We start from the raw sequence: 57,671 nt of genomic DNA on the forward strand, positions 1-57,671 counted from the left end.
AATATTGGAAAGCTTTTTGCGCCAACTAAAAACTATCAGGAAGTATCACTTGTCGTTGCTAAAGCGGTAGATGCGTCGCTTGTCATTAATATTGATGAAAAAAACATGGTCGCAGAAGCAACATTAACTACCGCTAAAGGTGGTGCGCTTTTGTCTATGGAAGGTGCGCAAAAAGCGCTTGCTGATGCAGGTGTTAAAAAAGGAATAAGCCCACGCGCGCTTGATACCTTTTTAGGCCAGCAGTTTGAAAAACCAGCAGGAAGCTCTTATAGCGCCATAATTGCACATGGGCGTAATCCTAAAAAAGGCAGCGATGCTAAATTTGTGCGCTTATGCTCAACAGCCCAAGACCGTGTGCTTAGCCCACAAGCTAAGGAAGGTGGTAAGGTTGATATGAAAAATCTTGGCGCTATTATCACCGTAAAACCTGGTACTCCCTTAATGCAGCGTATTGCCGCTACTCCTGGAGAAGATGGCTATACGGTATTTGGCGATTCAATTAGTGCAAAACCAGGTACAGATCACCAACTCCAGCCTTTCGAAGGTACAAAAGTAGATCCTAATAATCCTAATATGCTTATTGCCGACTGCAAAGGTGTGCCCGTTGCCCTACCCCGAGGTATGCGTGTAGATGACGTTTTATGCTTTGATAACGTAGATGTAAGTACAGGCCACGTTGATTTTGATGGTAGCGTAATTATTACTGGCGATATTAAAGACGGCATGCGTGTAAAAGCCAATGGTGATATTACGGTACTGGGTTTTGTAGAATCAGGAGCTGTTGAAAGTAAAAGTGCGGTAACCATTATGCTTGGCGCAATTGGTAGAAAACGTGAAGGCGAGGAAGCATTTACATGCTCTATAACCGCTCTGCGAACTATTTCTATTGGTTATGCTCAGTACTGCAATATTAAATCCGAACAAGATTTATTTATTGAACGCCAAGCTCTACATTGTGATTTAAGTGCTAGGCGGTTAATACGTGTAGGCAAAGCAAACGATCCGCGAGGTAAAATTATTGGCGGTAATATTTTAGATGCTATGCGCATTGAAACAGGTGAGCTAGGCGCGCCAGCCGGTACTAAAACGCGCGTATTTTTAGCGCAACTCTGGTTTGAGCTTCGCCAAAAGCAAACACAAATAACCGATTTTGAAAAAGTACTTGCGACTAAAGTAACCGCTTTACAACAGGCTCGTGAAAAAGCGAGTAAAATTGCGGGGGCTGCTCAGCGCCAGCAATTCATGAATAAGATAACTGAAAATGAAAAGCATATAAAAATACGCTCTGCACATATTCATCGTCAAAAACTACTTATTAAGCAAAAAATAGTGCAATTACTTGCCAGTAGTCGTTTAAAAGTAAATGAATTAATGCACCCTGGTGTGGAGCTTAAAATAGCGAAAGATTCTAAACAATTTTCGCGTATTTACCCGCCCCACCTAGTTAAGCTAACTGAGGGTAAAATTACTCAGACGTTTTAGTTTCTTCGTTATTTTGTGTATCAGTTTCAACTTTGTTATTAGCGTCGCAATCATCAGTTGACGCTAATGGCCAACCACCTAATTGCTGCCAGCGATTTACTATTAAGCAATAAAGCTCAGCTGTACGTTCTGTGTCGTAAAGCGCTGAGTGTGCTTGGCTGTTATCAAACTCGATACCTGCCGCTCTACATGCTTTTGCTAATACAGTCTGCCCTAACGCTAAACCCGCTAAAGATGTTGTATCAAAGCTTACGAACGGATGAAATGGCGTACGCTTAATGTTATTACGCTCTATTGCTGCATTTAAAAAGCCATGATCGAATGCGGCATTATGCGCCACAATAACTGAGCGTTGGCACCCAGCGGCCTTTTGCGCTTTGCGTACTACTTTACATATTTCTTTAATTACTTCATCTTCAGGTACTGCGCCACGTAATGGTGAAAACGGGTCTATACCGTTAAAGTCAATGGCTGCTTGTTCTATATTAGCGCCTTCGAATGGCTGAACATGAAAATGAACAGTATGATCTATGCTGAGCAGTCCTTCGTCATCCATTTTTAAAACAGAAGCTGCTATTTCTAACAAGGCATCTGTTTCTTTGTTAAAACCAGCAGTTTCAACATCAATAACAACAGGAAAAAATCCACGAAAGCGTTTTGCGAAAGGTGTTTGCTCAGTATTTGCCATAGTCTTCTTTGTTTATACGTGTAAGCTGACTATTATGTCAAAATTGATGCCCCCTAGGCTAGGGGATTTAAGTATTTATTGCTTTAAAATTGTAGGCACATAACTTGCTTTAACTTGTAAGTTAGTTACGTAGAGAACAAACTAATCATTGCAGTCGTTAATTTGCCAAATTATTGGCATTCCCGGATAGCTGGAGAGCATCATGAAGTATAAGTTGTTATTTATTAGCCTTAGTATAAGTGCAGTGCTTTGCAGTACTCACTCGCAAGCTGCTATGCGCCAATACACAGCAACCCAAGACAACTCCAACTGGGAAGTCGTTAAAACAACGCGCTTACAATGCCAATTAAATCATGAAGTTCCTTATTATGGGGAAGCTATTTTTAAAGCTTCAGCAAGTAAAAATAAAAACTTAACGTTTAATTTAGATATGGTTGTACGCCCAGATAATTACGCAATTGCTGGTTTAAAAGCCGTGCCACCGTCTTGGCGAGCAGGCTTACCGGCCCGTGATATTGCAAATATGAAATTACTTAAAAAGTTTGATGGTGAGCTGGGCAATAAAACCGCATGGGAGATGCTTAGCGAGCTTGAAAAAGGCTACTACCCTACTTTTTATTATCAAGACTGGCAAAACAGTGCCGATAAAATTGCCGTTGGCATATCGAGTGTAAACTTTAAACAAGCTTACTGGGCTTTTTTACAATGCCGCGATGAGCTACTCCCTTACAGCTTTGAAGATATTTCGTTTACTGTAATGAACTATCAATCTAACAGCAGTAAATTAACTAAATCGTCGCAACAACGTCTTGATAAGATTGCTGAGTATCTAAAAAATGACGCAAGCATAGAGTCCATTAGCATTGACTCATACACCGATAGTTATGGCGGACGCTGGAATAACTTAGATTTATCGCGCAAGCGCGCCAAAACTATAAAAGATTATATGGTGAGCTTGGGTGTTGATGAAGCAAAAGTGCAAACCACCGGTTTAGGCGAAAAACGCTTTGTTGATAATAACGATAACATTTTAGGCCGAGACAAAAACCGTCGTTTAATTATTCAAATAGAGAAAATGTAGTAAAACTAATTTGCGCTTACTCTCTTTCGCTTTAAAAATTTATCACCAAATTGGAAAAAACCCAGACTAATTAAAATAATAACCGCACCAATTATTAGCTCTTGGCTTAATGGCTCATTGTTTAGCCAAGCTCCTAAGCCTAACGCAAAGCTAGGAGTTATGAGCGTAGTAAGTGATACCGTACTCGCATTTAGGTTTTGCAGTACATGAAAATACGCCAAAGCCCCAACTAAAGATCCGAACACACCTAGATAACCAATTGCCCACAATGATTTTGCACTCCAGTTCTGTATATGCAACTGACCATCTAATAACCACCAAGCAATAAAAAAGAGTGGGGTTACAAAAACTAAGGCACCAAATGTTGTTGCCATAGGGTGAATCGCAATTTGTACGCGCTTAATCATCACACCACTTAAGCTAAAAAAGCAGACAGCCATAAACACATAAAGTAACCCGAGCCCTTGAGTTTGCGAGTTTTGTACTTGGTTATAACTAACAAAATATAAGCCGATTAGGGCGCACGCTAACGCCACTAATTTAATCGGGCTAAATTTAGGTTCATTTAGTAATTGCTGAGCAAGCAACCCTGACAAAATAGGTGCAAGGCCAAACATAAGCGAAATAATACCCGAAGGGACTGTTTTAGCTGCCATATAGCTCAACAACATACCGCCAAAAATACCTATACTCGAATAAAAATAAAGTAAGCATGCATTTTTGCTCCAAGGTACTCTAATGTTTGTTATGGCAACAATTAAACCACCTAAAAACAACCCCACCAGCATACGCATTAATACAGCAAGCGTTGGCGATACTGTTTCACTGCTCCACACAATCCCCAGTGGTGTAGTAGACCAAATGAGAACCATAAAAAAATACGATACTTTTACCGGCACATGCCAATCCTTAGCGTTTTATAACGCAATCCAACGTATATAAAATTATACCCTCACCACCCTATTTTAATACTTTTAAATGCATACAAGTCCTTAATAAATACAGTTGTAAATTGTAGGTTACATTTTAATACAGCTCTTTTATTACAAAACTATTTGAGATTTGAGTAACTAGTTATATCGTGCATGTATATTAATAATAATTAAGGTAATTAAGTGCTTAAAAATAAAACAACTGGAAGCATGTTAATTGTTGCAGGCACAACTATTGGTGCAGGTATGTTGGCACTGCCAATTGCATCTGCCGGGCTTGGGTTTAGTACTGCCCTTGCATTAATAATTGCTAGCTGGTTACTAATGACCTACACCGCACTACTCATGCTAGAGCTACACCAATATGCACCACGCGATGCAACGTTAAATACATTGGCTAAATTATGGCTTGGAAAGCGCGGACAATACATCGCGAATTTTTCGATGGTTTTTTTATTTTACGCTTTATGCGCTGCTTATATTGCAGGTGGTGGTGCACAACTTCAAGCGCGTATAAATATAGGCTTTGATGTAAATATAGCCCCACAGTTTGGCTCTGTGATCCTCGCTGTTATTATTGCAAGTGTGGTAACGCTGGGCACTAGCAAGGTAGATAAACTAAACAGAGTGTTATTTACAGTAAAAATTATTGTATTAGCTAGTTTGTTTTACATGCTAACCCCTTATGTACAAGGTAAGCATTTATTAGAGATACCTGTAGAGCAAGGGTTAATCCTTTCAGCTATACCGGTTATATTTACTTCGTTTGGCTTTCATGGCTCTATTCCTTCTATTGTTAAATATGTTGGTGTAGAAATAAAAGTACTGCGCAAAGTAATGATTGCTGGAGCCGCCCTGCCTTTAGTCATTTATATTTTTTGGCAACTACTTAGCCAAGGTATTATGAGCCAAGCTGACTTACTCAACAGCCAAGGCCTTAGTGGCTTTGTATCAAGCGTAGCAAGTATTGCGCATAACCCAAGTGTAGCAACGGCCGTTAAGTTATTTGCTGATTTAGCACTTGCGACATCATTTCTAGGGGTGAGTTTAGGGTTATTCGATTTTTTTGCTGATACATTTAAAAAAGGTGACAATAAAACAGACCGAATTAAAACGGCCTTAATTACGTTTATTCCGCCGCTTGGCTTTGCATTATTTTATCCTCAAGGCTTTATTATGGCTTTAGGTTACGCTGCAATAGCACTTGTCGTACTTGCAATATTTTTGCCTGTAGCAATGGTTTATAAACAGCGTACAACATCAAGTAAAACAGGTTACAAAGTTAAAAGTGGGAATATTGGGCTTGGCATAGCAGCTATATGTGGCATAACGATTATTGCTGCGCAGTTTATGCAAATGGCGGGGCTAATTCCTGCTATCGGTTAAAGCTTTTTGTTTTAATTTAGATATAAAAAAACCGCACATCATTAGATGTGCGGTTTTTTTATATTAACTGCGTTTATTTACAAACGTCAGCTACAGCATTTGAAAAGTATTCAATATTTGACTGGCTAACACCTGCAACATTTACGCGGCTAGAACCAACAATATAAATACCATATTCTTTTTGTAGGCGAGCAATTTGCTCTTTATTAATACCTAAGAAAGAAAACATACCGTTTTGGCGTTCAATAAATGAGAAGTCTTGCGCAATATCTTTAGTTGCTAAGCTTTCTTTAATTAAGCTACGTAAGCCATTTATGCGGCTACGCATTTCATCAAGCTCTGAGTGCCATAATTGTGTAAGCTCTGTACTGCTTAAAATAGTATTAACAATATCAGCACCATGCGCTGGCGGCATTGAGTAAATACTACGTACAACGCTTAGCATTACAGAGTTTGAAATATCTGCTGTTGCGCTATCTTTTGCAATTAGTGAACATGCACCAATACGCTCGCGGTATAAGCCAAAGTTTTTAGAACATGAAGAACAAATAATTAGCTCTTCTACTGCATCAGCTAAAATACGTAAGCCACGTGCATCTTCTTCAAGTGAAGCACCAAAGCCTTGGTATGCAATATCAACAAGTGGTGTAAAGCCAACTTCTTTTGCAAGTTCGGCAACTGTGTTCCACTGTGTTTCGTTTAAGTCCATACCGCTTGGGTTATGACAACATGCATGCACTAAAACTACATCACCTTTAGGCACTTGTTTAAGTGTATTGATCATTTCATCAAACAGTAAGTCTTTATTTTCGTAATCGTAATACGGGTATTCTTTTACTGTTAAGCCTGCAGCTTCAAACAAGCTAATATGGTTTGCCCATGTTGGGTTAGTTACCCATACTGTTGCATCTGCATTGCAACGCTTAATAAATTCAGCTGCAACGCGAAGTGCGCCTGTACCACCTGGCGCTTGTGCAGTACGTACGCGATTTGCTAGCAATGCTTGATGTTCGCCTAGTAGTAACTGCTCCATCTTTTGGCAGTAATCTAAGTTACCCGCTAAACCAATGTAAGATTTGCTCATTTCGTTTTCAAGACGAAACGCTTCAGCTTTTTTAACCGCTTTAAGAACCGGTGTATTGCCTTGCTCATCTTTGTAGACACCTACACCTAAATCAATTTTATTAGGGTTTGTATCTTGTTTATAGGCCGCCATAAGGCCAAGAATAGGATCTGTTGGTAATGGTTTTAATACTGAGAACATTGGCTATCTCTTATCGTTATTTAGGGGTTAGCTGTTAAGCTAAGCTTAACATAAAAGCACATCATGTTGACTAGCGTTATTTACACTAGAAAGTGAGGAATTTTAATACAACATGCAATTAAAACGGCAAGCGTCTTTTCATCAAAAAAATCATTTTTAAAGGCTTCAGCATCTACAATACCAACACATTCATTTTGTGTATTAAATAAAGGTAAGCAGGTTTCTGATTTAACTTTAGGATCGCATGTGTAGTATTCACCACCTTGTGATAAGTACTCTTCAACGTTATTAATAATACGGCCCTTGTGAGATAGCGCAACCTGCACGTTATTACTACCTGCCGCAAATGCTTGCGTTAAAGGGAACAACGGACGACTAGGTGCACCATGATAAGCCAATTTTAATAGTTGCTTACCTTCACTAGTATTAGTTGATTGATAAATACCATACCAATCAACACTTGTTTGTTGCTCAATGTAGCTCACAATACTTTGTAAATTAGCTAGCTTGAACTGGGTTTGCTCATCATTTTCAAGATAATCAGTTAATTTGAATGGCTCATCTTGTAGGTAACCAAATAAACTACACGCACCGCCCTCGCCAAGCTCAGGTATTTGATACTCCCAACATACATTAGGCAAAGCTGTGTTTGCTAAATGTAACTCAAGCTTTTCAAGCTCTGTTGAAATCAAAGCTGGATTAGCACTTAGTTGTGCTTGTTTTAGGTAAGAAGAAATCATTTGGCCATCCATACATCTAAAGTTTCGAGAATAATAGCATGGATATTTTTGCAGAGCTAGCTCAACTTGTAGCACATTTCAACTTGGTTACCGCTGGCGTTATAAGTTACTTTTTCGGCTATTTCTTCTAGTAAAGACACCCCTCTACCAAATTCATTATTAACCTTTGCCAACTCATCGTGCTTACTACTAAACCCTCGGCCTGAATCACAAATAATGAAATATAAACTGAGCGTGTCGGGGCAATAGCGCATATCAATAATAATCATCGCATCTGTAAGTTTAGCAAGAGCTGCCTCTCTTAATTCGTAATATCGAAAAAAGCCGTCTTCTTGTTTTTTAATCTCTGAGTTAAGCCCTAGTACACCATGATCAAGCGCATTGTTATAAGCCTCAGACAACAGTAAAAATATATTAGAACGATGGGCATTTAGCCCCCCAACACTGCTTAAAATATTAACAACGTCGTAAACGGGGTCTGTTTTTTTTATTTGTTCTGAGTTTAAACTCAAAGATAAATTAAACGCTAAAGTAGAGAATGCTTCTCGCTCTTGCTCCTCAGGAACTAAAGGCAGGCAATTTAGTAAAACAATGCTTAAATCGTCTTGCTGTTTAGTGCCATCTGCAAACTTAGTAACGTCAGCCACTATATCTTCGCTACTAATCATCGATTTACTTTTTAAGGTTTGTAAAAAACGCTCTTCCCCAAAAAATGTATCTTCTTTGTTTGCTGTTTCTATAATACCGTCGGTTGCTAATACTAGGCGTGTATTACTATTTGTTTCAAAGTGAATAACTTCATATTCAAATTCTTGATCGTCTAAAATCCCCAGCGCCATATGTTGCGACTCTAATGTTTGTTTTACATTACCGTCTTTATCTATTAGGTACGCATCTGGCAGGCCGCCCATCCATGCAGAAATACTTTTACCGGATGCACTAAGCTCTATAATGGTTGCAGCACAAAACATGTGTCCAGGTAGGAGATTGTAAAGCAGTGTATTTAGCTCACAGGCAATGTCATTAATCGCCATGCCTTTTTGTACCATAGTATAAAAAACACGAGAGATAGGTAATGCACCAATAGCTGCCGCTAAGCCGTGCCCTGTAAAGTCTCCCAACATGCAATACAGATTGCCTATTGGACTTTGCGCCACTAAAAACATATCGCCGTTAAACATAGACGCCGGCGATAAATTAAAATCGAGGTACTCTTTAAACTTGCCTTGATTCTCTAATGAGTTATTAAAAATATGCTCAATTATTTCGTGTTCACGTTCAATTTGATTGTGATGATATTCAAGCAGTTTTTTTTGTTGATTCGATTTTTTACTTAGCTCTCTGGTGCGGCTATGTGCTTTAATTTTTGCATGCAAAATAACTTTTTCAAATGGTTTATGAATAAAGTCATCGCCACCTAACGCGAGGCACCGCTCAAAACTTGCTTGATCTTCTAAGGAGGTTATAAAAATAATCGGTAAGTAAACTTCACTATACTGCTGCTTTATTTTTTCAGCTGCTTCAAAACCATCCATTACGGGCATTAATACATCGAGTAAAACAATGTCTATTTGCTCTCTTTTAAGTACATTAAGTGCATCTAGCCCATTGTAAGCCACTGAAATTTTGTAACCTTCCTGCTCAAGCATTTTACTTAGTAAAATGCGATTGAGCGCCTGATCGTCAACAATCAACACATGTATCATTAGCTAATATCAAACTTTTTATCAAAACGTGAAATTTGTAGGATTTTTCTAAGCTGAGGCTGGCAATTACTTATTTCGATGGTTTGTACTTGGCTATCAATGGTTTTTTTCATGTTAAGTAACATGCCAAGTGCTGAACTATCCATATAATCAGTCTCTCTTAAATCGATAATAACCTTTACTGTTTTTTCGCTCATTTGAGCATAAGCTTGGCGAAACGATTGCACTAAATTAAAATCAAACTTACCTTTAATTTGTATTGTTAATGTAGTGCCATCGACTGATTCATTCTTAGTTAAACTCATATTAAACTCCAATAATATTTCCTTTGAACTAAATATAACCTGTTAAAAGTATTTAGCAAAAAGAAAAACACACAACTTCAAATTTGCTATCATTTACACCAGTATTTAATTCATTTTTATCCACAAAGGTAAGGTATGAGTGATAGTCACTTAGTATATTCAACTAGTACGGGTCGCATTGACCAGCCGAAACCAGAAAAAGAGTTGCACGCTAAACTTTTTAAAGATGGTTTTATTCGCATTGAGCGTCAAACAAAAGGGCGTAAAGGCAAAGGCGTAATGCTAGTTGTTGGCATTGATCCAAAAGATCATGATTTAAAAAAGTTAGCTAAAACTATAAAAAGCAAAATGGGCCAAGGCGGCGCAGTAAAAGAAGGCATTATTGAAGTACAAGGTGATGACCGAGATAAACTAAAAGGCATTTTAGAAGCGTTAAAATTTAAAGTTAAAATTGCGGGTGGTTAACCCGCAATTTTATTAACTAGTTACTTCGCTATTTGCGAGTTCATTTAACCTTTCATACAAATTCGGTAGTTCGTGCTCAGCAATTGGCTTACTAAAATAATAGCCTTGCACAATGAAGCAATTATTATTTTGTAAAAACTGCATCTGCTCTATTGTCTCAACCCCTTCTGCGACCACGTCTAGCTTTAACTTTTGCGCCATGGCAATAATAGCTGCAGTGATTTCCATATCATTTGTATCCTCTGGGATATCTTTTACAAATGAACGGTCAATTTTCAATATATCAACCGGGAACCGTTTTAAGTAACTGAGCGACGAATAACCTGTACCAAAGTCATCAATAGAAATAGATATACCTAATGCTTTAAGCTCGTGCAATTGTGTAATGGCTGCCTCTACATTACCCATTAGCATGCTTTCGGTCAGCTCTAAATGAAGGCGCTTTGCTGAAACACCCGACTTAATTATCATTTTGCTCAGTGTTGTAACTAAGCTTGAGTCTTTAAACTGGCGGGCCGATAAGTTTATCGATATATTATTTTCTAGACCTTGTTCTGCCAATCTTACGGCAAAATCACAAGACTCTTGAAGCACCCATTCACCTAATTCAACTATAAGGCCTGTCGCTTCTGCAATAGGAATAAATTTATCTGGAGGGATTGCGCCTTCAGTTGGGTGGAACCATCTTAATAACGCTTCATAACCAACGACCTGATGAGTACGGCTATCAACTTGAGGTTGGTAGTAAACTACAAATTGCTTTTCTTTGAGCCCTATACGTAACTCATTTTCGATAAATAAACGCTCATTTGCGGCCGCGTTTAATTCTTGGCTATAAAAGTGGAAGGTATTACGTCCTTTTGCTTTTGCCTCATACATTGCCAAATCAGCATGTTTGAGTAACTGATCTTCCTCTAAGCTATCGTAAGGAGCCATAGTTATACCAATACTTGCACTGACAATAACTTCATTGCTACCTAGTTTTATGGGCACGTTCAGTGTTTTTTGAATTGTATTGGCAACATCAGCCGCGTGAGCTTGGCTTTCTATACCACTGAGCAACACTGCAAATTCATCACCACCTAAGCGCGCTATGGTGTCCTCGGCTCGTAAACGTTTTTTAAGTCTGTTTGCCACTTCAATTAATAATTGATCGCCAGCATCGTGCCCTAATGTGTCGTTAATACGCTTAAATTCGTCTAAGTCAAAGTAAAACAAAGCAAATGCATAATGCCCGCGCTCTGCTAATGCCATTGATTTACGCAATTGCATTCTAAAAAACGTTCTGTTGGCAAGTCCCGTAAGGGTGTCAAAGTAAGCCAGTTGTTCCATTTTACGCTGGCTTTCTTTTACAAACGAAATATCTTGTGCTGATGCTACATAACTGGTTATTTCACCGCCCTCTTCACGAATTGGCGAAACACTTAAAGACACCCAAATTGGCTCTTTGTTTAAACCAGCTATTAATGTGTCCCCGCGCCAGTAATTACGGCTGCGTAAATCTATGTCTATATCTTCAATTAAAATAGACATTTCTGAGGCAATAATATTAAGTAATGGTGCTCTATTAAAATGGCTTTCTGGATAGCCTGTCATTTCGAGCATTTTGGGGTTTACGTACTCAATGACAAAATTTTCATCGGTGATCACAACCCCAGTGCCCGAGAACGCGACCGCTTTAGATAAACGATTAGCTGCTTTTTCAGCAATTTCTTTTTCTGTAATTCTTTGGTTTAAACCATCAATAAGTTTGCGGATTTCTACCGTCATGTCTCTAAATGAGCCATTAAGGGTACCAATCTCATCTTTGTTTTCTGGCGGAAACTCTGTTGTTAGCTGACCTTTACCAAAGCTTGTTACTGCATAAACTAAAGTATGTAAACGGCGAAGTACTAGTTGATAAAGCGCCTGATGCAGCAATAAAGCAACTAATATTGCGTATAAAATAAAGAGCCCAAAAAACTTCAGTTTTAAATCTTGTAACGCAGATAACGTTGATGAACGTTTTTTATAAACCCCTATGTACCAATCTAAATCATCAATTTTACGGATATTAATAATGTGAGCTTCATCATTTTGTTCAAATGAATTGGCATATTCTGGTAACTTCACCGCAATTGCATCGTCAATAATTGACTGCAGTTCTGGGTTTACAAATTCGTTAGTAGCGAGTGCTTTATTGTCACTACCGTAGTCAGCTAATAATGCAGGGTTTAGATTGGGATGGGCTAACAATTGCCCTTTACTATCAAATACAAGTAAGTGTTTTTCTTTATCGCCAACAGGTAAAAATGAAATAAGTTTGTTAAGGGAAATATCGCTTCCCGTTACACCTAAAAACTCGTTATCAACATACACCGGCACTAGTAAGCTAATAACCCACTTTCGCCATACTGTATCGTAATAAACTTTTGACCATGCAGGCTCACGCTCTGACCCCAACATACTTTTAATATATTTATACGTTGTACCTTGCGTAACTCTAAACTCGGCTGGTGCATTTAATGCCCAGTTTGGAGGAGAAACACGAATGAAATCGTCATCGGTAATTAAATAAAAGTTAAAAAAGTCGTGTACCAGAGTCGGAGAAATTATACGCCATAACATTTCAGAATCATTAAATAGGCGTTTATAAAAAGGAGAGTAATTTTGCTGTGGTAAAAATGCTGCTGATAATCCATCAGCCGAGGCACTTCGAATGGTACCATCGCTATTAAACTGTAACTGTGATTTATTACCTAAATTAATTGGTGAATTAGATTGAAAAAGCTGCTCTGTCACTACGTTATTAGCTTGCTGAGCAATATTTATTTTTGTTTTAATACGCTCATTAAACTGCTTCACTAATAAATCTGTAGAGCTTTTTAACACCTCATGTTCTTCAAAAACAAGTTGTTTCTCTTCAGATTTAAGCATTAAGGCAGCCGCACATACCCCTGCTATTAAACAAATAGCAGATATAAGCAGTGAAAGTTTTACACTTAAAGAATTCAATCCAAAACGAGATGGAGGCCGTCTGTAAACCACGGGTCAACCTTAATTATTAATAATTGTTATTATTTGAACCAGTTAACGAAATATACCAGATCCGCATTCATATTTATAAATTATTTGTAAAGTTTCTATAATAACCACCTAAGGTAAATAAATAGTACCCTAAGCTTATTTAGATCTTTATTGACATTGTTGGCAACTCTCCATACATTAACCGTATGAACATATTTATCTCTCGCACTTTTTTTTCGTTTTTTAGCTTCTTTATATAGAAGAGGCTTCCCTGTTTGTGAGATAAAATCAATCGAATAGTAAAGCCTCCCAACCGGGAGGCTTTTTTGTTTTTGCTGTGTAATAACAGCCTACTTTTGGAATGAGGATACCAAAATGACAAATGATGTATTAAATGCACTAAGACACGATATAAATGAAATAGACTCCGACTTACTCGTGTTATTAGCTAAACGCCGTCGCATTAGCCACGGTGTGGTTGAATATAAAATCGCCAACAACAAGCCAATTCGCGATGAAGCACGTGAACTCGCGCTTCTAGAAAAATTAATTGGTTATGGTAAGTCACTGGGTTTAGATGCTTACTACGTAAATAATGTGTTTCAAACTATTTTGGAAGATTCAGTTTTACACCAACAAGCAATGTTACAAAAAAACCTTAATCCAGACGCACTGAGTGAAACACACCGTGTAACTTACTTAGGTGGTCAGGGTTCTTATAGCCAGCTTGCATGTCATAAATACTTTAGTCGCCGCCCTGGTAAATTAATTGAAATTGGCTGTACATCGTTTGACGAAATAACAGGTAAAGTAGAAAACGGCCAAGCTGATTTTGGTTTATTACCGATTGAAAACACAAGCTCTGGTAGCATTAACGAAGTATTTGACTTATTACAGCACGCACAAGTCTCTATTGTTGGAGAAGTCACTCACAGTGTAGAGCATTGCTTACTCGCAAACCCTGATACTGAACTTAGCCAACTAACAAAAGTATTTGCACATCCACAACCATTTGCACAGTGCAGCCGTTTTTTACAGGGCTTAGGTGATTTACAACATGAAACTTGTGACTCTACATCAAGCGCATTACAATCAGCTCTAAACACACCAAATAGTGCTGCAATTGGCTCTGCACAAGCAGGAAAAAATGTCGGCCTTGAAGTCATCAAATCAAATCTTGCTAATCAAAGCGAAAACCATAGCCGCTTTATTGTTGTTGCGCGTAAACCTCTGCAAGTGTCTAACCAAATTCCAACTAAAACTAGTTTAATCATGTCGACAAAACAGCAAGCGGGCTCACTAGCCGATGCGTTGATGATTTTTAAACAGCATAAGATTAATTTAGTAAAACTTGAGTCGCGCCCAACTCCGGGCAATCCGTGGGAAGAAGTATTTTATGTAGATCTTGAAGCAAACTTAGCTGATAGCCAAGTAAAAGAAGCACTAGAAGAACTTAAAGAACACACCCAATATGTGCGTATTTTAGGCTGCTATCAAAGCGAGTCATTGCAGGCAGTAAGCGTTAATACTTAATACACACTTTCATAATTAAAAAGGGCCGATATCGGCCCTTTTTAGTAAAAAGTGACGAGTATTAGTCTAAAACTTTTGAATCATTCGCTTTATTTAATAAGCTTCGGCTTTGTGTTAAAAAGTGCTCTGTTGAATCAGAAAAGTAAACTTTCGCCTGCGCAAAAGAATCAATAAGCGCTGCTTTATCTCCTGCTTTTAATTTTTCCAATGTACTTGCAAAAGTGTCTTGGTACTGTGCGAGTAGGCTCTCTACATCATCGAATTGCGCTAACATAATATCTGAGTACAACTCCGGCGACTGTGCAAATAAACGCCCTACCATCATCAGCTCTAATTGATAAATAGGTGACGAGCAACTACGTAACTCTTCTAGTGTATGACTTTGTTTTGCTAAAAACTGTCCGTACACAAATGTTGTTAAATGGCGCATTACCTGAATAATTTGCATTGCTTCGTCGTGCTTTTTAGCATCAAGCTCAACAAGCTGACAACCCCATACTTGTAACTGCTGTAACAAGCCTTTTGCCGCTTGGTGCTCTCGCCCTTCACATACAACGACTGTTTGTTTTACCCAGTGTGATATGTCAGGGCCAAACATAGGATGCAAACCCACCACAGGGCCACTGTGCGCAGCTTTTAGTGCTTTAATAGGCGATTGCTTTACCGATGTAATATCAACTAGTAAACAGTCATCATCTAGTTTAGGTAACTTAGCAACTACTGCGTCCAATGCATTAATTGGTACGCTAATCATTACCAGCTTGGCACCTTTTAAAATATTTTGCGCATCGTTTTGCTGATCTTTATCTAAAACTTTAACTTCGTAACCTGAGCGAATAAACTGCTGAGCAAATAGCTGCCCCATAGCACCTTGGCCACCTACAATAACAATTGGCGAAAGTTCTGGCGCTGCACATGCAAGTTTTGCTTGTTGGTTTTGATAGGCTTCTCGCATCATGCGTCTTAGTATATCTTCAACGAGATCGGGGCTTACATTTTGATTTATTGCTTCTTGCCTTCTTGCCGCTAATAGCTCTGCTTCACGATTAGGTGCATGTAAAGGCGCGCCTGTTTGTTGTTTTATCTCACCAATTTTTTGCGTAATACCATTACGTTTAGCGAGTAAGGCAACAAGTTGTGCGTCGCATTCATCTATACCTTCTCTCAGCTGTGCTAAATCACTTATGTCAGCCACGTTCATACCACCTTAAAAAACAAATAACGTAAATATAAATTTACATAAAAGTAAACTAATCAATACGATAAATACTAACAGGATCAGCTAACTGATAAAAGGCTAAAGCTTAAATTTTACTAATGAGGAAATAAGAATTGAGAATTGAGAATTGAGAAAATAATATTCTAAAACCAAAACGGGTTGCAACCCGAAGGATGCAACCCGTTTTTTTGCGTTGATAAACAGCGCGTATTAGTTAAGTTTTTCTCTAATACGTGCAGATTTACCAGAACGCTCACGTAGGTAGTAAAGCTTAGCACGGCGAACTGCACCGCGACGCTTAACTGCTACGCTATCAATAAGAGGGCTGTGCGTTTGGAATACACGCTCAACACCTTCACCGTTCGAAATTTTACGAACTGTGAATGCTGAGTGAAGACCACGATTACGCTTAGCGATTACAACACCTTCAAAGGCCTGTAGACGCTCTTTAGCACCTTCTTTTACTTTTACCTGTACAACCACTGTATCACCAGGGCCAAATGCAGGTACGTCTGTTTTAAGCTGCTCATCTTCAAGCGCTTTAATAATATTTTGGTTTACTTTTGCCATTATGTTTCTCACTTTCCTAGGTGTAACTGTCTTCTAGCCACAAGCTTTTTGGTACTCTTGCTGAAATTCTGCGAGTAATACCGCTTGCTCCTCAGTCAGAGCTAGGTTATGCAACAAGTCAGGACGTCGTAACCAAGTTCTACCTAATGACTGCTTAAGCCGCCACTTTGCTATCTCTTGGTGGTTTCCACTGAGTAATACAGCAGGAACCTGTTTGTCGTCCAATGTTTCTGGTCGTGTATAGTGTGGACAATCTAACAAGCCATCCGAAAACGAATCTTGTTCTGCTGACTGGTTATGACCTAACACACCTGGCACTAATCGCGCTACTGCATCAATTAATGTCATGGCAGGTAGTTCACCACCACTCAAAATAAAATCACCAATTGACCATTCTTCGTCAACATATGATTCTATTATTCTCTCATCTATACCTTCATAGCGACCGGCAATCAAAATCAGTTTATTAGAGTTAGCGAGTTCGCCAGCGCCCTGCTGATCAAGTTTGCGCCCTTGCGGGGACATATAAATTACTTTAGCGCCATCACCAGCTGCTTTTTTAGCTTCGGCAATCGCTTTTTTTAATGGCTCAACCATCATTAACATACCTGGTCCGCCCCCGTAAGGACGGTCATCTACGGTTCTATGCCTATCTAAAGCATAGTCTCGCGGATTCCAACAGTTAAAATCAATTAAACCATTTTTTACTGCGCGACCGGTAACACCTTGGTCTGTAATAGCGTCAAACATGTCTGGAAAAAGGCTTATCACCCCTACCCATAATGAACTAGTTTGCGTCATTAAAAACCAGGATCCCAATCTACGGTAATTTCTCTTGCATCGTATTTAACTTCTTTAATAACTGAATCAGTTAAAAAAGGAATCAAACGTTCAGCTTGACCAAATGCGTCTTTACTGTTTGCTTTCACAACTAGTACGTCATTTGACCCTGTCTCCATAAGGTCATCAACAATGCCTAAGCTATAACCTTTATCGGTTACAACAGACATGCCAATGAGATCTCGCCAATAGAACTCACCTTGCGGAAGTTCTGGTAAATGCGCTGCATCCATTGAGATTTCAGCATGGGTATAAGCCATTGCTTCGTCTCGGTCGTTTATCTGCGCAAATTTAGCGATAAAGCCTTTGTTGTGGCGACGCCAGTCGACCACTTCTAAGGACTGCCATTTACCTTGCTGCCCTATCAACCACGGGCTGAAATCGAAGATCCCTACGGGATCATCAGTAAATGAATGTACCTTAAGCCAGCCCTTTATACCATATGGGGCACCGAGCTTTCCTACGACAATTATTGATGAGGTGTTCTCTTGACTCATGGTTACACTTACGCCTATTAAGCCGCTTTACGAGCGTCTTTTACTAACTTAGCTACGCGATCTGAAAGAGATGCGCCCTGACCTACCCAGTGTTCAACACGTGGTAAATCTAAACGAATTTTTTCTTCTTGACCTGAAGCAATTGGGTTAAAAAAGCCTACTTTCTCGATGAAGCGACCGTCACGCGAGAAACGGCTATCCGCAACCACAATTTGATAGAAAGGGCGTTTTTTAGCGCCACCACGTTGCAAACGAATAGTTACCATACCGTCCTCTATAAAGATTGACTGTTTTCATTAATAAGATTTACTCCCCAGAATGGGGAGCTGGGGAATTGTACGAGTTTTTGGCAATAACGCAAGTAAGAAGTGAAGCAAAAAGACAGTTTAGTAGGTTAAACCGTGATCTCAACGACAAAATAGGGTTAAAGGTGTATTACATGCATAATTTATTCAACAAAAAAGGAGCTATTTGCTCCTTTAAATATGATTCGCTATTATTTTAAAAAATAACTCAAAAGTATTTTTTAAAACTTAGGACCACCGCCACCCATCATTCCAGGTGGTAACATGCCTTTCATACCGCGCATCATTTTAGTCATGCCGCCTTTACCTTTCATCTTTTTCATCATTTTTTGCATTTGCGTAAACTGCTTAAGCAACTTATTAATCTCTTGTACTTGTGTACCAGAGCCAGCTGCTATGCGTTTTTTACGCGAACCTTTAATGATTTCTGGACGTGCGCGCTCTTTTTTAGTCATTGAGCTAATAATAGCTTCCATTTGGATAAATGTTTTGTCACCCATTTGGCCTTTAACAGCATCTGGTAAGTTAGACATACCAGGGAGCTTATCAAGCATCGACATCATGCCACCCATATTTTTCATTTGCTTTAATTGATCAGCAAAGTCGTCAAGGGTAAAACCGGCACCTTTAAATACTTTTTCAGCAACTTTGGCAGCTTGCTCTTTATCTACTTTCATTTCGACTTCTTCGATTAATGAAAGTACATCACCCATACCTAAAATACGCGACGCTATACGGTCTGGATGAAAAGGCTCTAGTGCGTCAGTACGCTCACCCACACCCATAAATTTAATTGGTTTGCCTGTGATATGACGAATAGATAAAGCAGCACCACCACGTGCATCACCATCGGTTTTTGTTAATATTACACCGGTTAGTGGCAGGGCTTCGTCAAATGCTTTAGCTGTATTTGCCGCATCTTGACCCGTCATTGCATCAACAACGAATAAAGTTTCAATTGGGTTGATTGCTTTGTGAAGATCTTTAATCTCGTCCATCATGTTGCTGTCAACATGTAAACGACCTGCGGTATCAACAAGTACTACATCTATAAATTTCTTTTTAGCATGAGAAATTGCAGCGTTTGCAATATCCACTGGCTTTTGCGAAATATCACTTGGAAAGAAATCAACGTCAACTTCTGTAGCAAGCGTTTCTAGCTGTTTAATCGCAGCAGGGCGATAAACATCGGCACTTACTACAAGCACTGATTTCTTTTTGCGTTCTTTTAAAAACTTAGCAAGCTTAGCTACACTGGTGGTTTTACCCGCACCTTGCAGACCCGCTACCATAACAACGGCTGGCGGTTGTGCATTTAGGCTTAGCTCTTCATTGGCCTCACCCATTGCTTTTTCTAGTTCTTCACGCACTATTTTTATAAATACTTGGCCTGGGCTTAAGCTTTTTGTAACTTCAACCCCAACTGCACGTTCTTTAACTTGTTTTACAAACTCGCGAACAACAGGCAGTGCCACATCGGCTTCTAAAAATGCCATACGCACTTCGCGAAGTGTGTCTTTTATGTTGTCTTCAGTCAGACGGCCACGGCCACTGATATTTTTTAAGGTTTTACCTAATCGTTCTTGGAGGTTCTCAAACATGTAACGGTTCCGATAAGACGTTTATATCAATCCATTAAAATTTTACGGTTAGTTTGATTTTCAATTAACCAGGATTGACTTATTAAGTTTCAATTAAAAGTAGTATACCGTATATGGCGTCTTACAATACAGTGTTCAAGTGCACCTTGTTGAGTTTCTTTTTTTAAGGTCTATGCATTTGCTTTGCTATAAAATACAATGGCTATATAACAACAAGGATTATTTTGTCTCAAATTAAGTGGCCCAAGCACAATGCTGATTATTAGTTTAACTATTATTGCCAGTTTATTTTATGTGTTAGCAACGTCTCACGTGCTCTCACGCCTGTTTCATCAACAAGGCCCTAGCCAAAAGGTAACCGTCATATTGAGCACGGTTGCTATAGTGGCGCATATGCTGCTGTTAGTTAACTCTGTTTTTAGATCCGACGGTCAAGACCTAAGTATTGTAAACGTCTCCCTTTTAACATGCTGGGTTATTGTAGTTTCAGTAACAGCTGTGTCGCTAAAGTTCCCCGCCACTTTACTATTGCCCGTTGTTTATGGTTTTGGTGCTTTACTTACAATTGCCAGTTTATTTATTCCTCATCATATTTTACTGCAAAGCATTAATATTGAGGTTGGCTTAGTAACACACATTTCCTTATCCCTATTGGCCTACTGTATTTTAATTATTGCTACTTTATATGGTGTACAGTTCTACTTTATTGATAAACGTTTAAAACGTAAAGATTTAGCAATTGTGCATAGTCACCTTCCGCCTTTGATGGTTGTTGAGCGCCAGCTTTACCAACTCCTTAATTTAGGCACCATATTACTCACGTTCGCATTACTCTCGGGGTTTGTATTTCTTGATGGGATGTTTGCTAAAGAGTTCATTCATAAAACGATATTGTCGTTAGTTGCGTGGGCTATTTTTGCCATTGTAGCCATCGGGCATATGAAAAAGGGTTGGCGCGGTAAACCTGTGGTTATTACGATCATGGTCGCTGCATTTGTCCTCACACTCGCATATTTTGGCAGCCGTTTCATACAAGAAGTGATACTAAATAAGTTTTAACTTGACTCTGCTTGCTCACTCTAGCTTAATACGCATTGATTTATAAGAAAAGGATCCATCGTTGGACGACATATCGACAAGTACCCTATTTATCATTTTAGGTTTTTTGGTGCTTTTTTCTGCTTATTTTTCTGGTTCAGAAACCGGAATTATGTCAATCAATCGTATACGCCTGCGACACCTCGCTAAAGAGGATCATCGTGCAGCTAAACGAGTCAGTAAATTACTTAGCCGTCCAGATAGGCTCATCGGTTTAATCTTAATTGGCAATAATCTTGTCAATATAGCTGCAGCTCAAGTTGCTACCATTATAGGTATTCGCCTTTACGGTGACCTTGGTATTGCTATCGCTACGGGTGTGTTAACTTTAGTCGTGCTTATATTTGCCGAAGTAACACCTAAAACTCTTGCTGCCCTCTATCCTGAAAAAGTTGCTTTTCCAAGCTCAATAATACTTAAAGGGTTACTAAAAATTCTTTTTCCTTTTGTTGTTATCGTTAACTGGATGACCAACGGGATATTGCGATTATTTGGTATTAGTGCCGCTCAAATCGACGAGCACAGCATGAGCAAAGAAGAATTAAAAACAGTGCTCAATGAGTCAGGCGCACTTATCCCTGCTCGCCATCAAAGTATGCTGACCTCAATTTTAGATTTAGAGCAAGTAACCGTTGAAGATATCATGATCCCACGCAACGAAATTGTGGCTATTGATATTAATGATGATTGGAAACTAATTAGTCGCCAGCTTACCCATGCACAACATACTCGCGTGTTATTGTATCGCGACAATATAGATGACGCAGTAGGCTTTATTCACTCTCGAGATGCACTTCGTCTACTTACAAAAGAGCAATTTGATAAACCATCTTTGCTGCGTGCTGTACGCGAAATTTACTTTATCCCAGAGGGAACATCACTTAACACTCAGCTGTTAAAGTTTCAGCAGTCTAAAGAGCGTATTGGCTTAGTAGTAGACGAGTATGGCGATATTCAAGGTTTAGTAACGCTTGAAGATATTTTAGAAGAAGTTGTTGGCGATTTTACAACTACACAAACTCGTACGCCAAGCGAAGAAGTAGAAACACAAACTGATGGCTCTTGTATTGTAGATGGCGGCGCTAACGTACGCGATTTAAATAAAGAGATGGGTTGGGATTTCCCACTAGACGGCCCAAAAACTTTGAGTGGTTTAATTGTTGAATACTTAGAAGATATTCCCGATGCAAATATTAGTCTACGTATTGCGGGCTACCCTATTGAAGTACTTGAAGTAAAAGAGAATATGATAAAACAGGTGAAGATTCAGCCTAATAAGCGTTCTCGCTAAGTATAAAAGGAGCCGATTGGCTCCTTTTTTATATCCATTAATAACTCTCTAGCCGAATATAAGACGTTCAAACCAACCTTTATCAAGCTCGTCTTCACAGCGCATTAATTGCGCGCCATAACGGCTCGCTCTGTGTTTAACTTTATTTGCTACACCCATTAACCACTTTTTCTTTTTATATGTGCCACGCTTATAGCCACCCCAACCTTCATGATAATTAAGGTATTGTGCGTAAGCATCCCATTTAGAGATTTTATTTACTTTATGCGTTTTATAAACAAACCACGCCATAAAGTCGATTGCATCGTCAAAGTCGTCTCTATCAGCACCATTGTTGCCTGTTTCACGAATATAATCTGACCATGTTGGTGTTTTAGCCTGTGAGTAACCATAAGCATCACTTGCGCGACCGGTTGGAATTATCCATAAGAAGTACTTCATAGGCGGAGCGGCATCATGCTTAAATGAGCTTTCCTGGTACATCATACTCATGAGTACATGCTTAGGAGAACCCCATTTTTCTTGCGCATCTTTTGCGTCAAAATACCAATCAGGTTTTTCTTCAAAGATTTTACATAGATCGTTAGGTTGTTTTGGAGGGGCTGTAGCACAACCAGCTAAAGTAATGGCAAGAGATAAAATAATTGCATTTTTTTTCATTTTTCTAAGATCTCACAGAACTTTTCTAAAAAGTGTGGGTCTGACTCAATGAATGCAGCAGTACAGCATTAGTTCATCCCTGAATATATATTTACGCAGCCTACTTAGGCTGCGTTTTTTTGCTTAAATTTTACTAAGTATTAAGATTATTTACCGCCAAAATACGCATCTAAAAAGGCGGTAAATGACTGAGTATCTGCTTGCTCAATTGCAGTTTGTGCTTCGTTAGACTCTACAACTTGTTGTTCCAGCCAAGGCTTTAAAAACTCACTGTAATCAGTGTCTGCGTGGCTTTGTTTGTATTTATTAGCCAGTGCTAGTGCAAAGTGACCGTTGTCTAAACCAGACTCTTTTAATTGCGACACGTAACGTCCAGAATAAGTAAGCTCTGGATTATGCACCCACGTTGCCATGCGCTTTATAGTATCGGAGTAATAATTAACACCATAAGCATTATCCATCCATTTAGCGACATCAGTGAGCTGTGCAAATATTTCATCGCCCCACGACTGAAGACTACGCTGTGTGTTATTAAAGTTAAGCATTAGCCCTTCTTCTCGACCTTGATTGACTACTGTGTCGAGGTTTTCAGTACTGCGTGCTTGTTCTTTCCAATCCATTGGAGCTGAATCTTTTAATAAACAATACGTTAAAAACACATCTAAAAAGTGAATTTGCTCAATATCAATACCAACTTCGCTAAACGGATTAACGTCTAATGCGCGAATTTCTACGTATTCAATGCCTGCTCGAAGCAGTGCATCCGTTGGCGTTTCGCCACTTTTAGCATTACGCTTAGGACGAATTGGCGAGTAAAATTCGTTTTCAATCTGCAGAATATTTTTATTTAACTGCTTAGGGTTTTCACTCTTATAGTCATCAAGATCACCATAAATTTCTGATGGTGTGTTGATTGCTTTTTTAAGGCCTGCTACATATTCATCTAACGAGTTATACATTACGCGTAGTGACGACTGAGCGCTATTCGTATAACCTAAATTGCCTAAACGCAGTGCCGTACCAACTTCTAAGTAAAGTGTACCTTTACCTAGTTTTTTAAATGGTAAATCGGTTTTTCGACCTTGTAAAAATGAGTTACACAATGCTGGCGATGCACCAAACATGTAACTTATTAGCCATAGTTCGCGTTTAAAGTTACGAATAAGCGCTAAATAACCTTCTGAAATAAAATCTTGAAGGCTTGCATTGCTTTTTTGTAACGAATGAAGCGATTGCCAAAGCGTATCTGGGAATGAAATATTAAAGTGAACACCTGCAATTGCTTGCATCATACTTCCGTAACGATTTTTTAATCCTTCACGGTATAGTGTTTTCATTTGACCAGTATTTGAACTACCAAATTGAGCTAAAACAATATCATCTTGGTGTTCAATAAAGCATGGCATACTAATAGGCCAAAGCAGTTCATCGTCCATCTTTTCTAGAGTGAACTTTTGAAGATCTTTTAATTGCTTAAGAGTTTGCGTTGACGACTCACTAACTGGAGTAATAAATTCAAGTAAAGATTCAGAAAAATCAGTTGTGATATGGCCATTAGTTAATGCACTGCCCACCCCTTCTGGGTGGCCTTTAGGTGATATAGCACCATTCTCTTGTATTCTCAGCGACTCTCGCTCTATGCCACGTTTAATGCCTTTAACTGCATGTTGGTGCTCATTTACTGATAACGCTTCAAGTGCGTTAGCTAAATCATGTGTTGTCAAAAAATCTTTCCTCGGGCCACGTGGCTTAATCATAAGGTTATGGGGACTAATTACTTAGACTCAAGATTAATACCAATTTTTATTGAAAATATGATCATTGTATCGCATTAAATAGCGCACTGACTGCGTTAAAAATTATTCATATAGAACAACTATATGTCATAATTTTCGACGTGCTATTGTGCTATTGTGCTATTTTCTTAGCGCTATAATAGATCACTTATTTAATGCAACTGGTATAAATTGCTAAGAACTATATAACTTTCAAATTTAATAATTATTTCCCCACTTTATACATGCGCTTAATATGACCAACATCATTATATTAAGTCGTAATATTGCCATTGCTATGTGCATTATACAAATGCTTTAAATACGTATTTAACTAAAATCAAATAAGTAAAATATCAGCTTAAAGTAATAGACCGGAACTTATGCAAAATCAGTTCAATTTAGCTGTCCGGTATTTAAACTTGATCTAGATCAATAAATACAATTATTTGTCTTATGAGCATAGAAGGAAGGACGCTATTTTTTGCTTTGTAGAGTGTAAGCAATATAATGACTGCAACAATAAAGGATGATAATAAATACAATGCACAATGATAAAAGCTTAAAAAATGAAGAAGTATACTTTGATGAATCACAAGAGCTGGTTTCCACTACTGATCTTAAAGGTGTAATAACATACGTCAATCAAGCGTTTTGTGCTGTAGCAGGATATAGCGCACAAGAGCTTATTGGTCAGCATCATAATATTGTTCGCCACCCTGATATGCCAAAAGCAGCCTTTAAAGAAATGTGGGCAACATTAAAACAAGAACACTCGTGGCGCGGTATGGTTAAAAACCGCTGTAAAGATGGCCGCTATTACTGGGTAGATGCCTTTGTAACCCCCATTTTTGAACATGGCCGACTTGTTGGTTATCAATCTGTAAGAACCAAAGCAAACTCTCAACTTAAGCAACGTGCACAAACACTTTACAACAAAATAAATACCAACAAGTCATTATTTAAACTACGAGAACACACCACAATAAGACAAAGCCTTACTTTTATAAGCCTATTATTTTGGCTGATTTTTATTGCTGTTGCGGCATCAATCACCATTGCTGCAATTAGCCTATTTATTTGTGCTTTAGTTATTGTGCTAAATTATGACGAACTCATTGTTACCCCTAAAATATTACGCGAACAAAAAGCAAAAGCCGATTCAATCTCTCGTTATATTTACAGCGGCCATACACCGCACAGCGTAAGTGATTATAGAGAGCAAATGCTAAGTGCAAAATTGCGCACCGTCCTTGGCCGTATGAAAGACTCAACATTAAGCTTTAATGGCATCGCAACTGATTTAGACAAACAATCAACACTCACCGAAAAAGGGATTTCTTCACAAGGTGAGCGTTTAGAACAAATTGCATCAGCGATGACTCAAATGAGTTCTACCATTGGTGAAATATCAGTAAATACCGCTCAAACAGCGGATAAAGTGAATAACACCCATCAAAGTTGCTCAGAGATAAAAGACCACATTGCTGATAATAGTAAAATGGTATCTGACTTAGCTTCTCAAGTAGAACAAGCAGCAAATACAGCCACCAGCTTGGCCTCTGAAGCAGATAAAATTGGTAAGGTAATGAGTGAAATAGAGGGAATTGCCGATCAAACTAACTTACTTGCTCTTAATGCAGCGATTGAAGCAGCTAGAGCGGGAGAACATGGTCGAGGCTTTGCAGTAGTCGCCGATGAGGTAAGGACCCTTTCGTCACGTACTCAAAATGCTACAACACAAATCCACAGTTCTATTAAAGAAATACAAGATACTTTATTTAGCTGGTCCAAAGTAATGCAAAGCACTAAAGCACAAGCCGATAACTGTGTTTTGACAACCGATAAAACTCAAGTTGAACTTGAGGGAATTTTTATCCAAATCAGTGAAATATCTCACTTGGCAATACAAATATCATCCGCTGCAGAAGAGCAACAAATGGTTAGTAACGACATTAGTAATAATGTTTCGCAAATTAAAGATTTTGGCGATAACAACTTAAGTTTAAGCTTTAATGTGGCAAAAGGTGCAGCTGAGCTTGTTGAAGGCTCACGTAGAGTGAATGATTTGTTACTAACCTTTAAAGTTTAACAAACATAAAAAAGCCGCTATTTTAGCGGCTTTAGAGTTTAATTATTTACAATCAGCGTTTGGTAAATACCAAAGAGTCGTCATTTGCATCAATAACAATCACGCTACCTGGTATGTAGTCCCCATTAAGTAGCTTTTGTGCTAGCGGATTTTCAATCGTTTGCTGAATAGCACGCTTAAGCGGGCGTGCACCGTACACAGGATCAAACCCACTTGCTGCAATTCGCTCAAGTGCAGCATCGCTTATTTCAAGCAGATACCCCATCTCTGTTAAACGCTCACGTAATTTCATTAACTGAATATCAGCTATTTCTTTTATATGCTCGTTTGCTAACGGGTGGAATACAACAGTCTCGTCAATACGGTTAATAAACTCAGGTCTAAACTCATTAATCAATACTTCCATTACTTTAGCTTTAAGGGTCGTATAGTCATTATTCCCCGCTTGTTCTTGGATAATATCTGAGCCTAAATTTGATGTCATGATAATAACAGTATTTTTAAAATCAACGGTTCTACCTTGTCCGTCAGTTAATCGGCCATCATCTAACACTTGCAGTAAAATGTTAAACACATCTGGGTGTGCTTTTTCTATTTCATCAAGCAATATAACTGAGTAAGGTTTACGACGAACAGCTTCTGTTAAATAACCGCCCTCTTCATAACCCACATAACCTGGAGGTGCGCCCACTAGGCGTGCAACTGAGTGCTTTTCCATAAACTCAGACATGTCGATACGTACCATGGCATCTTCGGTATCAAACATAAAACCTGCCAGTGCTTTTGTAAGCTCGGTTTTACCCACACCTGTTGGACCTAAAAACAAGAAAGAACCAATTGGGCGATTAGGATCTGCAAGTCCTGCACGTGAGCGTCGTATTGCGTTAGCAACAGCAACGACCGCTTCATCTTGCCCTATTACTTTACTGTGTAACTTATCTTCCATTTGCAGCAGCTTTTCACGCTCACCTTGTAGCATTCTTGCAACAGGAATACCTGTCCAGCGAGATAAAATTTCAGCAATTTCATCCTCACCTACTTGGTTCTTAAGCAGAGTCATTTCTTGCATTTCAGCTTGTGAGGCTAAATCAAGTTTTCGTTCAAGTTCTGGAATTCGCCCATATTGCAGCTCTGACATACGCTGTAAATCACTTGCTCTTCGCGCTACATCTAAATCTAATCTTGCTTGTTCAAGTTCGGCTTTAATTACTTGTGTACCTTGAAGCGATGCTTTTTCAGCATTCCAAATTTCATCTAGCTCACGATATTGTCCATCAAGGTCGGTGATCAACTCTTGCATTTCAGTGCGACGTTTTTGACTCGCCTCATCTTTTTCTTTAGCAAGTGCATTATCTTCTAATTTTAATTGGATAATACGACGCTCAAGCTTATCTAACGACTCTGGTTTTGAATCAATTTGTAATCGAATTGAAGAACCCGCTTCGTCAATTAAATCAATTGCTTTATCTGGTAACTGACGATCGCTAATGTAGCGGTGAGATAACTGCGCCGCAGCAACTATCGCGGGATCAGTAATTTCTACTGAATGATGTAGCTCATATCGCTCTTTTAAGCCACGCAATATTGCAATGGTATCTTCAACCGACGGCTCTTCAATGAGTACCTTTTGGAATCGACGCTCAAGTGCTGCGTCTTTCTCTATATATTTACGGTATTCATCAAGCGTGGTTGCGCCAACACAGTGTAACTCACCGCGTGCTAAAGCAGGTTTTAGCATATTACCCGCATCCATTGCGCCATCACTTTTGCCTGCACCCACAATAGTGTGTATTTCATCAATAAATAAAATAACTTGGCCTTCTTCTTTAGCCAATTCGTTTAACACTGATTTTAAACGCTCTTCAAATTCACCGCGATATTTAGCGCCCGCAACTAGTGCTCCTAAATCAAGCGATAAAACACGTTTGTTTTTTAATCCTTCAGGTACTTCACCATTAATAATACGCTGTGCTAAACCTTCTGCTATTGCTGTTTTACCAACACCTGGCTCACCGATTAATACAGGGTTATTTTTAGTACGGCGCTGTAATACTTGAATCGTGCGGCGAATTTCGTCATCACGACCAATAACAGGGTCAAGCTTACCTTGCTCTGCTCGCTCAGTTAGATCAATCGTGAACTTTTCAAGCGCTTGGCGTGTTTCTTCGGCATTTGGGTCATCAACTTTTTGACCACCACGAATCGCTTTAATTGCTGTTTCAATTTTAGTGGAGGTAATATTTAACGATCTGAATATATCGCCAAGTGGACCTTTATCGTCGCATGCTGCCAGTACAAACAATTCACTTGATATGTATTTGTCTTTGCGTTTTTGCGCATACTTGTCACATAGGTTAATAAGTGAAGCCATATTATTTGATAGCTGCACGTCGCCACCTACACCTTCTACTTTAAATAGTTTTTCTATTTCTTGAGAAAGCTTGGTGTTAAGTTCATCTGCGCTGACCCCCGTTTGTGCAAATAACGCGCGCACACTGGAGCCGCTTTGCTGCAGTAGTGAATACATTAAATGTACGGGTTCAATAAATTGATGGTCGCGGCCAAGGGCTAGCGATTGCGCATCAGAAAGCGCAGATTGAAATTTACTTGTAAATCTATCTAAACGCATGGTGTTACCTATTAAATAATCTAATTGCTTAATTAATGGGTATGTTTAGGTGTTTGTTCAAGGTGTAGAGAGAAATATAATAGCTAAAGGTGCTAATTACTTGCGCCAGATCAAACTTGCCATACGTCCGGTTTGCCCATCCCGTCGATAAGAAAAAAATAAGTCACTTTGAGAGACTGTACAATAGTCGCCGCCTGTAATATTTTTAACGCCTTGCTGGGTAAGTAAAGTACGCGCAATGCCATAAATATCAGCAAGAAATTTGCCATTAGCTCGTGGTGTAAATGCTTGAATAAATGAAGAAGACCTTTTTTGAAATAACTCAAACACTTCAGCGCCAACCTCAAATTGAGTTGGCCCAATTGCAGGCCCTAGCCAAGCATTTATATTTTCATACTTTGAGCTAAAACATTCTAAAGTATTTTTAATAATTCCCTGCTCAAGCCCCCGCCAGCCACCATGTATAGCTGCAACTTCCTTTTCATCATCACTCACTAATAAAATAGGTAAGCAATCGGCAGTCATGATAGCCAAAGGCTGATTTAATAACTGAGTATAAAGCGCATCAGCATTGTGTAACTTATTAGAGTCAAAATGTTCATCAACAATAACAACATCAGAGCTATGAACTTGATTTAGCCACACGGCAGGTTTAGGTAAGTGTTTGGTTAATAGTGAGCGGTTTTTTGATACATGATCTTGATTATCTCCAACATGGTATCCCAAATTGAAACTTTTAAATGGGTTTTTTGAAACACCACCTCCACAAGTAGTACTTAACGTTCCTACTTTATGAAGGTTTTGCCATGTCGCTGACAATAAGTGCATTATCTATCGATATCAGGATTAGCTTTAGTATCTTCACGTAGTGCATGTGTCATAGCAACCATATCATCAGGGATAGGTGCTTGCCATGTCATCATTTCACCCGTGATTGGATGCGCAATGCTCAATTTTACAGCATGTAGTGCTTGGCGTCTAAAGCTACGAAGTAACTCGAATAACTCTGGTGTTGCACCTTTAGGTGGACGCGGACGGCCGCCATAAGATTGATCGCCAATTAGCGGATGATTTAAATGTGCCATGTGCACACGAATCTGGTGAGTACGGCCTGTTTCTAAACGCAAACGTAAACGAGTATGAGCACGGAACTTTTCAGCAACACGATAATGTGTAATTGCCGGCTTACCCATTTCATGTACGGCCATATGCGTACGCTGCGTAGGATGGCGGCCAATTGCTTTTTCAACCATACCACCAGCAGTCATGGTGCCATTACACAGTGCTTCATATTCACGAGTGAAATTTTCGCGCTTTTGTAGTGCTTTCACTAAATGCGTTTGGGCCTGAATCGTTTTAGCTACAACCATTAAACCGGTCGTGTCTTTATCTAAACGATGTACAATACCTGCGCGTGGCACGTTAATTATTTCAGGGTAGTAATGTAGCAATGCGTTTAGCACTGTTCCATTAGGGTTACCCGCACCTGGGTGAACCACTAGGCCCATTGGTTTATTAATTACCAAAATATCATCGTCTTCATAAACAATGTTTAATTTGATATCTTGTGCTTCGTATTCGCGTGGTGCTTCAATTGTTGTTTCAACACTTACAACTTCACCACCTAGTAGTTTTTCGCGTGGAGTGTTGAAAATTTCACCGTCTACAGTGATTTTATCATCCAAAATCCACGTTTTTATACGAGAACGTGAATAATCAGGGAACAATTGTGCTAATACTTGGTCTAGACGTTTACCACCTAATTCGGTTGGAACGTCGGCTTGAAGAGAAATTTGCTCTGACATTAGTAACTTTACCCAATTTACCAGTGCAAGCTTTGCTCGACTGGGTTAGAATCGCTTTTAATAAAAGCATAATATAATACGCATAGTTTACTCGGTTTTACCGACTTGGCCTAGCCGAAGACATCGAAGGTAACAAATAAAATGATAAATAAAATAGGGAAACGTGCATTTGCCATTGTTTTTTCAGTTTCTGTACTTAGTTTAGGCGCTTGTTCGTCTGCTCCAGACCAAGAAGACATTCAACGTGTACCGAATAAGTCTGCACACGCTTTATATGAAGATGCAAAAGAAACGCTAGATTCTGGTTTATATGCTCGTGCAATTGAACTTTTGAGTGCTATAGACTCTCGCTACCCATTTGGCCCATTCTCTAAGCAAGTACAAATGGACTTAGTCTATGCACATTATCAATCAGGTAATACTGAACAAGCACTTGCAACCATTGACCGCTTTATTCGCTTAAACCCAAATCATAAAGATTTAGACTACATGTATTACATGCGTGGTTTAGTAAATATTAAAGCAGATAAAAATGCGTTCCAAGAGTACTTTGGTGTAGATAGAGCCGACCGTGATGCTAACCGTACTCGTGTTGCATTTACAGATTTATCGACATTAGTAAAACGTTTTCCTAAAAGTGATTACGCGCCTGAAGCTAAGCGTCGTTTAGTGTGGCTTTTAAACCGTATGGCACGTTATGAATTAAAAGTAGCAACTTACTATTACGAACGTGAAGCTTATTTAGCTGCTGCTAATAGAGGTAAGTTTGTTGTTGAGCATTATTCACAAAGCAGTTACTTAGATCCCGCGCTTGAAATGATGGAGAAAAGTTACGACCAATTAGGTTTAACTGAGCTTAGTGAGCACGCAAAGCAAACACGAAAACTAAATAAAAGAACTAAATAAATAAAAAAGGCGCTTACTAAAGCGCCTTTTAACTACATAGAAAAACAAGCTTAAATCGCTTCTTCATCTTCCTCAGCAGTACGAATACGTATTACACGCTCAACATCTGTGACAAATATTTTACCATCACCGATTTTTCCTGTTTGCGCCGTTTTTACAATAACTTCAATTGCACGGTCTACATCTTCATCAGTCAATACAATATCAAGTTTTACTTTAGGTAAAAAATCGACCATATACTCTGCGCCACGATATAGCTCTGTGTGACCTTTTTGACGTCCAAAGCCTTTAACTTCGCTTACCGTCATCCCCGTAATACCTACATCAGACAACGCTTCACGCACATCATCTAACTTAAAAGGTTTAATAATTGCTTCTATTTTTTTCATATTAATTACTTTTGAAAGCTTCAGTTGCCTCGATTTTAGACAATCATAGTGTTCATAGCAAACAAAGCAATTGAATTACGGTGATAAAACAACCGATCGTGATATAATTTATTATATAAAAATAGCTATACTTAAATGACTAGCAGTAAATGAGATTAATATGAAAAACAAACAAAACGGGTTCACCCTTTTAGAACTCATGGTAACCGTAGCTATCGTTGGCATTATTGCATCAATTGCGATTTGGAATAGCAGCGATATGCTAGAAGAAAATAGAGCTGAGAATTTTTTGTTGGAATTAAAAAGAAATATTAGCTACGCCCGTGCTCAAGCTGCAAGTACAGATGAAATAGTCATTGTATGCCCTGCTCCCAATACAGTTACAAGTAGTAGCTCAAGTCTCACATGCCAAAGTGAATGGGCATCAACTAATACCGTTATTTTATTTATAGATACTGATAATGACGGAAGTTATAAAAGCGCAAATGATAGTCTATTACGTGTAATGTCAGAAACTCCGTCTAGCGATAGAATAAAATTCTCTGGTAATAATAGCCTTCGGTTTAATACGAGCGGTCGTATTACGACAAGTTTAGCTGGCTCAGGTAGCTTTACGGGCTTTGTATACTGCCCCAATAATGACAACGAAAACAATAAAGCGCTGAATGTATCAGTATCTGGTACTGCTTTTTACCTTGGTGACACCACTGAAAAGTGTGATTAAAAAACGTACAATTATATCTTGTCATATTTGTATCATTTACTAGACTGAGTTAATCATTTATTAACTCAGGTCTTCAAGGATGAGATTATCAATATCAAAAAGTAAGGGAGTAACACTTCTCGAATTAATGGTATCTATGGCTGTTGTCAGTATTATCAGCCAATTATCTATGTGGTTTTACCCAGATTTTTTAGCTAAAAACCGCTTAGATAACCACGTAAACCTCCTACACCGAAATATAAATTATGGCCGTTTATATGCCATTGAAAATACTACTTACGTCACGCTTTGTGCACTAAAAGACAGTCAATGTAAAAAAGACGAGTGGAATGGCCAAATGTCACTCTTTATCGACAAAGATAAATCAACCTCGTTAGATGATGATGAACTACTCTTAAGTACTTTTGAAGAGATCCATGAAGCTGACAGTCTTAAATACCCTCGCAGCGCAATTACGTTTCGTCCTGATGGTTCTTTGAATGGTTTTCAAAATGGTACTTTTATATATTGCCCCAACAGCAATAAGGCCAACCTCGAGGGGTTGGCCTTATCAGTAAGTCAGACTGGCAGAATACGTATTAAATCAACTGATAAGTGCCAGAAGAAGTAATCTAGGCTATCGACCCCAGCAATAACCAATATCGGTGTCTCCTTTAGACCCTTTTGCACCTTTGAGACCAATATCAGTGATTGAAAGCTCTTTACAATCAGTATCTCCTTTTACAGCACCGTCTATAGGCTTAGCTGTAATAGTGAAGGTATTACTATCAACTACGCTGATAGATAGTTCAAAGTGACCATTTTCGGTTTTACTTTGTAGCCCTAAGTCAGTAAAGGATTGCGTATACTCACGATTATCTACAAAATATTGCTCCTCTTTGTTTGCAGCATCTAACAATGCTGCAGCAGCTTCAGCGCGCGAAGCACGCTTTACATATTCTGTATAATTGGGCAATGCAATTGAAGCAAGTATGCCTACAATTGCAACCGCTATCATCAGCTCAATTAAGGTAAACCCATGTTGTTTCTTCATTTAATTTCCTTAATTATTAACTTCGTCATTTTCTTCACGTTTATAGATATATGTTTGTTGAGTTTTAAAGCCAAACCCTACAGCATTGTCATTAACCAATACAACTTTACCATCAACAATTGTTAAACCGGGGCCCTTTATCTCAACAGGCTTCATTGGGTTTTCAGCATTTTCACCTTTGATACCCGGCCCAATTAGATAAAACTGACTTTCTTGTGTTACGTCAACTGTTGGGTTGTCATCACACTTACCATCTCCATTACCATCTACGCATGAAGGGCCTTCGCCAAAGTATAACTGAGGTGTATCTGGTACATCATAGCTGGTTGTAAATTTAAGGTCGTCATACACTTTCGTACCATAATGTAGGTGAAATGCGTATAAAGAACCACCACCACCACTTAGGGAACATTGGTTTTCAGTCGATGTATCTGATGCAGGTGTGAAACTTGTAAAATAAGCAACACCTCCAACAACTGTAGCAGCAGCTAGTGATTTTTCACCCGTTCCTAACTCATATCTCCAACCATTAAATTTAGCCAAGTCGACTTCTAAGTCAACAAAATCATCAACGTCATCTAGAGCATTACCAAATGGGTCTGAATTCATTTGCATCAAATCAGCAGGTACAATAGTATCCGGTGCATTCGTTTTATATGATTTAGTAACTGTATTTTCATCTCTGATCATAAACAGTTGATCTTTTTCATTGGTACCGGTTGGTTTTGAGCGGTTACCACTACCAATAACTATTGCATCATACGGCGTATCTAAGCGTGTTATAACGGTACTACCATCAACGGTTGTCTCGCTTACTTTACTATAAATGGTTCGTGCAACGAGTGGTTTGTAAAAAAAGCGTCTGTCCTCAGTTGCTTTATTACTGCCAAGCTCAGCTAATTTAAAGTGACTAAATTCACTAGTACTAGTGCCTGGCATATCTATACGCCAAATATCTCCACCAGTATCTGCCGCATAAATTCGGTCTATATATCCATCATAATCTGAGTCAAGCGTGGTAATATCTGCAGCAATACTATGCTTACCTTTAAAGCCATTAATATCGGGTGTTAATGCCCATACTCTTTTACCTGTTTCTGCTTCAACAATGTAAATACCTCGCCCTGTACTATCTTCACTTTTAATCACCGCATCTTTGTTTGTATCGTACCCAGCACCAAAAATTAATAAAGGCTTGTCACCAAATGCTTTAATGTAGGCTATTTGCGGTTTTGACCATGTTTGCGCAAGCTCTTTAAAATCACCTTTTCCGCCTTCTATTGGTGCGCTCCATAGTTTTTTAGGCTGATCGGGATTTGTTATATCCAGTGCGTAGTAGTTTTTACCACCTCGACGCATTCCTGCAAAAGCCCATACTTCATCATCACCACTCGCATCAATAATCCCGTCGTTTAAACCATCGCTATTTAAGTTTTTATTATTAAAATAAACGCTGATTGGACCATCCATACCATATTTTTTACCCGTTTCTTTGTTGCGCAGCGGTTGAATAATGCTGTACAGATCTGAGGGTATAAATGCCCAGCTTTCAGATACTTCATTATTTGTATCATCGTCTTTAAACATATGCAAAAAGCCAGCATTGGTACCAATAAGAATACGAATATCATCATTACCGTAATCAAGCGCAACAGGCTTTGAATGCAGAGGATCACCAAAAATATCATCTCTTTGATCCGTGGTATCGTTATCGTTATCTTCATCATCAACATCAATACCCATAGCCCATTTAATATCTGAACTAGATAAGCTAATTGGGTTATTAGTTATTAAATCAAGAATGTCACTAACAATCGATGTAGTAAATCGTACTATATCGCCTTGTTTATCTGTATATAGTGTTCTTCGTTCTTCTGCGTTGGTTCCTGTTAAGGTACTTAGTTGATAATTAACGCCACCTTGTGCTACTAAGTTCCCATCTGCTGACTTACCATCAGGAAGCCAAAATGTTTTTGCATCAGTGTCTATCAAACCATTAGAATCAAGCGCTACATTGCCTGTTGAATCAACTATGTTACTACCCGATACCTTTAACTTTTTTAAGTTACCGCCCCAGCGGGTATTTGTCTCTGGGTAAAACATTGCAAAATAAATAGCATCTCGACTACGGGTTTGATCTACGTTGTTACTAGCAACGGACGGCGATGAAAAGCTATCATTTACTTCACGAATACGAGAAATTGCACTGTTTAATGATTCAGAAAGCTCATCTGGCGTACTTGCGGGCAAGTTTTCACCACCACCTAAAGAAGCGGCCCTACGTAAAAGCTCTTGTCCACTCGCGCTCATACCAGAGCCAAAACCGATAGTATATAAACGGCCTGTTTCATGAATATCGGGAGTCGACGGGTATAAATCAACAGTAGTATCACTTGTACCATGAATAATTTTAGCCATTTGGTGTAGGTAACTACTGTAGTAACTATCCGTATTCCAGTTTAATCCTTCCCCAAAGTACTTCTCATGCTCTGCACTAATTTGGCTGTCACTATCATTATCGCCAGATGGGTCACCATCCGTCATATAAATGATATTTATTGAATTATCACAACGTTTAGCTTCTGCTGTACTATCTGCAAAAGGTGATATATAGGTATAATTCGTTTCAGGTACATAATATGTATTACATACCTGATAGCGATTTCGTCCCCGACCAGCCCAGTAACAATATTGATTTTCAACTTGGACAGTAGAGGAACTTTCTACACTCGTATCACGCTCTATTATTGAAGCTTCAAGCCCGTACTGAACTCCTTGCCCAGTAATATATAAATAAGCTTCCCAAAGAGTTTCTGTTAAAGGGGTCCCCCCAGCAGCAGGTAAAGCAGCAAGTGAATTTCGTATAATTGTAGAATCTTTACCAACTCCATTAACTATATAACCACCGTCTGTGGCTTTAAAGCGCATTAAACCAAAGTCGATAGTATCTTCGTTATCGGTAATAACTTTATTCATCGCAAACTGTGCTGCAGCTAATCGACTATCAGAACATAAAGCCCAACCTCCACTCGAATATTGCCCACAATTACTACCTGTACTTGATGAAAAAGCCATGCTTCCTGATGTATCAAAAATCAGTAATACTCGAGGTTTTTCTTCAACATCCACATCATGATTAACATAAAGCTCTATATCTTCAGCATAAACTGACGCACTTATTGTTAAGCCAAGTAAAGAGGCTAACACTTTGTTTAATTTTAATTTCATATTAAATCCCCTTACTTATGCTAGCCATTTCTTGCGCTACACCTGTAACAATGGTTAGTTCATGCTTACTTTTAGAGCCATATTCTATTGTCGTGGCGACCTGTAACATATTGCACGATATACCTGCAGTAAAATTAAAGCGTCGAGGACACTCTAGGTCAAGCGCACCTTTGTTTAGATTAACCATTTTGCTTTGCATACCATCATGTGTTGCGATCACCATGCCTTCTTTATCAGAGGCTGCAATCGAAGTGACTTCATCTGGACTCAAAAAAAACTGATTATTCGCACCTTTATTTGCTTCATCAGAAATCATGCGCTGTACTTCGCCAATAAGTTCATTTTCGGCCACTTCACGCTCTTGCGCTGCATTGGTAATTTTAATATCAATACTACTACTGCTCATAAGGGTCACCGCTATACCCGTCACTGCAATTACCATTATTAGAGCAGTGATCAGTACTACACCCTGCTGCTTTTTCTGTGATTGTTTTAAATACGCCATAAATTTGATCCAACATTATTTAATCGAATAGTCGTGGTAAACACTGTGCGTCTGAAACTATCTGTGAATTTCAATTCACGCTTGTTTTCATCTTCACCTAATATGTAAGTTTGGTTTTTAATTTTAACCCCAGGGTCTGGCTCCAATGCGCGTATTAATAAAAATACCTGTACTGTTAAAATACCCTTTCGATTTTCCCAATCAGTGTGCTCCATACTTTTAATACTTCGGTATGTATCTACACGATTGTCGCTGTTTGTATCGAGACCAAAAACAAACCGCATGTTTTCGACACCTTCCATAATAGTTTCTGTGGTGATATTTCCACCAACTAAGCGCTTTCTCATTAATGCAGGTACAGTTAGGTTCTTGTTATTTACTTTATATGTTTGCTCTGAAATATAATAAACATGATGGCTATACGGCCAAATAGAGGCATTAACAGAACTTCCTGTAATTTCACCTCGCTTGAATTGAGCTCTCTCTTGCTCCGCTATGAAATAGTTTTCACTCGTTTGAGTCTCAGCTTCAGTTAATTGATCACCTTGTAAAAACTTTAACTGAATAATATCGGTACCTTTTACTGGACTCGTTACGCAGTTTAGTTCTTTTGAAGCATCTGCAACCTTCGCATAAATAGTTCTAAAGTTACTCGCAGTTGCCAAATCAGGAAAACTACCGTTATTTAGTCCTTCGAAACAGTCATTTAGCGGGTTTGATAATGCTTCTGTGTTTACCGAAGTAAAAGAATCATCATAGTAAGTGCCCCAAAAGCCAATTTGCTCAATATCACGTTGCATTATGTTAATTGCAAGGCGTCCTGATTCTTGAAGTTCACCAATAGTCATCGTATCTTTAGTGGTTACTTTCATACCTATATAGGTAAACATAACGCCGCCTAAAATTAACCCACCAATAAATAATGAAATCATCATTTCTACAAGTGTAAAACCTTTTTGCTTCATGTTAGCTCCTAAGGTAAATATAACTAGTTAAAACAACTAAACGGCGCTTTTTATCAGCCGTTCCACACTTGATGTCTCCAGTCGTACTATTTGCATTAAACTCTTGACGCCCTTGCCAAGATACAACGACCTCTAAATTAAATGCTTTACCACCTGTACCTGCAACTGCAGTAGCCGCAATACATACAGTTGCGTCATCTAAAGAGCCTGTGTTTTCCCTTGCTTTTATAGCTCTTTTCCATTGCTCAAGGTCTAGGGCTGCAACTTGCGCTGCGCTACAAGTGCTTGTAAAACACGTCTGTGAGGTTTTAGTTGAGGCTTCGCTATTAAATGTTTGGGTATATAGGCTAGCTATTTGCGGGGTATCGTTAGCACGGATACGCTGCACAATATCATTACCAAGTGCAACTGCAGCAGCACGCTGCATAGAATCAAAGCTTGCTTGCTTTGCTTTTGCTTGCAAAGCAACTGCGCCTAAAAGGCCAAAACTAAGAATAATAAATGCAATTAGCACTTCAATCAGAGTGAAGCCTCTTTGCACTTTTACGTGAGGTGATTGCATAATAAAACCAAATAAAAATTATCTGATTTTAAGTTTATGTTATTTATTTGAGGAATCAATGAGGACTAAGACAAGCGGTTATATTTGTTGATAAACGGTTAATTAAACCTGTTTATTCAATAACACCGTTGATAATTAAGACTCAAATGTATTTAAATCAAGGGGAGGTTAATTGCAAGGTAAGCCTAAAGCGAATTTTTTACTAATTTAAGCTCACGGCGGCTCACTGGCAATAACTCACTGCACCCTTGTAGCTCAATCATATGATTGCCATTCGCTTTTGAATGCAAAGCAATTACTTTTTGTTTACTAACCAATGTATTGCGATGAATTCGCAAAATATGTGTAGGATATTGTAACTCTAATTGTTTTAGACTTTGTTCAAGTAAAGCTTCTCCACCACAGAATATCATTTTGGTATACTTTTCTTCGGCACTAAAATACAAAACATCATTTATATCAACACTGCGTAGAGTACCAGCTAGCTGATAAGAGATTTTTGCATTTTGTTGTTTTTGAATATGTACTTTATTTAAGCGCCCAACTTGCTTAAGCACCTTTTGCAATGATTGCTCTGAAATAGGTTTAACTAAATAGCCTGCAGCGCTTAATTGTAAAGCATCGAAGGCATGCTCAGAGTGAGCAGTTATAAAAACAATAGCAGGAGGTAGAGTTAAACTATTGAGCTCATTAGCAACTTGCAAACCATTCATACCAGGCATATCAACATCTAAAAAAATCAAATCCGGCGTTTGCTTTTTAGCAAGTACCAGAGCTTCATTACCATTACTAGCCTCGCCTTGTACAACTATACTTTTATCATGTGCCAACAAACGAATTAAGCGCGATCTCGCAAGAGGTTCATCATCAACAATGAGTACGTTCATACACTACCCTCAATAAGCTTAGGGATCACGACCTTGACCCTAAACACATCATTTTTATTAGTAATTGTTAGCTGCGCTTTATTTTTATAATAAATATTTAATCGCTGGCGAATATTTTCAAGCGCCATGCCGTTATTAGGCCTAGTTTGAGCATTAGAAATTGTTATTGGGTTAGAAACAATCATGGTTATATAGCCGGTAGTAATATGTAGCTCTACTTTTATTTCTGCACCATGCTCACTTGTTTCAACACCGTGGCATACTGCATTTTCAATTAATGGCTGCAGGGTTAGACAAGGAATACTCAATGCAGGTAGTTCATTGGGTATTTGCCAATCAACTCTTAAGCGATTACCGAAACGCCATGTTTCAAGTGCTATATATTGCTTACTCAGCGTTATTTCATCGTCAAGAGATACATTTTTTCCTGAGTGCATTGCAGCCTGCGATAAGGCGGCTAATGCTAAAATAGCCTGCTCTGCCGCATCGGCATCATGATGGGTAAGCTCTGCAGCGGTGTTTAAACTATTATATAAAAAATGAGGACGTATTCTAGCTTGCAAGGCATCAAGCTCAGCTCGAGAAAGTGCTTTAGTTTGTTGCTCTTTTTCAAAATGAATTAATAAAAATTGGACGAATAAAGCCGCCAGCAAAGCCACTATAATGCAATTGCGAAGTGTGAAATAAATTAAGTTATCTGTATCATCTATATCAAAAGCAAAATGGGAAAATAAAATACTAAAAATGCATGTAGATAATAAAAAAAAGATAAAAAACAAACTTAATTGAAAAGTTTGGGTGCGCGTTTGTAAGAAAAATCTACAGAAGTATAAAGAAGAGGTACCGACTAAAACAATTAAATGCATAAACAAACTAATGATCCCAAGTCGAAGCCAAATATCGCCTTCTACATTGGGTGCAAAGGCTAAAACAATAGCAATAACTTGAGAAACAATAAGCGAAGCTAGTACGCCTCGCTCATTAAAAAGAGCCGAAAAAAGCAAACCATCATTTTTTAGTGACTTGCTCATAACGACTCTCCTATAATCTAAATTTTAAATTAACGTAGCTCTACAGGAACAGCAAATACGATATTCTCTTCTTCGCCTGGGTTTTCAACAACTTGCGTACCACCAAGATCTTTTAATCGGCTTATAACTTGTTGTACAAGTACTTCTGGCGCAGATGCACCCGCAGTTACACCCACTGATTTAGAACCTGAAACCCACTGCTCTTGCACATCAGTTGCGTCATCAATTAAATAAGCAACAGTGCCCATTTTATCTGCAAGTTCACGTAAACGATTAGAGTTAGAACTGTTTTTAGCGCCAACAACTAATAGCACATCAACTTTGTCAGCTAAGTCACGAACAGCATCCTGACGATTTTGCGTTGCATAGCAAATATCATCTTTACGAGGTCCGTCAATTGATGGAAACTTATTGCGTAGTGCGTCAATAACATCTGCTGTGTCATCAACTGAGAGTGTTGTTTGGCTGCAATAAAAAAGATTTTCAGCATTTTTTACATTAAGCGCAACAACATCATCAACGGTTTCAACAAGATAAATACCACCGTCTGAGTTATCATATTGTCCCATTGTTCCCTCTACTTCAGGGTGACCATGATGTCCAATTAAAATACACTCAATACCTTTGCGACTCGCACGTGTAACTTCCATATGCACTTTAGTTACAAGCGGACACGTTGCATCAAATACTTTTAAATCACGACGTTTAGCCTCGCTGCGAACCGCTTGCGATACGCCATGTGCGCTAAAAATAACAATACTGTCGTCAGGTACTTGATCAAGCTCTTCAACAAATACCGCACCACGGCTTTTTAGTCCATCAACCACATAGCGGTTATGTACTACTTCGTGGCGAACATAAATTGGCTTTTCAAAAATATCTAAAGCGCGCTCAACAATACTAATAGCACGGTCAACACCAGCGCAAAAGCCGCGAGGATTAGCTAGTAATATTTCCATTAACCTTCCACCTCAATAATATCAACTTCAAACGTTAAACGCTGGCCAGATAAAGGGTGATTAAAATCAATCGTTACCGACTCACCTTGCACTTCGCGGACTAAACCAGGAAGCTCAGTGCCATCAGGTTGAGTAAACGCAATAATTGCACCTACCTTAGCTGGTGTTTCTGGACCAAACTTACTACGGTCAACGTAGTAAATATTATCTGGGTTTGGCTGACCAAAAGCATCTTCAGGTTCTAATTCAAACGTTTTACTTTCGCCTGCAGTTAGCCCTAATAAACACTTTTCGAAGTTTGCCGTTAAGCTGCCATCACCCATTGTTAATTTAGCAGGTTTGTTGTGCACCTTGGTAGAATCAGCGGCAGAGCCATCTTCTAATTTAATAGAAAAATGGAAAATAACTTGCGAGTTTTCACCAATTACAGCTTGGCTCATGCTTTATGCTCCTTTGGACTCTCGCCGGTGAAGGCGTCAAATAACAATAATGCTGCGCCAATACAAATAGCGCAATCGGCAATATTAAATACAGGAAAATGTGAGTCTTTATAAAAAACGTGAATAAAGTCGATTACATAACCATACGCAATACGATCGTATAAATTACCAATAGCGCCAGCAAGTACCAATGCATAAGCACCGCATAGTACTTTATTTGTAGCAGGTAAGCGTTTTAGCCACCATACAAGCAAAGCACTAATAGCAACGGCAATTGCACTTAAAAACCAACGTTGCCAACCACCCGCTTCACTTAAAAAGCTATAAGCAGCACCATAGTTATGTACATAAGTAATACTAAAAACAGGGAGTAAGTTTATAGACTCTTGATAAGCCATAGTCCCTACAACAAGTGTTTTACTGGCAAAGTCTATTACTAAAAGTAATAGACTCAACCAAAGCCACACTAAACCACTTTTTTGGGCTAGTTTGCTCACTAAGAATAACTCCTAAGCGAATTGACGCTTTTCACCTTCGCCGTCAACATTACTTACACAACGACCACAAATTTCAGGATGAGCAGGCTCAACACCTACATCTTCGCTGTAATGCCAACAACGCTCACATTTAGCAGCATCTGTTGCAGCAACGCTAATGAACAAACCTTCAATTTCGGTAGCTTGTGTATCTGCAGGCTGGCTATCAACTTCAGAAACATTTACGGCCGATGTTAACAATACAAAACGCAGTTCATCACCAAGCGCGTTTAATTTAGCGGCAAGCTCTTTACCCGTAAATAAATTCACCGTTGCTTGAAGTGTTGCACCAATGACTTCTTCTTTACGTGCAGCTTCTAATAAGCGGTTTACTTCGTCACGTACAGTTAAAATCTCTAACCAATCATCGTTACTAAATTGGCTATTTGTTGGCGCTTGTAAGCCATCGTACCAAACTGATGTAAATACGTAGTCACTACGCTCACCCGGTAACGCTTCCCAAATTTCTTGTGCGGTAAAGCTCATAATAGGTGCCATCCAACGCGTCATTGCTTCTGCGATATGATAAAGCGCAGTTTGACAAGAACGACGTGCATGGCTATCACTCTTAGCTGTATATTGACGATCTTTAATAACATCTAAATAGAACGAGCCAAGCTCACCCGTACAGAAGTTCATTAGCTTTTGCGTTACTAATAGCATTTGGTAGCTGTCGTATGCGGCTAAAATCTCGTCTTGCAACTGAGCTGCGCGGCCAACAATCCACTTATCAAGCTCAACCATATCATCAACAGCTACTTGATCTGTTTCTGGGTTAAAACCATTTAGGTTAGCAAGCAAGTAACGGCTGGTGTTACGAATACGGCGGTAACGATCGGCTGAGCGTTTAAATATTTCATCCGACACAGTCATTTCTGCCGTGTAATCGGTAGAAGCCACCCACAAACGTAGAATGTCAGCACCTAGTTTATTCATCACATTTTGTGGTGAAATAACATTACCTAACGACTTAGACATTTTGCGGCCGTTTTCATCAACAGTAAAACCATGAGTCAATACTTGGCGGTATGGCGCATGACCATTAATAGCCACAGATGTCATCATTGATGACATAAACCAACCACGGTGCTGATCAGAACCTTCAAGGTATAAATCAGCTGGACCAACCAAGTCTTCACGTGCATCTACTACACAAGCGTGTGACACACCTGAGTCAAACCATACATCTAGCGTATCTTGCACTTTCATGTATTGCTTGGCGTCTTCTTCACCAAGTAAAGTAGCTGGTTCTAAATCGTACCATGCTTGTATACCAGACTTTTCAACAAGCTCTGCTGCTTGAGCAATTAGCTCTTGAGTATTTGGGTGAAGTGCACCGGTGTCTTTATCAACGAACAATGCAATAGGAACGCCCCAAGTACGCTGGCGAGAAATACACCAATCTGGGCGGCTTTCAACCATGTTAGAAATACGGCTTTCGCCCCACTCTGGTAACCACTGCGTGTTTTTAATCTCAGCAAGAGAATCTTGACGTAAGTTAGCCTGATCCATACTTACAAACCATTGTGGTGTAGCACGGAAAATGATTGGTGTTTTATGACGCCAGCAATGTGGGTAACTATGCGTAAGCGCATGGTGATGCATAAGCGCACCACGCTCTTTTAACACTTCAATTACGCTCGCATTCGCCTTAAATACATGCTGACCTGCAAAAAGTTCGGTATCTGGTAAATAAACACCATTTGCACCAACAGGGTTAGCCACTTCAAGGTTGTAATTTAAACCAGCCACGAAATCTTCTTGACCATGGCCTGGGGCGGTATGTACAACACCAGTACCTGAATCAGTAGTTACGTGTTCTGCAACAATCACTGGTACATTAAAATCATAAAAAGGATGGGCTACTTGCAAGTTTTCAAGCGCTGCACCTTTTACATACCCTAGTACGTGAAAGTGATTAAAACCAAAACGGTCCATAGCATCTTTAACAAGCTCAGAACCTAAAATTAGACGTTGTTGTACGCCTTCATCTTCAACCTGTACTAACGCATACTCTAAATCGGCATGCACAGCCACAGCGCGGTTTGCAGGAAGCGTCCACGGTGTTGTTGTCCAAATAACAGTACCAACACTGCCTTCACCTTTATGACCATCAGCCAAATCAAATGCACTAACAACAGCATCTTGATCAACAAATGTAAAACGCACATCTATTGCTGGAGACTGTTTATCTTGGTATTCAACTTCTGCTTCGGCTAATGCAGAGCCACAGTCTGTACACCAATGCACAGGCTTGGCGCCTTTATGCAAATGACCTTTTTCAATAATTCGACCAAGTACACGAATTGCATTTGCTTCAAAGTCAAAGTTCATTGTTAAATATGGCTTATCCCAATCTGCAAATACGCCTAAACGTTTAAAATCAACTTTTTGACCTTCAACTTGTTTTTTAGCGTATGCACGGCATTTTTCACGAAACTCACTCGCAGTAACTTTTACACCCGGCTTGCCTACTTTTTTCTCAACCATTAACTCGATTGGTAAACCATGACAATCCCAACCTGGAACTAATGGTGAATCAAAGTCAGATAATGTTTTAGACTTAACAATAATATCTTTTAATATTTTATTAACTGAGTGGCCTAAATGGATATCGCCATTTGCATACGGAGGGCCGTCATGCAAAATAAAGGTTTTTTTACCTTTCTTAGCGCTGCGAATTTGACCATAAAGGTCGTCCTCATACCATGCTTTAAGCATTTTTGGTTCACGTTGTGCCAAATTGCCACGCATTGGAAACGGTGTTTCCGGTAAGTTCAAAGTATGTTTATAGTCGCTCATTTATCCTACATTCCGTCTCTATCGGCTACCTGATTTAAACCAAAACACTGCTTAGCGGCAGCAACATCAGTTGCTATTTGCGCCGTTAATTGTGTTAATGTCTCGAATTTTTTCTCATCGCGAAGTTTTTCTATTAACTCCACATGCATAAATTGTCCGTAAATATCCTGTGCAAAATCAAAAAGGTGAACTTCTAATAATGCACGAGTTCCATTAAATGTCGGCTTATTGCCTACATTTGCAACTCCAAAAATCTGTTTTCCTGCAATCGTTGCTTGCACTGCAAACACTCCGTTGACAGGACACACTTGGCGTTTTAGGGCTATATTTGCCGTTCTAAAACCGAGTTCACGTCCTCTTTTCCAGCCATGTATAACACGCCCAGAAATAGCATAATCGTGACCAAGCATTATTTTAGCACTCGCTAAGTCACCGGATGCTAAAGCATCTCGTATTAAAGTGCTGCTTACTCTAGCATTTAATTGACGAAAGCTCGCGGTGCTTTTTACATCCATGCCCGCTTGCTTACCCATGCTAGCAAGTAAGTGAAAGTTACCTTGGCGTTGCTTTCCAAACTTAAAATCATCACCAACAGTAAGTGCTTTAACACCTAACTTTTTAATCAAAATCTCATTAACGAATTGCTCAGCATGCATGTTTGCAAATTGCTGATTAAAGCTAATGCAAATAACTCGCTCAATACCTAAATCACTCAATAAACGTAACTTATCTCGTAAGCGCGTTAACCGTGCAGGGGCATTGTTTTTAGCAAAAAACTCTTGTGGCTGGGGTTCAAACAGCATTACAGTGCTAGGCAAACTATGCGCTTTAGCATCGCTAAGTAAACCTTTTAGTACTTCTGCGTGGCCTAAATGAACGCCGTCAAAATTACCAATAGTTAACACACAACCAAAATGGTGTGGGCGAATATTGTGTATACCTCTAATTAACTCCATGCCACCTAATGCCTTGTTTAGCGAGCTATTAATTACGGCTAAAAAATGATTAAAGCCGCAGAGTTGCCGATTATAATCTTTTTTTTAGTTTGATTCAGTAATTGCTACACTTTTTATCGTATTTAGTCTAACGCCCATCACAAATAGCATTGCAAAGTAGCTAATACCTGCCAAAGCCACTAGCGCTACTAATAATATTACTTGCTGTGTAAAGGCCCATGTAGCCCAATAATAGTAACTGCTCACAAACCATGTGACAGCTCCCATAACAATACTTGCAACAACACATTTAAGTGTAAAACGCATACTCATTGATGAGAACTGGTATACATTTTCTTTTTTAAGCTGTCTGTATAATAAAAATGCATTGCAGCTAGCCGATAACGAAGTAGCAAGTGCCAACCCTAAATAACCAATGAAAGGAGCCAGCATAATGTTAAACACCATATTAAGTACTAAGGTAATAATACCAATACGCACCGGTGTTTTTGTATCTTGACGAGCATAAAAGCCAGGAGCGAGTACTTTTATTAGCATAAAGCTTACAAGTCCGACCGAATATGCGACTACGCCTAAGCTTACAGCTTTGACATGATCAATACTGTCTTCTTTAAATGCACCGTGGTCGAACAACACGGTAATAATAAGTGGGCTGATGATCATCAAACCTATCATTGCTGGCAGGCCTAAAAATATAACAAAACGAACTCCCCAATCGAGAGTATGCTGAAAGTCGCTACTTTTTTTACTGCTATGTAGTTTAGAAAGCGCCGGTAAAATAACTGTCGCAATACCAATACCAAATAACCCCAGCGGAAATTCAATTAAGCGGTCTGAATAGTAAAGCCATGCAATTGAGCCCGTCATCAGTAATGACGCAATCATGGTATCGAGCAACAGATTAATTTGACTAATAGAGACACCAAACAAAGCCGGTAGCATAAGTTTTCGTACTTTTTTTACGTTTTCGTCTTGCCATGCCCAGCGCGGACGCGCCAACATTTTAGCGCGATACAAGAACGGTAATTGAAATAGTAGCTGCACTACACCACCGACAAATACACCTATGGCAAGTGAATAAGCACCTACCGAAAATTTATCATGTAAAAAAATTGCACACGTAATAATAGAAACATTAAGCAAAACTGGTGTAAATGCAGCAACAGCAAAACGGTTATACACATTCATTACCGCACCACTAAGTGCAACTAAACTTACAAAAAATAAATAGGGGAATGTAAGTTTAAGTAGTGAACTTGCAAGTTCAAATTTTTCGGCATTAGGTCCGCCTTGCCACCAATCTATAAACCAACCGGTACCAAATAGTGCTGCAATAACAGGGGAAGCAACAACACCAATAATAGTGACAATTAGTAAAATGGTTCCTAATGTGCCTGCTGCTTGTGCAACAAAAAGTCTGACTTTGTCGTCGCCTTGCTGTTCTTTAATTTCACTTAGCACAGGTACGAATGCTTGTGCGAAGGCACCTTCTGCAAATAAACGGCGTAAAAAATTAGGAATACGGTTAGCAAATAAAAAAACATCAGCCGCTGCACTTGCGCCTAATAAATTGGCAACGACAGCATCTCGAACGAGCCCTAAAATACGCGATATCATAGTCATACAACTAACAATCATACCAGAGCGAAATAAACCTTTTGACACCTTAAACCTACTCAAAAATCCTCAAGATAGGCGATTATGCCACAGTCTTTTTTATAAATCGCTTTAAAGCACTAGGCTGGGGGTCTGTGCTTTGTTACAATGTCTATATTAACTGCTAAAGCGGCAAATTGATGCTCGTTATATGGTGCAGTTTTTCTTGGATTGTTAAATTTAAATTGACATCCATGATAGAAACAGGCATATTCCACGGCCTTTAATTTAAGCTTTATTTTAAGATTGTTAGGAGCAAACCTTGGCTAACATCAAGTCTGCAAAAAAACGCGCTATCACAAGCGAAAAAAACCGTCAGCACAACGCAAGCCGTCGTTCAATGATGCGCACTTACTTCAAAAAAGTAATTGTTGCTATTGAAGCGGGCGATAAAGAAGCTGCACAGCAAGCTTTTTCTGTTGCTACACCTATCCTAGACCGTTACGCAACTAAGGGTCTAATTCACAAAAACAAAGCAGCTCGTCATAAGAGCCGTATAGCAGCTAAGATTAAAGCTCTATAATTTGTTTTTGATAGAATATAAAAAACCGGCTTTTGCCGGTTTTTTTTTATCTAAGATTTAATCTCGTACTTTAATAACAGTCGACATAAATATTTAAACAGATTGGTGTCATACATTTTCCAAGTCTGGATAAAACTTCTTAAGCATTGCCGCTATTTTTTTAGGTGTAAACGGCTTCACTACAAATCCTTTAGCGCCTTTATCAATTGCATCCTTAACATTTTCAATACCTGAATGTGCAGATACCATTACTACATTTGTCTCAGGGCTTAATTCATTGATTTGTGCAATCAAATCTTTGCCATCGCCGTCCGGCAGTTCTATGTCTAAAAAAATGATATTATAATTTGCAGCCTGGCACTCACTAATACATTGTGAGGCAGTAGATGCTTCCTTTACGTTATCTATCCCTAAGTGCATGAGCGTTTGGCTCAAAAAACTACGCACTGTGCTAACGTCATCTACAATTAAAATTGATAGCTGCGTATTCATCTTTATTCCTCGTAGGCTATAAGCTAACTTTAAGTTATCATAATAATTAGCTTAGTATATAAATTTGCTCATTTAATTATAGAGACCTACGGAAAAAAGGCCAGATTTGCTTTATGTCTAAAACCCCAAATAAACAGTCGTTGCTAGGTAAAGCACCAACAAGAAAAAAAACAGCGCAAAAAAGAAAGCCGCAACGCCCTACTCAGCGCTCTATACCCGCAGAGGAAAAAACAAACATAAACAATGGCACTAGCCAAAAAACAAAGTCAAAAAAGGGGCTATTTATATCTCTGGCCATTGTTATTGTAATAATTTTAGCTTTTCCAAAACCAACCTTGCTCACCTATAAAAAATTAGGGATGGTAAGTGAGAGTGTTTACTGGCCTGGACTTTTAGGTTACGGAGCTACTTTAATTGATTCCAACTTGCACCCCAACTATGATTCTAGCCGTGAATCCCTTTATTTATGCAGTGATTTACAAAAACCACAGAGCTGTCAGAAGTATCAAGTAATTGCTGACAATGGTTTGTTTTCGGCAATTGGCAGTTACTTTTAGCATTAAAAAAACTAATCTGAAAATTTAAAATTACTTGGTTGAAAGGTGTGCAAAAGATCAACATAATGGCGCTCCTTTTTTCAACAACTGAACTATTGAAACGACCATGCTAAATGAGCTAGATTGGCTTTTAAATACTACACTACTTGCACTAGGTTTAGGTGCATTCTTTATTAACCAGATAACACTGCTGCGCGTTGCCGCCATTAGTGCATGTGGTTTATTATTCTTATCATTTAGCCTAGATCTTATGTCGTCGAGCGTTATTTCAAATATGAGTTTAGTGTTGATCAACACTTTTTACCTGTTTAAAGTTTATACATTTGGACAATTTAATGTAACCCAAAGTTAACAACTTTTCCTTAGAATATTTAATAGCCCAGCATTGCTGGGCTTTTTTATTGCGAATTTTTAAAATATTAGAAACACGATGGATCAGGACAATATTAAGCGCCACTAAAGCACCACTAAAGCACCACTGCAATAATGGTGCTGTGCATGTACTGTTGAGTGAAACGAGAAGAAAGACGAAAACTGAAAATACCTAATAAGCTAGGTTAACCTGCTATTGTTAATTCACTTTGGGTTTGTGTTTTAGATGGACTATCTTCAGCGTTAGCCTGATTAAACCAAGCTGAAACACCTAGCACGATAATTGAAATAACAACGAGGCTTAATTTAGCCCCACTTTGACTGGATTTCATAACACCCTCTTTATATTTTTATTAGTGAGAATATCTTTTACACTAATGAAAATTACAAATGTTAACAAGCTGTTTTTTAAACTAATTAGCTATCAGCTAATAACCTTTAGTTCTATCCACTGAATTATTGAGTGCTAAGCCCATATTCAAACGTTCAATATTATCGGCTATTTGGTCTATAACGCTATTTAAATCAGATAGCGCTGCACAATGTGGTGTAAGTGTTATTTTGGGGTTTCCCCAGTAAGGGTGATTCTGCGTTAAAGGTTCTTGGTCAAAAACATCCAAGGTAGCAGCGCGTAAGCTATCGTTATTTAATGCATTTAATAAATCTTGCTCAACCACATGAGCACCACGTGCTACATTAATAACAACAGCATGTGAAGGTAGCTTAGCGAGCATTGAGTGATTAATAATACCCTTCGTTGCCTGCGTAAGAGGTAATAAGCACACGAGATAATCAATCTTAAAAAGCATATCGCTAAGTCCTTCATCGCCATAATAAACCTCGACATTAGTCGTGTTTTTATTACTTTGCGCCCAGGCACTTACTTTAAAACCATTAGTTACAAGTTTTTGCGCACATGCTTTACCTAATTCGCCAAATCCAAGTATACCAACATGTTTATTACTAAAAGCTCGTTTTGGCTTCCATGTTTGCTGTGTTTGTTTAGTGTAATACTCTTTTAAGCGTAATTTTTGAGCTAAGACATGTGTAAGTACATATTCCGCCATATCTTCAGCTAATTGCATGTCCACAATACGTACTACTTCGACATGTTCAGGTAATAATGTTAGATTTACACTATCTACGCCTGCACCAAATGACGACACAGCTTTTAAGTTAGGCAGCTGCGGCCACAGAGACTCAGGAGCATTCCACGCAAGTACAAAATCCACATTATTTGCGTTTTTGCAATCAGGCCATTGCTCTATCAATGTATTTGGTAATCGCTCTTGTAACTTCGTTATTAGCTTTTCGTTATTGCGCCCCGTTATAGCCACCAATACCGACATAAATTCTCCTAGCAATTCACAGTTTATAATTTAGTACTTTAAAAAGTCACACTACTGCAAAGTAACTGTCACACCCTTTTTTTAATCTTACATGTATAGCGAATAGACCAAACGGAATATGAGGTTAATATGATAAGTGTTGATAAAGTAATTGCAGCAAACTTACCACAACTAGAGAACTCTCCAAAAGTAAAAGGTTTAGTAAAAAAGGGCTTAGGTTACTTATTGCATGAACAAGAGTTTATCACCTTTGGTAATACGTACCCTCACCTACAAGGATTAGAATTTGTTGAGCAAGTACTTGATGAACTCAATTTTGATACGCGCTATAAACCTAAGCAGATAGAACATATTCCTAACGAGGGTAAACTTGTTATTGTTGCTAACCACCCTATTGGTTCATTAGATGCTTTAGCACTTATCAAAGTACTCTCTACAGTAAGGCAGGATTTAAAAGTAGTCGCAAACCGCATGTTAATGTCGGTCAGCGCAATGCATTCTCTTTTACTCCCTGTTGATAACTTATCTGGTATGAGTAAAAAGCAAGAGCTTAGTAATATACAAAACCATTTAAAAGGTGGAGGTGCCTTACTTATATTTCCTGCAGGGGAAGTGTCGCGCCTAGGACCAACCGGTATTAAGGATTGCAAATGGAATAGCGGTTTTTTACGTATGGCAAAAAAAGCCAACTGCCCCATTTTACCTATTTTTATTAAAGCCAAAAATAGTCCGCTTTTTTATGGTACATCAATGATTTATAAACCTTTGGCAAGTTTACTATTAGTGGCCGAAATGTTTAAGCAGCGCCAAAAATCTTTAGAGTTTGAAATTGGTGCTTCTATCCCTCCTGAGTCCTACTTGATAGAAAACCTTAAAGATAAAGAAATTGTAAACCTCATACGTAAGCAGCTTTATAGGCTTACAACTAAAAAAACACTGCCGCTAAAAACACAAACACCTATTGCTGTGCCCGAGTGTAGAAAAGAACTAAAAAGAGCAATTGAGCAATGTCAGCTTCTGGGTAAAACACACGATGGCATGCACATTCATTTATATCAATATGTAGGTAGTTCACCTATTTTTAGAGAGTTGGGACGCCTCAGAGAAATTGCATTTAGAGCAGTAGGTGAAGGAAGCGGTAAGCGTCGTGATATAGATAAATACGATATGGATTACCAACACCTTGTACTGTGGGACCCTATGCAACTAGAGCTAGTAGGTGCTTATCGATTAGCCTGCGCACAACAGATAATACAAAAACATGGACGTGAAGGTTTATATACCGATAGTTTATTTTCTTACACCGACGCTATGACGCCCTATCTGCACCAAGGTATTGAGCTTGGTAGAAGTTTTGTACAACCTAAGTATTGGGGACGTAAGAGTCTCGACTATTTATGGTACGGTATTGGTGCTTTTATAAAAAACTACCCACAGTATAGATATTTATTTGGGGCTGTAAGCGTGTCCAACGCTCTACCTGAGCAAGCCAAAGCCATGCTCGTTTATTACTATCAACATTATTATAAAAGCAGTATAGAACTAGCTACGCCTAATAATGAGCTTAAATTAACTGAGCAACAGCTAACTCAATGCAATATTCTTTTTAATGGAAACGATGTTAAAGAAGATTTTGTAGAGTTAAAACATGTGTTAGCTAATATGGGCGCTCAAGTCCCTACTTTATTTAAACAATATACTGAGCTTTGCAACCCTGGCGGTGTACAATTTTTAAGCTTTAGCATTGATCCCGATTTTAATAATTGTATTGATGGATTGGTATTAGTCGATCTTAAAAGTGTGAAAGAAAACAAAGCTAAACGTTATTTAGAATAACTATTGATAAGTAAAGTCAGTGCACCGAGTATTTTATGCATTATAAAATACTCGGTTTATATTTCATTATACAAACCTACTCAATCGCATTTAAGTCTTCCAATACTTTTTTAAGTGTCGGCTGTTTTAATTATTTTTTGAACCCTGCTAAAAACATATTTTCTTGTTTATTAAGGCCCTTGGTTAAACACGAGATTATGGCAAGGCAGTGCCTGCCTTAATATATTCATGTGACTGTTAATTAAATAAATATGTCAATCTTTACAAAAGCATAACGACACTAAAATTAATCTAAATCAATAAAATATTTTATAAGCTTCAAATGCTTTTTAAACTTTGATCTAGAACAGGTTTTCATATTTATTGCTCGGTAATAATAGCGCCAATCAAACAGTAGTTCTTGGAGAACAACATGAAAACTCAAATTAGCATCGCATTATTAACCTCTTTATTAGCACTCTCTCCAGCTGCACACGCTAACTTTAGCGTAAATGTTGGCGCTATTAACGTAAACCCTGATAACAGTAGCTCAGCGATTAATGAAGCACCTACGCTAGGCCTTAAAGGTGATTCAGATACTCAACTAGGTATCACCGTAGATTATGCATTTAACGATCAATGGGTGTTAGAGCTGATAGCAGCAACACCGTTTTCACACGATGTAAATGGCGCAGACGGCTTAGCAGGCAACAAAATTGCAGATATAAAACAACTTCCACCGTCATTGGTTGCACAATACCACTTTTTAGATACAAGCTATGCGCTAAGACCTTTTATAGGCGTAGGCATAAACTACACTACATTTTTTGATGAGCAACCCTCTCAAGCACTTAAAGCAACGCTAGGAACAGACGATGTAGAAGTAAAGTTAGATGATTCGTTTGGCTTTATGGCTCAGGTAGGTGCTAACTATAAAATTGATAAAAACTGGGGTTTACACGCTATGGTATCAATTATGGATATTGATACCGATGCCACTGTTTATGCTAATGGTGCAAAATCGCTTACATCAACTGTTGAGCTTGACCCTGTTGTGGCTATGTTTGGTGTTAGGTACAGCTTTTAAAGCATATATGAAGTAGTACATAGTTACCCAATTACAATGTATGTTAAAAGGCCGAAAGGCCTTTTTTCTCATTTGTAGGGTATTAGCGATTTGGCAGGTTACTTAACTTTTTCTGCTCTAACATTTCTTTCCAGTGCATTACTTCACTTGGCAATATAGGTGTTTGCCCATCAAAACCAGCAACTTCAAGCATTTCTTCAATACTTATAATACCCTTTTTACTTTTAAATACACCGCGTACATAAGCAATAGCATGTAAGCCTCGCTCTGAGTGAAACTTTTGCTCAATATAAAAGTATTTATGATCCCAGCCAACTAACTTAGTACTTATTGTATATCGCTGCATAGGTTTAATATCGCGGATATAAGTAATAGCAGTTGCGTTAACAATCGGAAACCAACGACGCTTCATTATTTGCTTTAGTAAGCCAACACGCTCCGTCATCCACGTGCGAGATAAATCCATCATCGCAAGATAGCGTGAGTTCGTTAAATGTAGATTAATATCACAATCAGTCGGCAAAGCTTTGTAATCAATATCTACTGTATCAAGTAGATTTTGATATTGCTTATTGCGTTTAATTTTGAAAAATAATAATAAAAGTCGAATATATAAGTTCACAGTAAAGGTCTTACCAGTTAAATTTATTCGAGTGTAGCATAGCCCCTTGCGAAGACGAATATTCTACTTTAATCTTAAATCATTATTACAATAAAAAAGATAGCTAATGAAATCAAAACTAAAAATTATCGCTGCACTGGCCCTATTAGTCCCTAGCTACAATGCTTTTGCCGATTTCTCGTTACCAGGTAAAGGCTCAGTAACTTACCCTACCGGTGTAGTTAAAGAATTTAAATTTGGTTTTGAATGGCAGCAAAAAGCTGAGAAATTCACTATTGGATCTAAAAGTTACAATATGGAGCAAATTCCTAGCTCTTACTCTGTCGCCATCACGCTTTCAAAAGATGACAGCCAAGTATGGGTTCAAGAATTTAATAACGGGTTTATTGAGGAGTTTGACTGGCAAATTGGCGAACATACAGTCACTCTAAAAAAGCAGCAGTTTAGCGATCCGGTAAAAGGTGACTATGTTATTGAGCTAAATGGCCGTAGCTATTTTTTCACTCGTAATAACGCCAGTATCGTAATGAACTTTAACGGAGAAGGTATTGAGACGATTGCAATTGATGGGGTAACAAAAAATATGGGCACTAAAAATTAGTCCCCATATTTTAATTTCTTTAAGTCAATTACACTTTTACTGTTTTTCGATTAATCCCGTAATCACGTAACTTATTAGCTACAGCGGTGTGACTTAGGCCCAATCGCTTAGCTAACTGACGCGAGCTTGGGTAAGCGGGGTAAAGTTTACGAAGTAAAGTCGCTTCAAAGCGCTTAACAGCTTGATCTAGTGAGCCCTCAAAATCAGACTCTAAATACCCTAAATCATGGGTAAAAGTTGGTAACTGTAAATGCTCTACGCGAAGCTCGCTATCATCTAGTAACGACACTGCACGGTAAATGGCATTTTCCAGCTGACGAACATTTCCAGGCCACGGATACTCTTGTAAGAAGCTTAAACACTCTTGTGATAAAACAGGAATTGCATGACCATTTTGCTGTGCATATTTTTGAATAAAATGCTCTGCAAGTGGCCCTACATCTGCTTTTCTATCTCTTAGTGGCGCTATTTCTAAAGTAAGCACGTTTATACGGTAGTATAAGTCTTCTCTAAAAACCCCTTCTTGTACCATTGCAGGTAAGTCTTTTTGAGTAGCGGCAACAATACGTACATTTACTTTAACTTCGTTCTCATCGCCTACTTTTCTAAACGTACCATCTTGTAAAAAACGCAGTAACTTAGTTTGTAGTTGAGTCGACATTTCGCCAACTTCATCTAAAAATACAGTTCCACCATCAGCTTGCTCTAATACACCACGCTTTGGCGCTGCGTTTTCTTCGTACCCGGCATAACCAAATAATTCAGACTCAGCAACATCATCAGGAAGTGAAGCACACGATAGCGCAATAAAAGGCTTAACAGAGCGATTAGATGCGTAATGACACGCGCGAGCTAATAACTCTTTACCTGTGCCAGTTTCACCAGTAATCAAAATAGGGGCTTCTAGTTGCGCCATTTTGCGTGCTTCGCGCACAACTCGGCGCATTGCCGTACTAAAGTTATGAATAGTCGCAAAGCTTTCTTGCCCGTAGCGTCTAAATGCACTGACCTGCTGCCCTAAGCGGCTTTGCGATTTAATATTAATAACCGCACCCGCTAAAACATCGCCTTCACTGCCTTGTGGCACGGCAATTGGTAAAATATCTGCAATAAAGTCTTCGCCAGCTACTTCAACCCGAGTCGTTTGGCCTAACACTTCCTTGCCCTCTAACCAACGCGTAAAGTTAAAGCCTTTTAGTAGGTTATTTATGTTAGCACCAATAACTTCTTTTTCACTTAACTGCAGGTCTTTACAGGCAGCATCGTTGCATAAACGTACCCAGCCCTTAGCATCAATAGAAATAACACCATCAGGTAATGCACGTAACAAGGTATTTAATTCGTTATGCTCTCGCTCAGAAGGGAGAAATGCGGTAGTGCGTACATCATGCACACCATCAATCAGACGGATAGAAGGCATGATTTTTTGAAACTGCTCAAATTCTATTTCTGGAAAGCTCACATACATACGGCAATTGACAGAATCGACCTCAATACCTTTTAAATCAACACTGTAGTTAACTAAAATATTAAGGATTTCTTGGGCTATACCGATCCTATCAGCACAGTGAATATCTAGACGCATACATCCTCAAAGCAGAAAAAACTAAATTAGCCGAATAATACGCTAAGTCGCTTTGATAAGGTAGCTTATTGTAAACATTTTTGGACAAGTCTGCGTTTTAATTAGCACATAAGAATAAC

The 57,671-nt window shown here is 38.7% G+C and carries 54 protein-coding genes and 1 other annotated feature (1 of these 55 running past the window's edge); of the genes, 17 read left to right on the forward strand and 37 right to left on the reverse strand.

What is annotated here, in order from left to right:
- Nucleotides 1-1,482, forward strand: the 3' portion of a protein-coding gene (locus H5092_RS10615; protein ID WP_182733471.1) for a DUF342 domain-containing protein. 144 nt of this gene lie to the left of the window's left edge; the window shows 1,482 of its 1,626 coding nt (coding positions 145-1,626); the start codon falls outside the window, past its left edge; it ends in the stop codon at nucleotides 1,480-1,482.
- Here the strand turns inward: H5092_RS10615 and rnt are convergent.
- Nucleotides 1,466-2,170 carry a ribonuclease T gene (gene rnt / locus H5092_RS10620; RefSeq protein ID WP_182733472.1) on the reverse strand — a complete coding sequence of 235 codons (705 nt, stop codon included), beginning with the start codon at nucleotides 2,168-2,170 and terminating at the stop codon, nucleotides 1,466-1,468. The two genes, H5092_RS10615 and rnt, sit on opposite strands and share 17 nt — an antisense overlap.
- A gap of 202 nt (nucleotides 2,171-2,372) precedes the next feature.
- Between rnt and H5092_RS10625 the strand changes: the two genes are divergently transcribed.
- The gene (locus tag H5092_RS10625; RefSeq protein ID WP_024595663.1) at nucleotides 2,373-3,251 is read left to right on the forward strand and encodes an OmpA family protein; all 879 of its coding nucleotides are present in this window, start codon (nucleotides 2,373-2,375) and stop codon (nucleotides 3,249-3,251) included.
- A 5-nt stretch (nucleotides 3,252-3,256) separates the two neighbouring features.
- Here H5092_RS10625 and H5092_RS10630 read toward each other — a convergent pair whose 3' ends face one another.
- Entirely contained in the window at nucleotides 3,257-4,150 is an 894-nt protein-coding gene (locus H5092_RS10630; protein WP_024595662.1) for a DMT family transporter, read from the reverse strand.
- Nucleotides 4,151-4,366: 216 nt separating this feature from the next.
- On the opposite strand from H5092_RS10630, the gene H5092_RS10635 reads away from it, so the two are divergent.
- A complete protein-coding gene (locus H5092_RS10635; RefSeq protein WP_182733473.1) occupies nucleotides 4,367-5,569 on the forward strand; it encodes an aromatic amino acid transport family protein in 1,203 nt (400 codons plus the stop codon).
- Nucleotides 5,570-5,642: 73 nt separating this feature from the next.
- On the opposite strand, the gene H5092_RS10640 is transcribed toward H5092_RS10635, so the two are convergent.
- The 4 genes from H5092_RS10640 to H5092_RS10655 form a co-directional block, all read right to left on the reverse strand.
- A complete protein-coding gene (locus H5092_RS10640; protein ID WP_002962951.1) occupies nucleotides 5,643-6,833 on the reverse strand; it encodes an amino acid aminotransferase in 1,191 nt (396 codons plus the stop codon).
- A gap of 80 nt (nucleotides 6,834-6,913) precedes the next feature.
- A complete protein-coding gene (locus H5092_RS10645; RefSeq protein WP_182721455.1) occupies nucleotides 6,914-7,573 on the reverse strand; it encodes a GAF domain-containing protein in 660 nt (219 codons plus the stop codon).
- 56 nt (nucleotides 7,574-7,629) lie between these two features.
- The gene (locus H5092_RS10650; protein WP_182712753.1) at nucleotides 7,630-9,279 is read right to left on the reverse strand and encodes a SpoIIE family protein phosphatase; all 1,650 of its coding nucleotides are present in this window, start codon (nucleotides 9,277-9,279) and stop codon (nucleotides 7,630-7,632) included.
- Nucleotides 9,279-9,584 carry an STAS domain-containing protein gene (locus H5092_RS10655; RefSeq protein ID WP_149602997.1) on the reverse strand — a complete coding sequence of 102 codons (306 nt, stop codon included), beginning with the start codon at nucleotides 9,582-9,584 and terminating at the stop codon, nucleotides 9,279-9,281. Before H5092_RS10655 ends, H5092_RS10650 begins: the two co-directional genes overlap by 1 nt.
- 135 nt (nucleotides 9,585-9,719) lie before the next feature.
- Between H5092_RS10655 and H5092_RS10660 the strand changes: the two genes are divergently transcribed.
- Nucleotides 9,720-10,049 carry a translation initiation factor gene (locus H5092_RS10660; RefSeq protein WP_002962947.1) on the forward strand — a complete coding sequence of 110 codons (330 nt, stop codon included), beginning with the start codon at nucleotides 9,720-9,722 and terminating at the stop codon, nucleotides 10,047-10,049.
- Nucleotides 10,050-10,061: 12 nt separating this feature from the next.
- Here H5092_RS10660 and H5092_RS10665 read toward each other — a convergent pair whose 3' ends face one another.
- The gene (locus tag H5092_RS10665) at nucleotides 10,062-13,076 is read right to left on the reverse strand and encodes an EAL domain-containing protein (protein WP_182712752.1); all 3,015 of its coding nucleotides are present in this window, start codon (nucleotides 13,074-13,076) and stop codon (nucleotides 10,062-10,064) included.
- A 192-nt stretch (nucleotides 13,077-13,268) separates the two neighbouring features.
- Nucleotides 13,269-13,386: a sequence feature (Phe leader region), on the forward strand.
- Nucleotides 13,387-13,430: 44 nt separating this feature from the next.
- On the opposite strand from H5092_RS10665, the gene H5092_RS10670 reads away from it, so the two are divergent.
- On the forward strand, nucleotides 13,431-14,588 hold the full coding sequence (locus tag H5092_RS10670) for a chorismate mutase (protein WP_002962945.1): 1,158 nt from the start codon (nucleotides 13,431-13,433) through the stop codon (nucleotides 14,586-14,588).
- A gap of 61 nt (nucleotides 14,589-14,649) precedes the next feature.
- On the opposite strand, the gene tyrA is transcribed toward H5092_RS10670, so the two are convergent.
- The 6 genes from tyrA to ffh all read right to left on the reverse strand — a co-directional run bounded on the left by tyrA (nucleotide 14,650) and on the right by ffh (nucleotide 19,620).
- Nucleotides 14,650-15,783 carry a bifunctional chorismate mutase/prephenate dehydrogenase gene (gene tyrA / locus H5092_RS10675; protein ID WP_002962944.1) on the reverse strand — a complete coding sequence of 378 codons (1,134 nt, stop codon included), beginning with the start codon at nucleotides 15,781-15,783 and terminating at the stop codon, nucleotides 14,650-14,652.
- A 234-nt stretch (nucleotides 15,784-16,017) separates the two neighbouring features.
- The gene (gene rplS / locus H5092_RS10680; protein WP_002962189.1) at nucleotides 16,018-16,377 is read right to left on the reverse strand and encodes a 50S ribosomal protein L19; all 360 of its coding nucleotides are present in this window, start codon (nucleotides 16,375-16,377) and stop codon (nucleotides 16,018-16,020) included.
- Between the two features lie 33 nt (nucleotides 16,378-16,410).
- Nucleotides 16,411-17,178, reverse strand: a complete 768-nt coding sequence (trmD, locus tag H5092_RS10685) for a tRNA (guanosine(37)-N1)-methyltransferase TrmD (protein WP_182733474.1) — start codon at nucleotides 17,176-17,178, stop codon at nucleotides 16,411-16,413.
- Nucleotides 17,178-17,714: a ribosome maturation factor RimM gene (gene rimM, locus H5092_RS10690; protein ID WP_024596584.1), complete on the reverse strand. Its 537-nt coding sequence runs from the start codon at nucleotides 17,712-17,714 to the stop codon at nucleotides 17,178-17,180. Before rimM ends, trmD begins: the two co-directional genes overlap by 1 nt.
- Before the next feature lie 17 nt (nucleotides 17,715-17,731).
- On the reverse strand, nucleotides 17,732-17,980 hold the full coding sequence (gene rpsP / locus H5092_RS10695) for a 30S ribosomal protein S16 (RefSeq protein WP_002962192.1): 249 nt from the start codon (nucleotides 17,978-17,980) through the stop codon (nucleotides 17,732-17,734).
- Nucleotides 17,981-18,240: 260 nt separating this feature from the next.
- Entirely contained in the window at nucleotides 18,241-19,620 is a 1,380-nt protein-coding gene (gene ffh, locus H5092_RS10700; RefSeq protein ID WP_002962194.1) for a signal recognition particle protein, read from the reverse strand.
- A gap of 252 nt (nucleotides 19,621-19,872) precedes the next feature.
- Here ffh and H5092_RS10705 point away from each other — a divergent pair, with 252 nt between their 5' ends.
- Both H5092_RS10705 and H5092_RS10710 read left to right on the forward strand, forming a co-directional pair.
- Nucleotides 19,873-20,679 (forward strand): inner membrane protein YpjD, encoded by an 807-nt coding sequence (locus H5092_RS10705; RefSeq protein WP_002962197.1) that lies wholly within the window; start codon nucleotides 19,873-19,875, stop codon nucleotides 20,677-20,679.
- A gap of 61 nt (nucleotides 20,680-20,740) precedes the next feature.
- Nucleotides 20,741-22,009: an HlyC/CorC family transporter gene (locus tag H5092_RS10710; protein WP_002962198.1), complete on the forward strand. Its 1,269-nt coding sequence runs from the start codon at nucleotides 20,741-20,743 to the stop codon at nucleotides 22,007-22,009.
- Between the two features lie 48 nt (nucleotides 22,010-22,057).
- Here the strand turns inward: H5092_RS10710 and H5092_RS10715 are convergent, their stop codons facing one another.
- Both H5092_RS10715 and gshA read right to left on the reverse strand, forming a co-directional pair.
- Nucleotides 22,058-22,669: a transglycosylase SLT domain-containing protein gene (locus H5092_RS10715; RefSeq protein WP_182733475.1), complete on the reverse strand. Its 612-nt coding sequence runs from the start codon at nucleotides 22,667-22,669 to the stop codon at nucleotides 22,058-22,060.
- Nucleotides 22,670-22,815: 146 nt separating this feature from the next.
- The gene (gshA, locus tag H5092_RS10720) at nucleotides 22,816-24,393 is read right to left on the reverse strand and encodes a glutamate--cysteine ligase (protein WP_182197979.1); all 1,578 of its coding nucleotides are present in this window, start codon (nucleotides 24,391-24,393) and stop codon (nucleotides 22,816-22,818) included.
- A gap of 595 nt (nucleotides 24,394-24,988) precedes the next feature.
- On the opposite strand from gshA, the gene H5092_RS10725 reads away from it, so the two are divergent.
- Nucleotides 24,989-26,536, forward strand: coding sequence for a methyl-accepting chemotaxis protein (locus tag H5092_RS10725; protein WP_002962204.1), 1,548 nt, complete (start codon nucleotides 24,989-24,991; stop codon nucleotides 26,534-26,536).
- A 52-nt stretch (nucleotides 26,537-26,588) separates the two neighbouring features.
- Here the strand turns inward: H5092_RS10725 and clpB are convergent, their stop codons facing one another.
- The 3 genes from clpB to rluD form a co-directional block, all read right to left on the reverse strand.
- Nucleotides 26,589-29,165, reverse strand: coding sequence for an ATP-dependent chaperone ClpB (gene clpB, locus H5092_RS10730; RefSeq protein ID WP_165723615.1), 2,577 nt, complete (start codon nucleotides 29,163-29,165; stop codon nucleotides 26,589-26,591).
- Between the two features lie 96 nt (nucleotides 29,166-29,261).
- Nucleotides 29,262-29,993, reverse strand: coding sequence for a peptidoglycan editing factor PgeF (pgeF, locus tag H5092_RS10735; RefSeq protein ID WP_182733476.1), 732 nt, complete (start codon nucleotides 29,991-29,993; stop codon nucleotides 29,262-29,264).
- Nucleotides 29,993-30,970 (reverse strand): 23S rRNA pseudouridine(1911/1915/1917) synthase RluD, encoded by a 978-nt coding sequence (rluD, locus tag H5092_RS10740; protein ID WP_149594281.1) that lies wholly within the window; start codon nucleotides 30,968-30,970, stop codon nucleotides 29,993-29,995. The genes pgeF and rluD overlap by 1 nt, the downstream gene beginning before the upstream one ends.
- Nucleotides 30,971-31,111: 141 nt before the next feature.
- Between rluD and H5092_RS10745 the strand changes: the two genes are divergently transcribed.
- Nucleotides 31,112-31,876: an outer membrane protein assembly factor BamD gene (locus H5092_RS10745; protein WP_002962210.1), complete on the forward strand. Its 765-nt coding sequence runs from the start codon at nucleotides 31,112-31,114 to the stop codon at nucleotides 31,874-31,876.
- Nucleotides 31,877-31,926: 50 nt separating this feature from the next.
- On the opposite strand, the gene glnB is transcribed toward H5092_RS10745, so the two are convergent.
- Nucleotides 31,927-32,265, reverse strand: coding sequence for a nitrogen regulatory protein P-II (gene glnB, locus H5092_RS10750; protein WP_002962211.1), 339 nt, complete (start codon nucleotides 32,263-32,265; stop codon nucleotides 31,927-31,929).
- Between the two features lie 160 nt (nucleotides 32,266-32,425).
- Here glnB and H5092_RS10755 point away from each other — a divergent pair, with 160 nt between their 5' ends.
- Both H5092_RS10755 and H5092_RS10760 read left to right on the forward strand, forming a co-directional pair.
- The gene (locus tag H5092_RS10755) at nucleotides 32,426-32,989 is read left to right on the forward strand and encodes a GspH/FimT family pseudopilin (protein ID WP_024603774.1); all 564 of its coding nucleotides are present in this window, start codon (nucleotides 32,426-32,428) and stop codon (nucleotides 32,987-32,989) included.
- A 79-nt stretch (nucleotides 32,990-33,068) separates the two neighbouring features.
- Nucleotides 33,069-33,599, forward strand: a complete 531-nt coding sequence (locus tag H5092_RS10760) for a GspH/FimT family pseudopilin (protein WP_182733477.1) — start codon at nucleotides 33,069-33,071, stop codon at nucleotides 33,597-33,599.
- Between the two features lie 6 nt (nucleotides 33,600-33,605).
- Here H5092_RS10760 and H5092_RS10765 read toward each other — a convergent pair whose 3' ends face one another.
- The 13 genes from H5092_RS10765 to murJ form a co-directional block, all read right to left on the reverse strand.
- On the reverse strand, nucleotides 33,606-34,022 hold the full coding sequence (locus tag H5092_RS10765) for a type IV pilin protein (RefSeq protein WP_024596576.1): 417 nt from the start codon (nucleotides 34,020-34,022) through the stop codon (nucleotides 33,606-33,608).
- A 9-nt stretch (nucleotides 34,023-34,031) separates the two neighbouring features.
- A complete protein-coding gene (locus tag H5092_RS10770) occupies nucleotides 34,032-37,250 on the reverse strand; it encodes a PilC/PilY family type IV pilus protein (protein WP_182720529.1) in 3,219 nt (1,072 codons plus the stop codon).
- Nucleotide 37,251: 1 nt separating this feature from the next.
- Nucleotides 37,252-37,755 (reverse strand): hypothetical protein, encoded by a 504-nt coding sequence (locus tag H5092_RS10775; RefSeq protein WP_024596574.1) that lies wholly within the window; start codon nucleotides 37,753-37,755, stop codon nucleotides 37,252-37,254.
- Nucleotides 37,743-38,720 (reverse strand): PilW family protein, encoded by a 978-nt coding sequence (locus H5092_RS10780; RefSeq protein ID WP_182712589.1) that lies wholly within the window; start codon nucleotides 38,718-38,720, stop codon nucleotides 37,743-37,745. Before H5092_RS10780 ends, H5092_RS10775 begins: the two co-directional genes overlap by 13 nt.
- A 1-nt stretch (nucleotide 38,721) precedes the next feature.
- Nucleotides 38,722-39,282 carry a type IV pilus modification protein PilV gene (pilV, locus tag H5092_RS10785; RefSeq protein WP_024596572.1) on the reverse strand — a complete coding sequence of 187 codons (561 nt, stop codon included), beginning with the start codon at nucleotides 39,280-39,282 and terminating at the stop codon, nucleotides 38,722-38,724.
- A 185-nt stretch (nucleotides 39,283-39,467) separates the two neighbouring features.
- Nucleotides 39,468-40,169 (reverse strand): LytTR family DNA-binding domain-containing protein, encoded by a 702-nt coding sequence (locus tag H5092_RS10790; RefSeq protein ID WP_182733478.1) that lies wholly within the window; start codon nucleotides 40,167-40,169, stop codon nucleotides 39,468-39,470.
- Nucleotides 40,166-41,200, reverse strand: a complete 1,035-nt coding sequence (locus H5092_RS10795) for a sensor histidine kinase (protein ID WP_182733479.1) — start codon at nucleotides 41,198-41,200, stop codon at nucleotides 40,166-40,168. The genes H5092_RS10790 and H5092_RS10795 overlap by 4 nt, the downstream gene beginning before the upstream one ends.
- A gap of 29 nt (nucleotides 41,201-41,229) precedes the next feature.
- The gene (gene ispH, locus H5092_RS10800) at nucleotides 41,230-42,159 is read right to left on the reverse strand and encodes a 4-hydroxy-3-methylbut-2-enyl diphosphate reductase (protein ID WP_002958232.1); all 930 of its coding nucleotides are present in this window, start codon (nucleotides 42,157-42,159) and stop codon (nucleotides 41,230-41,232) included.
- The gene (gene fkpB / locus H5092_RS10805) at nucleotides 42,159-42,599 is read right to left on the reverse strand and encodes an FKBP-type peptidyl-prolyl cis-trans isomerase (RefSeq protein ID WP_002958231.1); all 441 of its coding nucleotides are present in this window, start codon (nucleotides 42,597-42,599) and stop codon (nucleotides 42,159-42,161) included. Before fkpB ends, ispH begins: the two co-directional genes overlap by 1 nt.
- Nucleotides 42,596-43,096, reverse strand: a complete 501-nt coding sequence (gene lspA, locus H5092_RS10810) for a signal peptidase II (protein WP_002958230.1) — start codon at nucleotides 43,094-43,096, stop codon at nucleotides 42,596-42,598. Before lspA ends, fkpB begins: the two co-directional genes overlap by 4 nt.
- Before the next feature lie 12 nt (nucleotides 43,097-43,108).
- Entirely contained in the window at nucleotides 43,109-45,937 is a 2,829-nt protein-coding gene (gene ileS, locus H5092_RS10815; protein WP_182733480.1) for an isoleucine--tRNA ligase, read from the reverse strand.
- 5 nt (nucleotides 45,938-45,942) lie between these two features.
- A complete protein-coding gene (gene ribF / locus H5092_RS10820) occupies nucleotides 45,943-46,893 on the reverse strand; it encodes a bifunctional riboflavin kinase/FAD synthetase (RefSeq protein ID WP_024596625.1) in 951 nt (316 codons plus the stop codon).
- An 84-nt stretch (nucleotides 46,894-46,977) separates the two neighbouring features.
- A complete protein-coding gene (gene murJ, locus H5092_RS10825; protein WP_370660919.1) occupies nucleotides 46,978-48,516 on the reverse strand; it encodes a murein biosynthesis integral membrane protein MurJ in 1,539 nt (512 codons plus the stop codon).
- A 295-nt stretch (nucleotides 48,517-48,811) separates the two neighbouring features.
- On the opposite strand from murJ, the gene rpsT reads away from it, so the two are divergent.
- Entirely contained in the window at nucleotides 48,812-49,072 is a 261-nt protein-coding gene (gene rpsT, locus H5092_RS10830; protein ID WP_002958225.1) for a 30S ribosomal protein S20, read from the forward strand.
- A 108-nt stretch (nucleotides 49,073-49,180) separates the two neighbouring features.
- Here the strand turns inward: rpsT and H5092_RS10835 are convergent, their stop codons facing one another.
- The gene (locus tag H5092_RS10835; RefSeq protein WP_002958224.1) at nucleotides 49,181-49,564 is read right to left on the reverse strand and encodes a response regulator; all 384 of its coding nucleotides are present in this window, start codon (nucleotides 49,562-49,564) and stop codon (nucleotides 49,181-49,183) included.
- Between the two features lie 113 nt (nucleotides 49,565-49,677).
- Between H5092_RS10835 and H5092_RS10840 the strand changes: the two genes are divergently transcribed.
- Together H5092_RS10840 and H5092_RS10845 are read left to right on the forward strand one after the other, a co-directional pair.
- Entirely contained in the window at nucleotides 49,678-50,121 is a 444-nt protein-coding gene (locus tag H5092_RS10840) for a hypothetical protein (protein WP_024603734.1), read from the forward strand.
- 106 nt (nucleotides 50,122-50,227) lie between these two features.
- A complete protein-coding gene (locus H5092_RS10845) occupies nucleotides 50,228-50,473 on the forward strand; it encodes a hypothetical protein (RefSeq protein WP_002958222.1) in 246 nt (81 codons plus the stop codon).
- Between the two features lie 205 nt (nucleotides 50,474-50,678).
- Here H5092_RS10845 and H5092_RS10850 read toward each other — a convergent pair whose 3' ends face one another.
- Entirely contained in the window at nucleotides 50,679-50,825 is a 147-nt protein-coding gene (locus tag H5092_RS10850; protein WP_182733481.1) for a hypothetical protein, read from the reverse strand.
- A gap of 96 nt (nucleotides 50,826-50,921) precedes the next feature.
- Entirely contained in the window at nucleotides 50,922-51,842 is a 921-nt protein-coding gene (locus H5092_RS10855) for a glyoxylate/hydroxypyruvate reductase A (RefSeq protein ID WP_182733482.1), read from the reverse strand.
- Between the two features lie 129 nt (nucleotides 51,843-51,971).
- Between H5092_RS10855 and H5092_RS10860 the strand changes: the two genes are divergently transcribed.
- Complete coding sequence (locus H5092_RS10860) at nucleotides 51,972-53,678, forward strand: lysophospholipid acyltransferase family protein (RefSeq protein ID WP_024596629.1); 1,707 nt, start codon at nucleotides 51,972-51,974, stop codon at nucleotides 53,676-53,678.
- 412 nt (nucleotides 53,679-54,090) lie between these two features.
- Nucleotides 54,091-54,744 (forward strand): OmpW family protein, encoded by a 654-nt coding sequence (locus H5092_RS10865; RefSeq protein ID WP_024596630.1) that lies wholly within the window; start codon nucleotides 54,091-54,093, stop codon nucleotides 54,742-54,744.
- 82 nt (nucleotides 54,745-54,826) lie between these two features.
- Here the strand turns inward: H5092_RS10865 and H5092_RS10870 are convergent, their stop codons facing one another.
- Nucleotides 54,827-55,366, reverse strand: a complete 540-nt coding sequence (locus tag H5092_RS10870; RefSeq protein ID WP_024596631.1) for a thioesterase family protein — start codon at nucleotides 55,364-55,366, stop codon at nucleotides 54,827-54,829.
- Between the two features lie 106 nt (nucleotides 55,367-55,472).
- On the opposite strand from H5092_RS10870, the gene H5092_RS10875 reads away from it, so the two are divergent.
- The gene (locus tag H5092_RS10875; RefSeq protein WP_182733483.1) at nucleotides 55,473-55,967 is read left to right on the forward strand and encodes a hypothetical protein; all 495 of its coding nucleotides are present in this window, start codon (nucleotides 55,473-55,475) and stop codon (nucleotides 55,965-55,967) included.
- A gap of 28 nt (nucleotides 55,968-55,995) precedes the next feature.
- Here H5092_RS10875 and tyrR read toward each other — a convergent pair whose 3' ends face one another.
- Entirely contained in the window at nucleotides 55,996-57,552 is a 1,557-nt protein-coding gene (gene tyrR / locus H5092_RS10880; RefSeq protein ID WP_182720533.1) for a transcriptional regulator TyrR, read from the reverse strand.
- Between the last annotated feature and the right edge of the window lie 119 nt (nucleotides 57,553-57,671).

Source organism: Pseudoalteromonas sp. SR41-7 (assembly GCF_014163935.1).
Lineage (GTDB): Bacteria > Pseudomonadota > Gammaproteobacteria > Enterobacterales > Alteromonadaceae > Pseudoalteromonas > Pseudoalteromonas distincta.

Excerpts from the sequence above, each read along its gene's own strand:
- rnt (WP_182733472.1), bottom strand. The coding sequence starts at position 2,170 with ATGGCAAATACTGAGCAAACACCTTTCGCAAAACGCTTTCGTGGATTT.
- H5092_RS10625 (WP_024595663.1), top strand. The coding sequence starts at position 2,373 with ATGAAGTATAAGTTGTTATTTATTAGCCTTAGTATAAGTGCAGTGCTT.
- H5092_RS10640 (WP_002962951.1), bottom strand. The coding sequence starts at position 6,833 with ATGTTCTCAGTATTAAAACCATTACCAACAGATCCTATTCTTGGCCTT.
- H5092_RS10645 (WP_182721455.1), bottom strand. The coding sequence starts at position 7,573 with ATGATTTCTTCTTACCTAAAACAAGCACAACTAAGTGCTAATCCAGCT.
- H5092_RS10650 (WP_182712753.1), bottom strand. The coding sequence starts at position 9,279 with ATGATACATGTGTTGATTGTTGACGATCAGGCGCTCAATCGCATTTTA.
- H5092_RS10655 (WP_149602997.1), bottom strand. The coding sequence starts at position 9,584 with ATGAGTTTAACTAAGAATGAATCAGTCGATGGCACTACATTAACAATA.
- H5092_RS10660 (WP_002962947.1), top strand. The coding sequence starts at position 9,720 with ATGAGTGATAGTCACTTAGTATATTCAACTAGTACGGGTCGCATTGAC.
- H5092_RS10670 (WP_002962945.1), top strand. The coding sequence starts at position 13,431 with ATGACAAATGATGTATTAAATGCACTAAGACACGATATAAATGAAATA.
- rplS (WP_002962189.1), bottom strand. The coding sequence starts at position 16,377 with ATGGCAAAAGTAAACCAAAATATTATTAAAGCGCTTGAAGATGAGCAG.
- trmD (WP_182733474.1), bottom strand. The coding sequence starts at position 17,178 with ATGACGCAAACTAGTTCATTATGGGTAGGGGTGATAAGCCTTTTTCCA.
- rimM (WP_024596584.1), bottom strand. The coding sequence starts at position 17,714 with ATGAGTCAAGAGAACACCTCATCAATAATTGTCGTAGGAAAGCTCGGT.
- rpsP (WP_002962192.1), bottom strand. The coding sequence starts at position 17,980 with ATGGTAACTATTCGTTTGCAACGTGGTGGCGCTAAAAAACGCCCTTTC.
- ffh (WP_002962194.1), bottom strand. The coding sequence starts at position 19,620 with ATGTTTGAGAACCTCCAAGAACGATTAGGTAAAACCTTAAAAAATATC.
- H5092_RS10705 (WP_002962197.1), top strand. The coding sequence starts at position 19,873 with ATGCTGATTATTAGTTTAACTATTATTGCCAGTTTATTTTATGTGTTA.
- H5092_RS10715 (WP_182733475.1), bottom strand. The coding sequence starts at position 22,669 with ATGAAAAAAAATGCAATTATTTTATCTCTTGCCATTACTTTAGCTGGT.
- H5092_RS10725 (WP_002962204.1), top strand. The coding sequence starts at position 24,989 with ATGCACAATGATAAAAGCTTAAAAAATGAAGAAGTATACTTTGATGAA.
- clpB (WP_165723615.1), bottom strand. The coding sequence starts at position 29,165 with ATGCGTTTAGATAGATTTACAAGTAAATTTCAATCTGCGCTTTCTGAT.
- pgeF (WP_182733476.1), bottom strand. The coding sequence starts at position 29,993 with ATGCACTTATTGTCAGCGACATGGCAAAACCTTCATAAAGTAGGAACG.
- rluD (WP_149594281.1), bottom strand. The coding sequence starts at position 30,970 with ATGTCAGAGCAAATTTCTCTTCAAGCCGACGTTCCAACCGAATTAGGT.
- H5092_RS10745 (WP_002962210.1), top strand. The coding sequence starts at position 31,112 with ATGATAAATAAAATAGGGAAACGTGCATTTGCCATTGTTTTTTCAGTT.
- glnB (WP_002962211.1), bottom strand. The coding sequence starts at position 32,265 with ATGAAAAAAATAGAAGCAATTATTAAACCTTTTAAGTTAGATGATGTG.
- H5092_RS10755 (WP_024603774.1), top strand. The coding sequence starts at position 32,426 with ATGAAAAACAAACAAAACGGGTTCACCCTTTTAGAACTCATGGTAACC.
- H5092_RS10760 (WP_182733477.1), top strand. The coding sequence starts at position 33,069 with ATGAGATTATCAATATCAAAAAGTAAGGGAGTAACACTTCTCGAATTA.
- H5092_RS10765 (WP_024596576.1), bottom strand. The coding sequence starts at position 34,022 with ATGAAGAAACAACATGGGTTTACCTTAATTGAGCTGATGATAGCGGTT.
- H5092_RS10770 (WP_182720529.1), bottom strand. The coding sequence starts at position 37,250 with ATGAAATTAAAATTAAACAAAGTGTTAGCCTCTTTACTTGGCTTAACA.
- H5092_RS10775 (WP_024596574.1), bottom strand. The coding sequence starts at position 37,755 with ATGGCGTATTTAAAACAATCACAGAAAAAGCAGCAGGGTGTAGTACTG.
- H5092_RS10780 (WP_182712589.1), bottom strand. The coding sequence starts at position 38,720 with ATGAAGCAAAAAGGTTTTACACTTGTAGAAATGATGATTTCATTATTT.
- pilV (WP_024596572.1), bottom strand. The coding sequence starts at position 39,282 with ATGCAATCACCTCACGTAAAAGTGCAAAGAGGCTTCACTCTGATTGAA.
- H5092_RS10790 (WP_182733478.1), bottom strand. The coding sequence starts at position 40,169 with ATGAACGTACTCATTGTTGATGATGAACCTCTTGCGAGATCGCGCTTA.
- H5092_RS10795 (WP_182733479.1), bottom strand. The coding sequence starts at position 41,200 with ATGAGCAAGTCACTAAAAAATGATGGTTTGCTTTTTTCGGCTCTTTTT.
- ispH (WP_002958232.1), bottom strand. The coding sequence starts at position 42,159 with ATGGAAATATTACTAGCTAATCCTCGCGGCTTTTGCGCTGGTGTTGAC.
- fkpB (WP_002958231.1), bottom strand. The coding sequence starts at position 42,599 with ATGAGCCAAGCTGTAATTGGTGAAAACTCGCAAGTTATTTTCCATTTT.
- ileS (WP_182733480.1), bottom strand. The coding sequence starts at position 45,937 with ATGAGCGACTATAAACATACTTTGAACTTACCGGAAACACCGTTTCCA.
- ribF (WP_024596625.1), bottom strand. The coding sequence starts at position 46,893 with ATGGAGTTAATTAGAGGTATACACAATATTCGCCCACACCATTTTGGT.
- murJ (WP_370660919.1), bottom strand. The coding sequence starts at position 48,516 with ATGACTATGATATCGCGTATTTTAGGGCTCGTTCGAGATGCTGTCGTT.
- H5092_RS10835 (WP_002958224.1), bottom strand. The coding sequence starts at position 49,564 with ATGAATACGCAGCTATCAATTTTAATTGTAGATGACGTTAGCACAGTG.
- H5092_RS10840 (WP_024603734.1), top strand. The coding sequence starts at position 49,678 with ATGTCTAAAACCCCAAATAAACAGTCGTTGCTAGGTAAAGCACCAACA.
- H5092_RS10845 (WP_002958222.1), top strand. The coding sequence starts at position 50,228 with ATGCTAAATGAGCTAGATTGGCTTTTAAATACTACACTACTTGCACTA.
- H5092_RS10850 (WP_182733481.1), bottom strand. The coding sequence starts at position 50,825 with ATGAAATCCAGTCAAAGTGGGGCTAAATTAAGCCTCGTTGTTATTTCA.
- H5092_RS10855 (WP_182733482.1), bottom strand. The coding sequence starts at position 51,842 with ATGTCGGTATTGGTGGCTATAACGGGGCGCAATAACGAAAAGCTAATA.
- H5092_RS10860 (WP_024596629.1), top strand. The coding sequence starts at position 51,972 with ATGATAAGTGTTGATAAAGTAATTGCAGCAAACTTACCACAACTAGAG.
- H5092_RS10865 (WP_024596630.1), top strand. The coding sequence starts at position 54,091 with ATGAAAACTCAAATTAGCATCGCATTATTAACCTCTTTATTAGCACTC.
- H5092_RS10875 (WP_182733483.1), top strand. The coding sequence starts at position 55,473 with ATGAAATCAAAACTAAAAATTATCGCTGCACTGGCCCTATTAGTCCCT.
- tyrR (WP_182720533.1), bottom strand. The coding sequence starts at position 57,552 with ATGCGTCTAGATATTCACTGTGCTGATAGGATCGGTATAGCCCAAGAA.